Source organism: Vibrio sp. 1978, from assembly GCF_033344345.1.
Window position 1 is genome coordinate 1 of record NZ_JAWPOP010000031.1, and the last position, 51,421, is coordinate 51,421.

The window sequence follows — 51,421 nt, forward strand, 5'->3', positions numbered from 1 at the left end:
TGAGCCTAGTGCAGTGAAAGTTGCACGCTGGGTTCTTAGGGGGGCCGCACTTGGTAACAAGTGTCGTCTACCCGACCACTTTTGCGTGATGATCTAGTTCGTAATAACCTCGGATTTGTCCGAGGTTTTTTATTCCGCGTTCTCCATTTCCCCGGCGAGTTCATTCGTAATTATTCGCGAAGACGTTGGCTAATTTGAGCATCTTACAGGGGGGGAAAGCTTAGTTAAGTGTGTTTGTTCTCACTGTTTTCTCTGTATCACTTCTACGCTTTTGCTGTCGGTTGTCTAATCATTATTCTCACCGTAAAGTCTGATTAAAATTTAAACGTTTTTATTTTAATGCCTTAGCAAACTCAGGGTCTTACACCCCTTGTTGTAGCTGAATAAAGGCTGTACAATTCGCGCCCTTATTCTTGTTTCAGTCATTGAGAGGCAACATGACCACTGAAAAAATCAATCTACTCGACTTTGATCGCAAAGGCATGCGTCAGTTTTTCGCGGAAGAACTTGGCGAGAAAGCGTTTCGTGCCGATCAGGTTATGAAGTGGATCTACCATTTCGGTGTAGATGACTTCGAAAAAATGACAAACATCAACAAGAAGCTGCGCGAAAAGCTTTTACACCAGTGTGAAATTAAAGCACCAACTGTAGCAGAAGCTCAGCATTCTTCAGACGGCACGATCAAGTGGGCAATGAAGGTTGGTGATCAGGATGTAGAAACGGTTTACATTCCAGAAGATGATCGCGCAACGCTTTGTGTATCTTCTCAAGTAGGTTGTGCATTGGAATGTAAGTTCTGCTCAACAGCACAGCAGGGCTTTAACCGTAACTTGAAAGTTTCAGAGATCATCGGTCAGGTGTGGCGTGCTGCACGTGAAATTGGTCTTGAGAAAGAAACAGGCCGTCGCCCAATTACGAACGTCGTGATGATGGGCATGGGTGAGCCGCTTCTTAATATGAAGAACTTGATTCCTGCATTGGAGTTAATGTTGGATGACCTTGGCTTTGGTTTGTCGAAGCGTCGCGTAACCGTATCAACATCAGGTGTGGTTTCTGGTCTTGATCAGATGACGGGCAAAATCGACGTTGCGTTGGCGATCTCTCTTCATGCGCCAAACGATAAGCTGCGTAGTGAAATCATGCCAATTAACGATCGTTGGGATATTCAAGATTTCCTAGCATCCGTTCGTCGTTACATTGCTTCATCGAATGCAAACCGTGGCAAGGTAACAGTCGAGTACGTGTTGCTTGATCATGTGAACGATGACATGGACCATGCTCGTGAACTGGCTGAGCTGATGAAAGACACACCATGTAAGATTAACTTGATTCCGTTTAACCCGTACCCAGGTTCACCTTACAAGAAACCAAGTAACTCACGTATTGATCGCTTCCAAAAAACATTGATGCAATACGAGCACACAGTTACGGTTCGTAAAACACGTGGTGATGACATTGATGCCGCATGTGGTCAGTTGGTCGGTGATGTAATTGACCGAACTAAACGTACGGCAATGCTGAAAGCGTCACGCGGTGCCGATACCATTGAAGTGAAAGCTGTATAAACGACCGGAATTCAAAAATAGCCAGAGCCATTCGCTCTGGCTATTTTGTTTATTGTTTAGGACATTTTCGCCAAGATTTGGGACTATCACTCTTCAACCTAAGGTTATTTGGGTATAATTTCGAATTCCTTTGTCAAAGTTTGGACAAAAGCTTGAGCTATCTGTTAGTTTGAGTGTAAAGAGTTTTTGTCTTCGTTGCGCATTCGCTTATCATGATATGTAACACTAACGATGACACCGATAATTCTCAGCACTTTCTCACATACGTTTTGCTGATTTTTGCAAAACGGGTATTCGCACTCAGATCGCTGAGAGTTTCTTAAAATTATTATTTTTGGTTAACGCGTTTAGGCTAGCTATCTTTAAAGCGGCTTAAGAACAATAACGAAAATACATGACCACGTTAGCCACTAAAACAGATTAAATACCGCCATTATGACAGAACACGAAAATACGAATGAAGTGCCACTCTCTATTGAAGCTGGCACGTTACTGAAAAACAAACGTGAATCCTTGGGAATGAGCCAAAAGCAAGTTGCCGATCGCCTGAGGCTTCGCATTTCTGTGATTGAAGATATTGAAAATAACCGATTTGAATCTCAACAAGTCGCGACATTTACGCGTGGTTACTTACGCTCTTACGCTAAATTCGTAGGTCTTGATGAGAAGGTGGTTTTGACGGCGTTAGAGCAGACTGCCGATGCTCAGCCTCAAGAGCAAGAAATTGAAATGCAAAGCTTCTCTCGTAAAACAAAAGACGAGAAGCACAATAGCCGTATTATGCTCCTTACTTGGGTTATCGGGCTGGTCATTATTGGCATTTCAGCGGCATGGTGGTGGCAAAACCAACAAGAGAATAGCCTAACTAAGGAAGTAACGGATTCAAGTGTTGAAGCGCCGCAGCCCACTGCTCAAGAATTAGCTGATATCGATTTGATGACGGCTGAAGAGTTAATCGCAAGCACTCCTGAAGAAGTTGCTTCAACTAATGAAGGCGTTGCTGAATCGACTGAAGCATCCGTTGAGCAAGGGGCGGATCCTTTGCTGACTGAAACTGAAAATACAACAAGCGTAGATTCTGAAGAACCTGTTGCCGTGATTGAAGCGGCGGAAGAGGAACAGCCTGCGCCAGTAGTACCTGAAGGCATGACACTTCTTACTATGAAGTTTAAAGCGGACTGTTGGATTCAAGTAAAAGACACCAATGGTAAAACGCTGGTAAGTGGTACTCATAAGCCAGGACAAGATGTAGAACTTACCGGAAAAGCGCCATTTAAAGTGATATTAGGCGCACCGGAAGGGGTTACAATGACATTTGCAAGTGAACCTGTCGACCTTTCTGGGTATACTTCAGGCAAAGTAGCTAGATTCACTCTACCGTTATAAAAAATTATGCAACACGAATCTCCAATTATTCGTCGTAAATCGACGCGTATTTATGTGGGTGATGTGCCAATTGGTGATGGTGCGCCAATTGCAGTACAGTCAATGACTAACACTCGCACGACTGACGTAGAAGCGACAGTCGCTCAAATCCGAGCACTAGAAAAAGTCGGCGCAGATATCGTTCGAGTTTCTGTGCCTACGATGGACGCAGCAGAAGCTTTCAAACTGATTAAACAGCAAGTTTCTGTCCCCTTAGTGGCTGATATTCATTTCGACTATCGTATCGCGCTGAAAGTTGCGGAGTACGGAGTTGACTGTTTACGTATCAACCCAGGTAACATCGGCAATGAAGAGCGCATTCGCGCTGTTGTTGATTGCGCTCGCGATAAAAACATCCCGATCCGTATTGGTGTCAATGGTGGATCTTTGGAAAAAGACCTACAGATGAAATACGGTGAGCCAACGCCAGAAGCCTTGGTTGAATCGGCGATGCGTCACGTAGACCATCTCGATCGTCTTAACTTTGACCAATTTAAAGTTAGCGTGAAAGCTTCAGACGTTTTTCTTGCGGTGGATTCATATCGTCTGCTGGCGAAGAAAATCGATCAGCCTCTTCATTTAGGTATCACAGAGGCGGGTGGTGCTCGAGCTGGCGCTGTTAAGTCATCTGTTGGCTTAGGTATGCTGTTATCTGAAGGGATAGGCGATACGCTGCGTATCTCTTTGGCTGCCGATCCAGTTGAAGAAATCAAAGTCGGTTTCGACATCCTTAAATCTCTGCGCATTCGCTCTCGAGGCATCAACTTTATTGCGTGCCCAAGCTGCTCACGCCAAGAATTCGATGTGATTGGTACGGTGAATGCACTGGAGCAACGTTTAGAAGACATCATCACGCCAATGGATGTGTCTATCATCGGTTGTGTGGTAAACGGCCCTGGTGAAGCAGAAGTTTCTCACTTAGGTCTAGCAGGTAGTAACAAGAAGAGCGCATTCTACGAAGATGGTAAACGCCAGAAAGAGCGCTTTGATAACGATGACCTTGTGAATAAGCTAGAAGCTAAGATCCGTGCGAAAGCAGCTATGATGAATGGCGAAAACCGCATCGAAGTTAAAGTACAAGATTAATCTCAACGAGAATTACGGTAAGTATTGTGGCAAAAACAATTCAAGCAATTCGAGGCATGAACGATTGCCTCCCAACTCAGTCGCCACTGTGGCAAAAATTAGAAAACACAGTGAAAAATGTAATTAGCGCATACGGTTATAACGAAGTGCGCATGCCAATCGTTGAAGAAACAAACCTATTCAGCCGCGCTGTTGGTGAAGAAACAGACGTCGTTTCAAAAGAAATGTACACCTTTGATGACCGTAACGGCGACAGCCTAACACTTCGCCCTGAAGGTACGGCGGGTTGTGTACGTTCATGTATCCAAAACAGCCTGATCAACCGTGATGAACAGCGTCTGTGGTACATGGGACCTATGTTCCGCCATGAACGTCCGCAGAAAGGTCGTTACCGTCAATTCCACCAGTGTGGTGTTGAGGTGTTTGGTCTAAATGGTCCAGATGTTGATGCAGAGCTTATCATGATGACGGCGCGTTTATGGCGTGAGCTAGGTATCAATGAACATGTCCGTCTTGAGCTGAACTCTATCGGTTCTCAAGAAGACCGCGCAGACTACCGTACTGCACTGGTTGCATTCCTTGAGCAACATATTGATGTGCTAGATGAAGATTGTAAGCGTCGCATGCACACGAACCCACTGCGTGTTCTGGATACGAAGAACCCAGACGTTCAAGCTATTTTAGGTGATGCGCCTCGCCTTTCAGATTACTTGGGTGAAGAATCTAAAGCACACTTCGCAGGTCTATGTGAACTTTTAGACGCTGCAGGTATCAAATACACAGTTAACGAACGTCTAGTTCGTGGTCTGGATTACTACAATCGCACGGTATTTGAGTGGATCACTGAGAGCCTAGGTGCTCAAGGCACTGTATGTGGCGGTGGTCGTTACGATGGCCTTGTAGAGCAATTAGGTGGTAAACCAACACCAGCGGTTGGCTTTGCAATGGGCCTAGAGCGTCTAGTACTGATGCTAGAAACGTTGGAACTGACAGACGTTCGTCGCAGTGTTGACGTGTACGTAGTCACTGCGGGTGAAGGCACCATGATGGCAGGAATGAAGCTAGCAGAACAGCTTCGCGAGTCTGTTCCAGGCGTTCGTGTGATGAATCACTTCGGTGGCGGTAACTTCAAGAAACAGTTTAAACGCGCAGACAAAGTTGGTGCTGTTGTAGCATTGGTTCTGGGCGAAAACGAAGTTGCGGATAACACGGTAGTACTGAAAGACTTAGCTGGTGGTGAGCAAGAGACTTACAACCAAGCAGAAGTTGCAGAAAAGATCGCAGCACTGATTTAAGTCTTTTAGTAATCTAACAAAATTACATCCTAGTTCGTAAGCTAAGGCTCCCAAATGTGGAGCCTTTAAACGAAATAGGAATAATGGCAGCTAAGCTGCCATTTACATGTTTTAAGAGGACAGGAAGTGGAACTTTACGATACTGAAGAACAACAAGTTGAAGCCATTAAAGACTGGTGGAAGGAAAACGGCAAAGCCGTCATCATCGGTGCGGTTGTTGGTTTAGGTGGTCTATTTGGCTGGCGTTACTACCAGGATTCTGTGATTCAGGCGAGTGAAGCAGCTTCTCAAAGCTACACGACAGCAATGAATGCTTTGCAAGACAAAGGCACTGATGCTCAAGCTGACGTGAAAGCTTTCATTGAGTCAAATGAAGTAAAAGAATATTCAGTATTGGCTGCACTACAACTTGCTAAAGCACAAGTTGAAGCTCAAGACCTTTCTGCTGCATTGGAGCAACTGAAGTGGGCGCAAAGCAACACTCAAGATGCTGCGTTGTTACCATTGATTAGTTACCGCATTGCGCGTATTGAGACGGAAATGGGTAACTTCGACGCTGCAACGGCAGAGCTAAGTAACGTCACTGATACAGCATGGACAGGTCGTATTGCTGAACTTCGTGGCGATATTGCGATTCGCCAAGGTGACAAAGATGCTGCGTACGCTGCGTATACTGAAGCTCAGCAAGCGGCAGATGCAAGCCCGACACTACAAATGAAATTGGACGATCTGGCGAAATAAGGACCGCATTGGATGAAAAGAGTCTTTAAGAAAGCCTTGCTAGGGGCGTTAACAATGGGAGTACTTGCCGGTTGTGCAGGTGAGAAAGACACCATTGTAATGGCGCCACTACCTCAGGTAGACAGTCAGTTTACAACCAGTAGTGAGTGGAGCACATCGGTTGGCGATGGTGTTGGTCATTACTTTTCAAAACTATCCCCTGTATTTGCGAATGATACATTGTTCGTGGCAAGTCGTGATGGCTTAGTAAAAGCGCTGGATCCTGAGAATGGTAAACAACGTTGGCAAACGGACCTAGAAGAAGATGTCATTGCTCGTCTCTCTGGTGGTATCACAGCGGCATACGGAAACCTTTACATTGGCTCTGAGAATGGTGAAGTCATCTCTCTTGACCAAGAAACAGGTGAAATTGTTTGGCGTGTAAAAGTTGGTGGTGAGGTACTGGCGAAGCCAGTTGCAGATTCAGGCCTTATTATCATCAATACTAGCCGAGGCATGCTGATTGCCCTTAATGAGAGTACAGGTGAGCAACGCTGGGCATTGAGCACAGAAGTGCCGAACTTAACTTTACGTGGCGACAGTACTCCGACTGCAATTGGCGGCGGTGTATTTTGGGGAACGGCAAATGGCCGACTCGCAGCTGCTATCGTTGAGCGTGGTCAGTTGATTTGGCAACAGCCTGTTGGTACGCCAAAAGGCGCGACAGAAATTGATCGTTTGGTTGACGTTGATTCATCGCCAATTGTGCTAGGCGGTACTCTTTTCACCATTGGATACAATGGTCAACTTATCGCCATTGATTTGCGTTCAGCGAACCCGATTTGGAAGCGTAATTACTCATCTGCAACAGACATTTCTACAGATGGTAGCCGCATCTTTGTGATAACGGAAAAAGATCATGTTGTTGCCGTTGATTCACGAAGCGGAACTGAGTTGTGGGAAAACAGCTTGCTTGAGCACCGACAACTTACAGCGCCAGTTATTGTTGGCAATTATCTCGTTGTCGGTGACACGCTTGGTTACCTTCACTGGATGGATCGTTCAACGGGCGAATTTGTTGCGCAGCAGTTTGTCGATGATAGTGGCTTGGCAGTTGGCCCGACGTTATTGTCGGATGGTTATGTGATTACAACTCGCAACGGCGATGTAAAGAAACTAACCATTAACGAATAATATCGTGATATAATTCACATTCGGCTCCTGGCTGGTGACAGCTAGGAGCCGTTTTGTTGTTTGAATTTATTAACCCTGACGTGGTTATAGGTAAAAAGCTGGTTTGATTTGGCATCGAGCAAGTCGTTACCTATAACTACAGAAGAAAGATTATTGTAGAGGTTGTTATGGTACCTGTTGTAGCTCTAGTAGGGCGTCCGAACGTAGGTAAATCTACACTATTTAACCGATTGACTCGCACTCGTGACGCGTTGGTTGCGGACTTTCCAGGCCTAACGCGAGACCGTAAATATGGCCAGGCGAGACTTGGTGAAGAGCACGAATTCATTGTGATTGATACTGGTGGTATCGATGGCACAGAAGAAGGCGTGGAAACAAAGATGGCAGAACAGTCATTAGCCGCGATTGATGAGGCTGATGTTGTATTGTTCCTTGTTGACGGTCGTGCTGGTCTGACACCTTCAGATGAAGCAATTGCTGCGCATCTGCGTAAAATTGAAAAGCCAGCGATGCTGGTAGTAAACAAAATCGATGGTATTGATGCCGATGCGGCGTGTGCTGACTTTTGGCAGCTCGGCGTGGATGATATGTACCAGATTGCGGCCGCTCATGGCCGTGGTGTGACCGCTTTGCTTGAGCGTGCTTTATCTCCATTCTTTGATGATCTACTAACAAGTGAGTCTGAAGACGGTGAGATTGAAGACCTGACTGGATTCGAAGACGAAGAGCCTCTTGTTGAAGATTACACTGAAGAAGACGCAGAAGCAGAGTTCAAACGCCTTCAAGAGCAGCCGATTAAGTTGGCGATCATCGGTCGTCCTAACGTAGGTAAATCGACACTGACTAACCGTATTCTGGGTGAAGAACGTGTGGTTGTATACGATATGCCTGGTACAACGCGCGATTCTATCTACATCCCGATGGAGCGTGATGGACGCGAGTACGTACTAATTGATACCGCAGGTGTTCGTCGTCGTGGTCGTATCAATGAAACGGTTGAAAAGTTCTCTGTTGTTAAGACGCTGAAAGCGGTAGAAGATGCAAACGTCGTTCTACTGGTGATTGATGCTCGTGAAAATATTTCAGACCAAGACCTAAGCTTGCTTGGTTTTGCACTGAATGCTGGCCGCTCAATTGTCATCGCCGTTAACAAGTGGGATGGTCTAGACAGTGACGTGAAAGAAAGCGTGAAGAAAGAACTGGACCGCCGTCTAGGATTCGTCGACTTCGCGCGTATCCACTTTATCTCTGCGCTGCACGGTACTGGCGTTGGTCACTTGTTTGAATCTATCCAAGAAGCATATAACTCGGCGACAACGCGTGTGGGTACGTCAGTACTGACGCGTATCATGAAGATGGCTGTGGATGATCACCAACCGCCAATGGTTCGTGGTCGTCGTATCAAACTCAAATACGCACACGCAGGTGGTTACAACCCACCGATCGTTGTTATCCACGGTAACATGGTTCGTGAATTGCCAGATTCGTATAAACGTTATCTGATGAACTACTTCCGTAAGTCTCTGGAAATTATGGGAACACCGATTCGCATTAACTTCCACAACAGTGATAACCCATACGAGAACCGTACGAATAAGCTTACGCTATCACAAGAGCGTAAACGTAAGCGTATGATGTCGATGGTGAAAAACCGCAATAAATAATGAAATTCGAATACCCAAGTTTCTACTTGGGTATTTTTTTATCAAAAGTAATCGTAAAAATGACTATCACAGCAACAAAGACTCGTTTTTGTCATCAAACATGGCAATTAGAAGCACAAATACAGCTCGTTCAATATACGGAAGAAGTGACTTACGTTATTACAGATGTCACGCCGTTCCATCCCGTTAGTCACATATGGCCGGATCACCCTGCAGACAAAGGAACGTTGAAGGTGAATGGGGCTGAGCATGACGTAGTAGATTGCCAAGTTGGGGCAGTGGAGCAGGAAAGTGGTGCTCTGTATGTGGGTAGTGACATCCCTGTAAAGCGTGATGCTGAAGGTTGGGTGTTTGTCGTCGTGCATGTTTTATCACGTACGGAATCACTTGTTACTGATGATTTGGTGACATTGGCGGTAGATAAGGATTACCAACGCGCTTTGAGTCGAGGCCACACTGCAGGACACTTAGCGTATTTGGCGTTGAATAAAGTACTAGCGGAAGACTATTGGCGAAAAGACGCAGACCGCAAAGACCCACATGGTTATTATGACTTTAATAGCTATGCACAAGTTACGAGTTATGTTACTCCAGACAAGTGCCTCGATACGTACCGTTTAGGCAAAACACTCCGTAAAAGAGGATTAAACAGTGCAGATATGCTGAATGACCTCCAGGCGATTGCAAAAAAAGTGAATAGCCAACTTGTGGAATGGCTTCGACGAGATGCGATGATCACCATGGAATGCCACGGTGACAGATTAACGGATTCTCGCTATTGGAAGTGCGATTTAGGGGAAGGTCAATTAGCGGTAATCCCTTGTGGTGGAACGCATGCGAGCCATTTAAATGAGTTTGCTTTTATCCAAGTTAAACTCGTTGAGCTCGACGCTCAAACTATCGAAATGCACACCAATGTAAACACTGCTTTCTGAATAAGATCTTTTTATTAAATTCTAATTTTACGTTTAATTAAATTGCTATAAGGTTTTTTATTCTGCCTTAAATTGGAATGCAGAATATGTAACTTATGCTTTCGGTGTGTGGTTATATAAATATTCTTTTAAGGGGTGATCGCTGATCAAGGAGTAAATATCAGACGATCAGTATAAGATCCTACGTATCAAGTATGGTTATCGCCTCGTGAAACTTGTTAGGGCGGTGATGAAGATCAACATACTTGTTCGTTATTTTGAGTAGCATGCGTTACTCGAAATTGCTTAGTTTAGAGAGAGGAACGGGATATGCAGCAGAACATTTGCCCGACTTGCAATGTCGAACTGGAATGGACAGGACAATACCATTGTGCACAGTGTGAATCGGATTTTAAAAAAGTAGGTTTTTGCCCTGATTGTGAGGCGGAGCTGGAGAAGCTGCAAGCATGCGGTGCTGCGAGTTACTTTTGTAATGTGTGTAATGAACTCAAATCAAAATCACGTGTCCGATTTGAGTTCCAGAAAGTCAGTTAACCAGAGTTTGTATTCAGTTAACGGTAGAACGAACGTCACCTTCGGCTAACCGGGTAATCAATACATCTCCCGACTTTACATCTGAAGATTGCGTAATTACTTTACCTTGCTCAGTTTGAGTAATTGAGTAACCTCGTTTCAATGTCGCTAGTGGGCTGACGGTGTCCAACTTTTCTGCGGCAATCGCGAGTTGATGGCGCATAGTCAGTAATTTGCGATCCATTGCATCCATGAGCTTTTGCTCAACACGTTCTAGCTTCGACTTCTGCTCGCTAAGGCGTGTTACAGGAGAATTTAATTGCAGCCGATAATGTTGACGCTCGATTCGCTGTTGACGCAAGGCAATAAAACGACTCATCACTCGCTGTAAGCGCATGTCCAACTCATCTAACTGTTGCGTCTGACGTTGCAAGCGATAGCTTGGGTGCTGTCTCTCTAGACGGTGCACTAATTGAGCAGATTGCTGCTTTTGTTGTGCTAGGTAGTAACGCATCGCGCTTGCTAACTTATGCTGGCGGGTAACTAAAGCTTGATCTTTGTGGCTGTTATCACGGCTTACTAGCTCAGCGGCTGCTGATGGAGTAGGCGCGCGTACGTCGGCGACAAAATCAGCTATTGTCACGTCAACTTCATGTCCAACGGCGCTAATAATAGGAATTTGGCTTGCTGCAATCGTGCGAGCTAATATCTCGTTGTTAAAGCACCATAAGTCTTCTAATGAACCACCACCTCGGCCCACAATTAGCACATCACATTCATCACGGCTGTTAGCGCGACCAATGGCTTGTGCAATTTGAATGGCTGCGTCCTCACCTTGTACCACTGTCGGATAAATCACAACAGGTAGGGAAGGATCACGACGTTTCAATACGTCTAAGATATCGTAAAGCGCGGCACCAGTTTTCGATGTGATGACGCCAACACGTTTAGGGTGCTCAGGCAAAGATTGCTTATTGATTTGCGCGAACAACCCTTCTGCTGCAAGCTTCATTTTCAGCTCTTCAAACTCTTGCTGAAGACGGCCGTCACCTTCCGGTTGCATGCTTTCGATGATCAATTGGTAGTCACCGCGAGGCTCATAAAGAGAAAGACGAGCTTTTACTAGGACTTGATTACCGTTAGCGGGCTTGAAAGTAACGCGGCGATTGTTACCACGAAACATGGCACATTTAACTTGAGCGCGAGAGTCTTTAAGAGTGAGGTACCAGTGACCAGAGACAGGAGCTGAAAAGTTGGATATCTCTCCGACGAGCCAAACGATCCCCATTTCGTTTTCAAGGAGTAAGCGAACTTCTGCGTTGAGACGAGAAACAGTAAAGATGTTTTGATTGGTCTTGGAGAGCACAGCTAATCTCTTAGACGTGAGTATGGAAATTAGCGGCAATATAATACATAGCAAGGGGGTAATTGCAAGAAAAAAATTAAAAAATTTGTGGTCAAGCGATTGCGTTAACCGTATAATCCCTCCGCAATATCTAATCCAAATGTAGCTAGTTGCTAACGCAGGTTACCCTCATTATGCGAAACGATGAGATTGGATTGTTCTTTTTACTCCTCTAATTGTGAGATATTGCAAATGCTAAGAATTGCCAAAGAAGCGCTGACATTCGATGACGTACTACTTGTGCCAGCACACTCCACCGTTCTCCCAAACACAGCTGATCTTCGCACTCAGCTAACTAAGAACATCACCCTAAACATCCCAATGATTTCAGCGTCTATGGACACTGTTACTGAAGCTCGTCTAGCAATTGCGCTAGCGCAAGAGGGTGGCATTGGCTTTATCCACAAGAACATGTCTATTGAGCAGCAGGCAGCCGAAGTTCGTAAAGTTAAGAAGTTCGAAGCTGGTATGGTGACTGACGCGGTTACTGTAAACCCTGACGCGACCATCGCTGATGTTGTTGCACTCACTGAAAAACATGGTTTTGCAGGTTTCCCTGTTGTCACTGAGAGCAATGAGCTTGTTGGTATTATCACTGGTCGTGACGTTCGTTTTGTGACGGACCTTTCTAAGAAAGTATCTTCAGTAATGACGCCAAAAGAGAAGTTGGCAGCAGTTAAAGAAGGTGCAACACGAGAAGAAGTGCAAGAGAAAATGCACGAAGCTCGTGTAGAGAAAGTATTGGTTGTGAATGATGAGTTCCAACTAACCGGTATGATTACTGCGAAAGACTTCCACAAAGCAGAACGTAAACCAAACGCATGTAAAGATGAGCGTGGTCGCCTACGTGTTGGCGCAGCCGTTGGTGCTGGCGCTGGTAACGAAGAGCGTGTTGCTGCTCTAGTTGAAGCAGGCGTTGATGTTCTACTTATCGACTCTTCACACGGACATTCTGAAGGTGTTCTAAACCGCATTCGCGAAACACGTGCAGCTTACCCAGATCTAGACATCATCGGTGGTAACGTAGCAACAGGTGCTGGTGCTAAAGCACTAATCGAAGCTGGCGTAAGCGCAGTGAAAGTTGGTATCGGCCCTGGTTCTATCTGTACAACTCGTATTGTAACGGGTGTAGGAGTTCCACAAATCACTGCAATCGCAGATGCGGCAGAAGTGGCTAATGATTATGGTATTCCGGTTATTGCTGACGGTGGTATCCGTTTCTCAGGTGATATCTGTAAAGCAATCGTAGCTGGCGCATCATGTGTGATGGTTGGTTCTATGTTTGCTGGTACTGAAGAAGCGCCGGGTGAAGTGATTCTATACAATGGCCGTTCTTACAAGTCTTACCGCGGCATGGGTTCTCTTGGTGCTATGTCTCAAGGTTCTTCTGACCGTTACTTCCAGTCTGACAACGCAGCGGACAAGCTAGTACCAGAAGGTATTGAAGGTCGTATCGCATACAAAGGCCGTCTAAAAGAGATCGTACACCAACAAATGGGTGGTCTACGTTCAAGCATGGGTCTAACTGGTTCTGCAACTATCGAAGATATGCGTACGAAAGCTGAATTTGTACGTATCTCTGGTGCAGGTATGCAAGAGTCTCATGTACACGATGTTCAAATTACTAAGGAAGCGCCGAACTACCGTCTAGGGAACTAATTACCTAACGGAAACGTTTGCTTTTTCCTTGAAGCATTAAGAAGAGGCGAGTACACTCGCCTCGGTTTTAATCACTTAGCCTTAAAAAGACTGCTCAAAATGACTAAAAATATCCATGACCAACGTATTCTGATCTTGGACTTCGGTTCTCAGTACACTCAATTAGTAGCACGCCGCGTACGTGAAATCGGCGTTTACTGTGAACTATGGAGCTGGGATGTAGAAGAAGCGGATATTCGCGAATTCAACCCAGATGGCATTATCCTATCTGGCGGTCCAGAAAGCGTAACGGAAGAGAACTCTCCACGCGCGCCTCAATATGTGTTTGATTCTGGTGTTCCTTTGCTTGGCGTATGTTACGGCATGCAAACCATGGCGGAACAGTTAGGAGGCAAAGTAGCGGGCTCTAACGAACGTGAGTTTGGCTACGCTCAGGTTAAAGTTTCTGGTGAATGTGCTCTATTTAAAGACCTTGAAGCAACTCAAGACGTTTGGATGAGCCATGGCGACAAAGTAGTAGAGATCCCAGCCGATTTCGTAAAAGTTGGTGAGACAGACACTTGTCCTTACGCTGCGATGGCGAATGAAGAGAAGAAATACTACGGTGTTCAGTTCCACCCAGAAGTGACACACACAAAAGGTGGTCTACAAATGCTTGAGAACTTTGTTCTTGGCGTATGTGGCTGTGAGCGTTTATGGACATCGGAATCTATCATCGAAGATGCGGTTGCTCGTATTAAAGAGCAAGTGGGTGACGACGAAGTTATCCTAGGTCTATCTGGTGGTGTTGATTCATCGGTAGTTGCGATGCTGGTTCACCGCGCAATCGGCGACAAGCTAACGTGTGTATTTGTTGATAACGGTCTACTTCGTCTAAACGAAGGTCAACAAGTTATGGATATGTTCGGCGACCAATTTGGTTTGAACATTATCAAAGTTGACGCTGAAGAACGCTTCCTCAAAGCACTTGAAGGCAAGTCTGACCCAGAAGAGAAGCGTAAGACTATCGGTCACGTATTCGTAGATGTATTCGATGAAGAGTCTAAGAAGCTGAAAAACGCGAAATGGCTAGCTCAAGGTACGATTTACCCTGATGTAATCGAGTCAGCTGCATCTAAGACTGGTAAAGCGCACGTGATCAAATCGCACCACAACGTGGGCGGTCTTCCAGATGACATGGAAATGGGTCTTGTTGAGCCACTACGTGAGCTGTTCAAAGATGAAGTTCGTAAGATTGGTCTAGAATTAGGCCTGCCTTACAACATGCTTTACCGCCACCCATTCCCAGGTCCTGGTCTAGGTGTTCGTGTTCTTGGTGAAATCAAGAAAGAGTACTGTGACTTGCTACGCCGTGCTGATGCTATCTTTATTGAAGAGCTTCACGCTGCAGACCTATATGACAAAGTATCTCAAGCGTTCGCGGTATTCCTACCAGTACGTTCTGTTGGTGTAATGGGCGATGGCCGTAAATACGACTGGGTTGTATCACTGCGTGCAGTAGAAACCATCGACTTTATGACGGCACACTGGGCGCACCTACCATACGACTTCCTAGGTAAGGTATCTAACCGTATTATCAACGAAGTTGATGGCATTTCTCGTGTTGTTTACGACATTTCTGGTAAGCCACCAGCGACTATCGAGTGGGAATAATTTTCCTCTAGACAGTTGAGTTTATAAGAACCAGCCTTCGGGCTGGTTTTTTTGTACTTCAAGTTTGTGAAGAGGTGGCTCAACTTTTTTGTGAGAGATATATACATGCGGTCAAATTAAATATATATTCATTTTAATTGTTTAATTATCATAAATGGTATTGCTATGGAACAGGATGACGTTACCTCTCTCATTCCCATCCTTATTACTCTTTTCCTCGCGCTGACCACAAGAAATGTCGTTGTTGGTTTATTCGCCGGTGTGGTGAGTGGTGTCGCTATGCTTGAAGGGACATTTGTCGAAAAAGGGCCACTAGACTCGTTTAGTGCATTGATGAAAAGCTATCTACTGCCGCAATTAACTGACAGCTACAATGCGGGCGTCATTTTGCTCTTGGTCTTTATTGGTGGCTTTGTTGCCTTGATGGAGAAATCTGGCGGTGGTGTGGCGTTTGCTAAAAAGGTCACTCAATGGGTGGCGAGTAAGTGCCAAGCTCAACTGTCCGCATGGTTCGGTGGTGTGGTTATTTTCTTCTCTGACCTTGGTACACCGTTGATTGTTGGTCCTGTTTTTCGCCCTTTATTTGATAAGTTAAAAGTATCACGCCAAAAATTAGCTTTTATTATCGACTCTACTTCCTCTCCCGTCGCAATCTTGATCCCTTTTATCGGATGGGGCGTTTACATCATGGGATTGATTCAAAAAGAGTTTACTGCCCTGAATGTCAGTATGAGTGATTGGGATGCTTTCATTGGCGCGATCCCGTATCAGTTTTACGCCTTTCTTGCGATCGCGATTGTGCCGATTGTCTCTTTCTTCAAATTAGATTTCGGACCGATGGCGAAGGCTGAGCAGTTAGCAGAACAGGGCTCCGACTTTGGGAAAGTACAGGAGTCTATGAATGTGTTTACGCATAAAAATGCAAAATCTAGTTTTGTATGGGCACCTTTGCTCGTTATGCTAGTGGTTCTATGTACCATCCTCGTGCCACACGGTTTTCCATTTCAAAAAGTGGCAGGATCAACGTTTAGGGCTGCACTTTCTTCTGCATATTTCTTCGCGGCCTTCACTTTAATTGCGCTGATGGCGTTTTATGGCGTAAGAAAGCTTTCGGATGGTATTCAGGTTTATCTGAAAGGGATGTCAAACATGATGTCAGTGGCGGTGATTCTGGTATTGGCTTGGGCGCTTAGCTCAGTTGGGAAAGAATTAGGTGCAGCTGCATACATTGCTGAACAAGCTCAAGCCGGTTTCCCTTACTGGCTATTGCCAGCAGTCGCCTTTTTGCTTGCTGGTGTTATCTCATTCGCTACGGGATCATCTTGGGGGACGTTCGCCATCATGATGCCATTAGTGATCCCAACTGCCGTTGCGATTGATGCACCACTGTTGGTTTGTATTGGTGCGGTATTATCTGGTGGCTTGTTTGGCGATCACTGTTCTCCCATCTCTGAAACTACGATTTTGTCGTCGACAGGAGCGGGGTGTGAACAGTATGAGCACTTCCGTACACAATTGCCTTACGCATTACTCAATGGAATGATCGCATTAGGGTGTTTTCTTTTAGCTGGAATCAACGCCTCACCAGTGATTGTGCTTGCCGCAATCATTTCTCAGTGTGTGGTTTATTTTGTGCTGTCTAAACAAAAGTCAACCGCGAAGCTAGAGGTGGTTTCGGCAGAACAATAAAGAGAGAAACATCACAAAGCGGAGGCTCACAGGGTCTCCGCTTTTCTTTTGAGTCAAGGTAACATTTTTCTTGTGACAAAATGTGTGTGAGGACCTATTTATTCATTTTGTCTCGCAGAATCAACGTACTTGGCTCGGTGTTTCGTATATATGATCCACTATATGTCTAGTTATTCCTCGTATATTGTATTGTTGAAATCCGGAGACTAGACATGTTTGCACTCAAACATCTTCCTCTTGCATTGAGTTGTGTCTTAGCAGCACAAGTGAATGCGAGTATGAATATTCAGCCCGATCCGCAAAATCCGAATGGTTATGTTATTGCTCGTGGTGACGTTCAAGCCGTAGAGCAAAGCAAAACTTCTGATCCTATGTATGCCATTTGGTCACAAGCATTAGAGACACGCCCGAACTCAGTGGTTGAAGCGATTGTTCCAGGGGCGACAACCAACCCAGAAAACGTGAAGCGTGTAGAGCGTGTATTCCCCGAAAGTGAGTGGGACTTCCTGACTCAAATGGCGGCACCTGAATACACTTACACGCGTTTCCTACGTGCAATTGGTAAGTTCCCTGCATTCTGTGGTGAGTACACAGACGGTCGTGATTCGGATGCAATTTGTAAAAAATCGATCGTGACAGCGTTTGCTCACTTTGCACAAGAAACCGGTGGCCATATTTCGATTGATAACGTATCGGATAATCCGCTAGGGTTGGAAGAGTGGCAGCAAGCTTTGGTTCATGTGCGAGAAATGGGATGGTCTGAAGGGCAAGAAGGTTACACAACAGGTTGTGGTCAAAATGACTGGCAAAACAAACGCTGGCCATGTGAGTCTGGACAAGGTTACTTTGGACGTGGTGCAAAGCAGCTTTCTTACCATTTTAACTATGGCGCGTTCTCTGAAGTGATGTTTGATGGCGATGCATCTGTATTGCTGAAAAATCCAGGCTTGGTTGCGGATTCGTGGCTGAACTTAGCATCGGCTATCTGGTTCTTCCTAACCCCACAAGCACCGAAACCTGCAATGCTACATGTGATTGACCGTACTTGGGTGCCTTCACAGCGTGAGCTTGATGCTGGCATTGGTTACGGCTTTGGTACCACCATCAACGTGATCAATGGTGGTATTGAGTGTGGAGAGCAAAACAAAGATAAAGGTCAACCTGTTAACCGTATTCGCTATTGGGAAGGACTTGCCGCTCATTATCAAATTCCAATTGAAGCCGATGAGACCAATACCTGTTGGCAGCAGACGCCTTACGGCAGCTTAAATCTGAATGGTGCGACAGACGTGTTGTACACCAACTGGGATGGGAACTGGAAATACTACTCAGATCGTCCGGGAGGCCACTCTTTTGAATGTGAACTTGTTGGTTTCCAAACGGCTTACTCTGCGCTAGTTGCGGGTGACTATGAGAAATGTGTAACTAACTTCTACCAATCTCATGCGGGTTGGCCAGAAGTTCGTGTAGTTGACAAGTTAGACCCAGTGGATCCGGTCGATCCGCCTGTAGGTGGTGTGGCAGCTTGGGATTCTGGCAAAGTATATAACACGGGTGATCAAGTTTCTTACCAAGGTGCTGTTTACGAAGCGAAATGGTGGTCACAAGGTAATGAGCCAACGAAAGGAGACCCTTGGAAGCTGGTTTCAGGCACTCCTACGGAGCCGCCTACAACGGAACCTGAACCACCGGTGACTGAGCCAGAGCCGCCCGTCACAGAACCTGAGCCGCCAGTAACCGAGCCAGAACCACCAGTTACAGGCAATTTTATTCAGTGGGAGCCGGGTGTAACGCAAGTCGCTAACGGCGATAAAGTGACGTACCAAAACAAATGTTTTGTCGCAAAAAATGGCCCTGGAGTATGGGAAAGCCCAACGCAAAGCAACTGGTTCTGGGACGAGATTTCTTGTCAGTGATTGAGTGAAAAACAACCTAACTATCTATAAAGACTCTGCTTTTTTGCAGGGTCTTTTTTTATATATGTAGTGGTTTATTTATGGAATCTAAGTTTTCAATAACAGCTTTTCTCTTTTGTTCTGGAGCCCATTAAAATTCGCGCGCATTTTTTATCAACATTTTTGAAAAAAGGTATTTGTACATGTCGACAAAACTGGCTAACCCAGCACCGCTAGGTCTAATGGGTTTCGGTATGACCACTATTCTGCTCAATATTCATAATGCAGGATTTTTCCCAATTGACTCTATGATCCTAGCGATGGGCATCTTTTACGGTGGCCTTAGCCAAGTAATCGTTGGCATCATGTGCTTTAAACGCGGTGATACATTCGGCACAACTGCGTTTACTTCTTACGGTCTATTTTGGCTAACATTGGTTGGTCTAATCGTAATGCCTCACATGGGTCTTCCTGCAAGCCCTGCAAGCTTTATGGGTTGGTACCTAGCGCTTTGGGGCATCTTCACTGGTTTCATGTTCATTGGTTCTCTATGTTACCCAACAGCGAAGCAAGTGGTATTTGGTTCTCTAACTATCCTGTTCTTCTTGCTTGCTGCTCGTGATTTCACTGGTAGCGAAGTGATCGGTGCTATCGCTGGCTTCGAGGGTATCTTCTGTGGCGCAAGTGCAATTTACTTCGCAATGGCGCAAGTGCTGAACAACGAATTTGGTCGTGAAGTGTTACCTGTCGGTAAAGCAAAAATCGCTCGTAAAGTTGAAGCGGTTATCGCCTAAGCTGTTACTCATAATGAAGAAAGGGGGATTAACCATTGGTTAATCCCCCTTTTTTATGTCCTCAATCGGACCACTGCTTTTTCTTATTTATGTGATAACGCTATGTTGATGGTTGCTCAACAGTTTCTGCGCTATTACTGTCTGCTGTTGGTGCTTTACCCGTTTTACGTCGGTACTTATCTTCCCAGTAATCTGCGCCTTTAATGCCCAGTGCAACAGGGTTAAATGTAAAATCGGTCACACCACGTTTTTGTTGCTCTTCGTAGTCGTTCAGTGCTTTGAGTGCAGGCTTCGACATAAAGAAGATGATCAAAATACCGATGATGTTTAGCCACGCCATCAGTCCTACACCTACATCACCCATCGCCCATGCTAAGTTGGCGGTTTTCACGGTTCCGTAGAACACGGATGAAATAATGATGACTTTCAGAATAAACATCAGTCCATTTACTTTGAACGTACGACGAATGTAAGCAATGTTCGTTTCTGCAATGTAGTAGTAAGCCAGAATGGTCGTAAACGCGAAGAAGAATAGAGCGATTGCGATGAATGGTTTACCCACGCCAGGTAGTGCGCTTTCGATCGCCATCTGTGTAAACACTGGGCCATTTGCACCAATATCCGCTGGTAGGTTTTGAACCAGGAATGTACCTTCAATCGCACCATTTACGTTGTACGCGCCAGTGATAAGAATCATGAACGCGGTTGCTGAACACACAAGTAGTGTATCGATGTAAATAGAGAAAGATTGAACAAGACCTTGCTGAGCAGGGTGATCAACACTCGCTGCTGCTGCTGCGTGAGGACCAGTACCTTGACCTGCTTCGTTGGAGTAGACCCCACGTTTTACACCCCAGCCGATTGCTGCACCAACGCCTGCCATTGGTGTGAACGCGTCACCAATGATCATGCCGAAAATGCGTGGAACCTCACCAATGTTTAGAAGGATGATGACAAACGCAGTAATGATGTAAGCTAACGCCATAAATGGCACAACGACTTGGGTAAAGTTCGCGATACGCTTTACGCCACCAAAAATGATGAAAGCCAAAATGACACAAACAACCGTACCAGTGAAAATTTTAGCAAAACTGAAGGTACCAATAGCGGTTTCAATCATGTCACCTGAGCCAAATGCGGCTTCTACTGCGTTACCGATACTGTTCGATTGAACGCCAGGAAGTAGAACACCACAAGCAAAGATGGTCGCGATAGCAAAGATCCAAGCGTACCATTTTTGTCCCATTGCTTTCTCAATATAGTAAGCAGGGCCACCACGGAACTCGCCTTCGTCTTCTTCTTTATAAATTTGTGCAAGTGTTGATTCTGCGTATGCGGTTGCAGCGCCAAAGAAGGCTACGACCCACATCCAGAATACGGCGCCTGGGCCACCGAAACCGATAGCAGCAGCAACACCAGCAATGTTACCTGTACCTACACGGCCAGACAGTGAAACGGCAAGTGCCTGAAATGATGATATCCCTTTTGTTGAACTCTTCCCAGAAAGTAATAAGCGCCACATCTCAAAGAAGTGACGAATTTGTACAAAACGCGTCATGATTGAATAGAACAAACCTGCGCCAAGGCACAAATAGATCAGTACCGGGCTCCAAATAATTCCATTCAGAAAATCAACTAATGACTGCATGAGTATTTTCCCTGTTAGTTGTGTTTGTGGTTGTTTTTCACACAATACATTACCCTTTATGTAATGCAATTGTTAACTTTTTTGGCTACAAATCCTTTGTAGCGTGATGATGAACACAGAATGGAGAGCAGTTGTTAAAATTTGGTTCTTATTGCTTATTTGCTCCTTTTAGGTAGAAGATTTGCCTGATGATTAATTATGCAGCACATTGTCATTTAAATGTGCTGCGATTTTGATGAGTTAAAAATGCCAGTGGTTATGCATTTTGTGGAGTAAGTGCCTGCCTATTTTTTGTTCAGTCATGTCCTCAGGCGTAACGACAAAGGTTAAGCTCCGCATTATCCATTACTTTTGTTTTTTCACCTTTCATTACACTTGCTAGCAATTGACCTGAACCACAAGCCATCGTCCAACCCAGAGTTCCGTGTCCGGTGTTAGTAAAAAGGTTATCGTATTTAGTCGCGCCGATAATTGGTGTGCCATCAGGCGTCATTGGCCTAAAGCCGCTCCAAAACTCAGCTTGGCTGAAGTCACCACAACGAGGAAAAAGATCACGGATGACCATTTCGATGGTGTTTTTGCGCTTTTGTGGAAGGGAAGCATCAAACCCTGCTAATTCTGCGGTGCCAGCTACGCGAATTCTGTCATCAAATCGAGTCATAGCGACTTTATAGGTTTCATCCATCACAGTAGATCGAGGTGAGAAGTGTTCATCTTCCATCGGTATGGTGAGTGAATAGCCTTTGACAGGGTAGACCGGAATATCAATATCGAGTTGCTTGAGTAGCGCTGTAGAGTAGCTGCCAGAGGCCACCACATATTGGTCTGCTTTAAATTGTCCTCGGTTCGTTTGGACACCTATGATCTTTTTGCCTACTGTAACCCAATTGCTTACTTCAGTATCGAACTCAAATCGGACACCGTGTGCCTTAGCAAGCTCCGTTAGTTGTTGGCAAAATTGATGGCAATCGCCCGTTTCGTCATCAGGTAGATGCAAGCCACCAACCAGTTTGTCTTTCACAAGTGCAAGCCCTGGCTCTTGTTCAATACATTGTTCGACGTCCATTAGCTTAAATCGGGTTCCGCTTTGTTCAAGGAGCTGCATGTCCTTTTCAATGGCTTGCAGCTGTTGATGTGTTCGGAATACTTGCAAGGTCCCAAACTGACGTCCTTGATACTCAATGGCGTGTTCTTGGCGTAACTGTTCTAAGCAAATACGGCTGTGGTTAGCGATCGAAAGCATGCGAGCCTTGTTAACTTGATAGCGAGGTAGGGTGCAGTTCGCGACCATTTTACTCGCCCAGCGGATCATGTCGGCATTCAGAGTGGGTTTGATTTTAAGTGGAGCATGCTCCTCCATTAACCACTTAATGGCTTTAACAGGAACACCAGGCGCAGCCCAAGGCGAAGAATAGCCATATGAGATCTGCCCGGCATTGGCGAAGCTCGTTTCCATGGCACTGCTTGGTTGGCGGTCAATGACGGTAACTTGATAGCCTGCTTGAGATAAATACCAAGCAGAGGTTAAGCCAATAACGCCGCTGCCTAATACGATGACTTCCATTGATGCACTCCACACATTTATCAGAGTGCTCAGTTTCTTTTCTTTACCTTTTGTTAACAATCGATATAAATTACACACAGCGTTTAGAAAAACTATAGGCTCAAGGATGAAAAGTAATCTGATAAGTGGCTTGTGTCTATTTAGCCAAGTCGCGGAGTACAACAGCTTTACTGGTGCTGCAAGACATTTACACCTCACCACTGGTGCCATAAGCCAACAAATTATTCATTTGGAAGCGTTATTAGGTTTTACTTTATTTGAACGCCACTCTCGCGGTATTCGTTTAACCGTAAAAGGCACTCAGTTACACCAAGCGACGCAGTTTCACTTTTCGGAACTGAGCAAATTGCTTGATGAGCTCAAAGTAGAAAAGCAAACCAATGAAATTCGTTTGAAGTTGACGCCTTCTTTTGCTTTCAAATGGTTAGTCCCAAAGCTCGAAAGCTTCCATCATGATAATCCGGATATCCAAGTACAAATCTTTGCGGAAGGTGCGCTGGTAAATAGTGAGATAAAAGACTATGACGTCGCAATTGACTATGGTCTTCATCCTTATAGAAATGCTAACGCGGAGCTGATTTTGGATGAGCATCTGCTACCGGTGATGAGTCCAAAATACCTTGAGGATCATGGCTGGCTAAAAACGTTGTTTGGTGAGCAAAAAAACTCAATGCCAGTGAAGCAATGGCAAGAGGCGACGCTACTACACGATGCGATGCCATGGGAAAACGCGACGCGTGACTATGAGTGGCTATATTGGGCGTCAGCGATGGGGTTGGATTTTAAAACCGATATCGGACACTTTTTTAATCGAACGGATATGGCGATGTCTGCAGCCGAAGCAGGCGTTGGGATTGCGATGGCACGAATGGCACTGATTGAGGATGAATTGACGACAGAGCGTTTGGTTTCTCCATTCAAACCGATTCCTGCCAATGCAGGGTATTACTTGATCATGAACACACGTACGAATGCGACAGAAACGTTTCGTCACTGGTTACTTGGACAGTTGAATTAGCGTTTTATCTCTGTGATTCATCCCTACGTTATTTGTTGAAAAATTGGGCAATATAAGTTTTAAGCAAGGTAAGTGCTTTGCTTGCCGCTATTTGAGTGATGAAAGACAGGGAAGAACATGAAAGACGAAACGCTATCCATCCATTTTGGTTACGAAACTGACCCTACCACTAAATCTGTCGCGACGCCGATTTATCAAACAGTCGCGTACGAGTTTGACAACGCGCAGCACGGCGCTGATCTGTTTAACTTGGAAGTGCCGGGGAATATCTACACTCGCATCATGAATCCGACTAACGATGTTCTGGAAAAACGCATGGCGGCGTTAGAAGGCGGCATTGCTGGATTGGTCGTGAGTGCGGGGAGTGCAGCGATTAACTATGCAATTCTGACCTTAGCGCAAGCGGGCGATAACATCGTTTCTACGCCGCAACTTTATGGCGGTACTTATACCTTGTTTGCGCACATGCTCCCAAATCAAGGTATTCAGGTGAAGTTTGCTAAAGATGACAAGCCAGAAAGTTTGGCCGAATTAATTGATGAAAATACCAAAGCGGTGTACTGCGAGAGCATTGGTAACCCTGCGGGTAATATCATCGATTTAGAACGTGTGGCGGAGCTTGCTCATGCACAAGGCGTACCTGTGATTGTGGATAACACCGTTGCGACGCCAGTGCTTTGCAAACCCATCGAATTTGGTGCGGATATCGTAGTTCACTCTCTCACTAAATACGTTGGTGGGCATGGCACCACATTAGGTGGCGTGATTGTGGATTCAGGTAAATTCCCTTGGGCGCAGCACAAAGACCGCTTTCCTGTTTTCAACCAACCAGAACCTTCTTACCACGGCGTGGTGTATACCGAAGCGTTTGGCGAAGCGGCATTTATCGGGCGTGCGCGTACCGTACCACTGCGTAATACCGGAGCCGCATTATCACCGATGAATGCATTTATGCTTATGCAAGGGCTAGAAACGTTACCGCTGCGCATGGAGCGCCATACCGAGAACACACTCAAAGTGGCTGAATTCTTGGAACAGAATGACAAAGTCAGTTGGGTAAGTTATGCCGGATTGCCAAGTTCTGAACACTTCCATCTCGCCGAAAAATACATGAAAGGTAAGCCTTCTGCGATTTTGTCGTTTGGTTTAAAAGATGGTTATGACGCTGGTGTGCGTTTTTATGATGCTTTGAAAATCTTTAAGCGTTTGGTGAACATTGGCGATGCAAAATCATTGGCTTGCCATCCTGCATCGACGACTCATCGTCAATTGAGCGAAGCAGAACAAAAACAAGCTGGTGTGTCTCCAGAGATGATTCGTTTATCGGTGGGTATTGAACATATTGACGATATTCTAGCCGATTTAGAACAGGCACTAAACGCGTAAAACGATTCTGTTTTTAGCTTTGGGTTACCCATAGGCCAGCCTTTAAAAAAGCTGGCCTATTTTTATTTTATTGTTTAAATATCAAGGGTTTTAGTGTTTTTGGGTTGTGGTATTCCAAAAGCTCATGGTGGGTGAAATTTATTCCCTTGTCGCATTTGGGGTTGTTCCTGATGATGTGTGCAAATCTTACACATTGGAAGGGACTCAAATGTCTTACGTATTTCACCGTCATTGCCATGCCACGTTGCCAATCATCGATAAAGGTGAAGGTGTTTATCTATTCGATAAACAAGGGAAACAGTATCTCGATGCTTGTGGCGGCGCTGCGGTATCAAACCTTGGCCACAGTCATCAAGCCGTTAAAAAAGCTATGTTGGAACAGCTCGAGCGAGTGCCGTTTGCTCATACTGGATTTTTTACTAGTGACAGCAGTGAGCGACTAGCGGAATTGATTTGTCAGCATATGCCTGAGCAGTTCAACCATGTGTATTTAGTCAGTGGCGGATCAGAAGCGGTGGAGTCGGCACTAAAAATGGCGCGGCAGTATTTTGTGGAATCAGGTAAGCCAGAGAAGAAGCAATTCATTGCGCGTCAGCAAAGTTATCACGGCAATACGTTGGGAGCTCTGGCGGTCGGTGGTAATGAATGGCGACGTGAACCGTTCAAACCTATCTTGCATCCGAGTCATCACATTGCCCCTTGCTATGCTTATCGTTGTCAGCAGAGTCATGAGTCGGAATTGGATTACTCATTGCGAGCGGCGAATGAACTAGAGGCAAAAATTCTTGAGTTGGGGGCTGAGAATGTCATGGCTTTTGTCGCTGAGCCCATTGTGGGAGCCACCGCTGGAGCTGTGCCTGCGACTCAAGGTTACTTCAAACGTATTCGCGAAATATGCGACCAATACGATGTGTTATTGATCTTGGATGAAGTCATGTGTGGCGTTGGACGCAGTGGTAGTTTTTTTGCATTTGAGCAAGAAGAGGCAGAACCCGATCTGGTGTGTATGGCTAAAGGGCTTGGTGCGGGTTATCAACCTATTGGCGCGGTGGTTGCGAATGATCGAGTCTACCAAGCTATTGCCGGTGGAAGCGGTTTTTTCCAACATGGCCATACCTTTATGGCGCACCCTGTGGCGTGCGCTGCTGCCGTGGCAACCATTCAAACCATCTTCCAAGATGATTTATTAACGGCAGTGAATCAGCAAAGTGCTTTGCTGCGTAATGAGCTTACTTCTGAATTGGCCCATTTACCGTACATTGGCGACATTCGTGGTAAAGGCTTATTTTTTGGCATTGAGCTGGTGGCGGATAAAGAAAGCAAGGCGCCTCTGAGTAAAGCCACATTGGCAGACAAACGCATCAAACAGCAAGCAATGGAAAATGGCTTAATGTGCTACCCAATGGGCGGAACGATTGATGGCGTTAATGGGCACCATATCTTGCTTGCACCGCCATTCATTATTCAGCCTCACCATATTGATGAGCTAGTTGGCAAACTCTCATTAACGCTAAAAGAGGTAGCGAAGGAATGGAATTAGAAAATCGATGTATACGAGAGCCTATCGCTATTATCGTGGCCCCAAACGGTGCAAGAAAAACTAAGCACGATCACGCCAGCTTACCCATGACAAAAGACGAACTGGTTGCAGAGGCTATCGCTTGTCAAACGGCAGGGGCTGCCATGATCCATTTACATGCTAGAGACGCCAACGGACGTCATTCATTAGACATCGACGACAACATGGCAATTTACTATGCCGTGAAAGAAGCGGTGGGACAAAACATGATGGTACAGCTCACCACAGAGGCGGTGGGCTTGTATTCTCCGCCACAACAGATGGCGTTAGTTAAAGCTGTGAAACCAGAAGCGGCTTCTTTCGCATTGAGGGAGTTAATCCCTGATCGAGCAAGTGAGAAAGAAGGGTATGCCTTTTTCCATTGGGTGGCAGAAAACAACATCGTGAGCCAAATTATTCTCTACGATGCAACCGACATTGAACGTTATTTCCAACTGCGTGATGCGGGCGTGTTACCTAAAACGTATCAGCATGCATTAGTGGTGTTAGGGCGTTATCACCAAGCTCAACAGTCTTCGCCATGGGATTTACGAGGTTTGAATTTGGCGCGTTTTGTCGAGGAAGAAATTCGATGTGCCATTTGTGCTTTTGGCGCGCGAGAGCAAGACTGTTTAGCGAGTGCGATGTTACTTGGATTCGATGTGAGAGTGGGGTTTGAGAATAACCACGTCGATGTGGCAGGCGAATTAGCAATCAGTAACGCGGCTCAGGTGGAAGCTCTACGCGATGTGGCGCATCGCTTTGCTATTCCTTTACACAGTGCGCAAAGTTTGCGTTCAGCTTTGAAGTAAATCTGCTCGCGGAAAAGAAAAAAAGAAGAAAGGAAAGTAAAAAGGCTCCATCGGAGCCTTTTCGGTATTTGTCGTTAGTTCTCAGTTTGCGCTACAGGTTGACGAGCGGGATGTTTGATAAACACCGCGACAACAGCCGCTATCGCTAATGCAAAACAGTAGTAAGAATTGGCAACTACTTCAAGTGGCGATAGGTTGAATACGGAACCTAGCAGCAGTACTTGAGCACCGTAAGGCAACACGCCTTGCACCACGCATGAGAAAATGTCTAACAAGCTTGCTGAGCGGCGAGGAGAGACATTATTCTCTTCCGCCAGTTGGCGAGCAACGCTGCCCGATACAATGATGGCTACGGTGTTGTTTGCCGTACAGCCATTGACCATTGATACCAAACCTGCAATACCTAGCTCGCTTGCACGACTGTTCGCATGCTTAGAGTGACTAGAGCCAAACGCGTGGATAAGGCTACTAACGAAATTTGTTAGAAAAGCAAGACCACCTTGGCGACGCATCAGTTCACTCAAACCACCAATCAGCATGGATAACAAGAAGATCTCTTGCATGTTACCAAAGCCTTTGTATACGTCTTGGGCTAGATTAGTTAGTCCGTAATTGTCAATCGATGCCAAGCTCACGCCGCCAGCCAAAAGAATGCCAATCGACAGAACCACAAACACATTCACACCAGATACCGCTAGGATCAAAATAGTGATGTACGGCAAGACTTTTAGCCACTCAATATCGCCAGTTGCAGGCACTTGAGTCGCGGTGCTGTTGAAAGCGAACACTGCAATCGCGATCAACGCCGCAGGCAAAGCAATACGAATGTTCTCTTTAAACTTGTCTTTCATCTCACAACCTTGAGAGCGTGTCGCCGCGATCGTGGTGTCAGAGATGATAGAAAGGTTATCACCAAACATAGCGCCGCTCAGCACAACGCCTGCGGTTAACGGTAAGCTCATTCCTGCTGATTCAGCAATACCCAACGCTACGGGGGCAACGGCTGCGATGGTACCCATCGAAGTGCCCATTGCTGTTGCGATAAAAGCAGAAATCAGAAAAATGCCCGGTAAAATCATGCTGGTTGGAATAGCGGATAAACCAAGGTTCACTGTTGCATCAACACCACCAGAGGCTTTTGCTACCGCAGCAAAGGCACCTGCAAGCAGATAGATCATACACATTGCGATGATGTCTGGGTGGCCAACACCACGCATGAAGTGTTCGATTGAGCGGTTAAGTTTCTCTTTACTTAAAAGAAACGCAATGATGATGGCTGGTAATACCGCGATGGGTGCAGGCAGCTGGTAGAAGGCAAATTCCACGCCTTGCAAAGATAAGTAAGTGCCTACGCCAATAAATAGCGCAAGGAATACAATTAATGGGATCAGTGCGACCGCAGACGGTGCAACTGTTTTAGTAGTTTGTTGGGAACCGGACATGTAAACGACAATGTTAATGATAAGAGAGAAGAGCAGACTAATATCACATTTCTACATTGTCAACGTCTAGACGTCTAAATGGCCGTTTAAATTTTACACGTAAAGAAAAAGAGAAAAGCTCGTGTTGCGTATCTCACTGATACCACGAGCTTTAGTTATGCGCTAATGAAGAGACTGTCGTTATTGCATTGATTTGGCTTTTTTGCGTTTAACAATACCTAAAACCATCCACGTAAATAAGACAGCAGCAAATGCCCATACCAGATATTTGTATTCGGTGTACAGGTTGCTCAACACGCTTAAATGCTCAAATGCAAAGTGAGTTAACAAGCTGAATACCAATACCCAAACCGTCGCCGCGAGAGCGTTACCGAACAAAAACTCTCTACGTGGCATTTTCGCGATACCGCATGCAAGAGGCATAAATTGCTTCATTCCTTCAATAAAGCGGCTGACGACCAAGCACGTAGGGCCGTATTTCTGGATAGTCAATTGAAGCGTTTGCATCTTCGGGCCGGAAATGTAGCCTTTTTTATCCAACCAGCCTTCAAAGTAATAGCCGATTAGGTAACCACAGGTATTACCCAAAAAGCAGCTCAGCCACGATACCATCATTACCATACTTAGGTTCATGACTTGTTCTGACGAGAGCAAAGATGCCGCGATCATCAGTGATTGACCAGGCATCGGGATACCTATCCCTTCTAGAAATATACTGACAATCAGCGCAACGTAGCCGTATTGCTCAAGCAAAGGCTTCATTGACACGAGAAGTTCGTTAATCTGTTCCAAAAGCTTTCCCCCAATAAAAGCGGAACGAAGTTGGAGTGATACTCCGAATGTCCTATTGGGTCAATTCTTGTTTCTCACCATTGAGAAAAACTGACATGCCTCTGATAATTGCGCAGAATCAACCTGCAGCAGGCTTTATTCGCCGCCACGCTCTTTGGTAGCGGCGAATTAGGGAGATCCTTATGACTCTTTGGCTTTGGTGAATGCACCATACAAATCAAGGCGGCGATGACGTAAGTTGGTGACAGAGCCTTCGGTATTAAGCTGTTTCAACTTAGTCAAATCAACATCAGCGAAGATTATCATTTCGGTGTTGGCGCTTGCTTCTGTCAAGGTCGCATCGTGTGGAAAATAGATATCCGACGGTGAAAATACGGCAGATTGTGCGTACTGGATATCGACATTATCAACACGAGGTAAGTTGCCAACACTGCCACCAATTGCAACATAGCATTCGTTTTCAATGGCACGCGATTGGGAACAAATTCGTACTCGTTGATAGCCATTTTTTGTGTCCGTCCAGAAAGGAACGAATACAATTTGTGCGCCTTGTTCTGCTAACATTCTTCCCAATTCAGGGAATTCGCTGTCATAACAAATCAGTATGCCGACTTTGCCCGCATCGGTTTCGAACACTTGAACATTGTCACCACCGTCGATCACCCAGTCTCTTTGTTCATGAGGCGTGATGTGGATTTTATATTGAGCGTTAATTTCACCATCTCGTTGCAGCAAGTAGGCCACATTATACAGTTTGCCATCTTCGATAACGGGCATACTGCCTGCAATAATGTTGATGTTGTAGGTGACTGCCATCTGCGAGAAACGGTTTTTGATCTCTTCCGTAAAGCTAGCCAAAAAGCGGATTGCTTCAACGGAATTTTTGTCGTTTTGCAAGCCCATCAGCGGTGCGTTAAAGAACTCAGGGAATAGGGCGAAATCGGCCTTGTAATTCGCAAGAGAAGAAATGAAGAACTCAGCTTGATCGAGCAAATCCTCCAGGTCATTCATCGCGCGCATTTGCCACTGTACAACACCAATTCGAATCAGAGTCTTTTCTACATCGTGTACGGATTGAATATCCTCTTCGTAGAAAAAGTTATCCCACTCCAGCAGTGTCGCGTAACCTTTAGAAGCGCTATCCTCTGGTAAGTAGCCGCGCATGATTCGTTTTACATCGAAGTCGTTAGCAAGCTGAAAAGACAAAATAGGGTCATGAAGCTCACGGCGTTTTACTTTGTCGATGTACTCTGCAACGCTCAGTTCATCTGCGTATTGGTGGTAATTAGGAATGCGACCACCGGCTAAAATTGCTTTGAAGTTCTTACTACGGCAAAGCTCTTTACGCGCATCATACAAACGTCGACCTAAACGTAGCCCTCGATAGTCCGGGTGGACAAATACATCGAGACCATACATTGCATCACCGGTTACTTGATTCTGTATGACGTTGTTTTCGGTAATGATGTCGGTATATAGATGAGGAAGAGAAAAGCGGTTGTAGTCCACTTTAATGGTTAATGCTGCACCGACTATTTTGCCGTTATCTTCAATACAGATTTGGCCATCAGGAAACTGATGAATGAGATCCATAATAGTCAGCCGTGGCCATGAGCCGCCAACATCAGGAAACACTAAGTCCATTAGTTCTGCAAGCTCAGGGTAATCCGTTGGCTCAATGGTACGTAATGAGAGTTTGGGCGAATTGCTGTCCATATCTTTCAATCCATTTATCCTTTTGAAACAGTGTTAATGAGAATGCCACAATTTGGAGCAGACAGATACTGAAGTCTTTGAGTTGTTTTGGTTTACCAAAAGCATTTCAAGAAAACAATATTAGCTTAGTTTGCTCTTCAACCATTCGTAAAACGCCGCCACTTTCTTAGCCGATAGGCGATAATTCGGGATCATCACGTAATAACCATAACCACTCTGTAAAGTTAGGTTGAGAATATGTTGGATATCCCCTCTTAAAATAGAATTCTGCGCCATAAAATCAGGAAGTAAGGCGAGTCCTTTTCCCATTTTGACGGCTTCGTAAGCTAGGTAAAAATGTTCAAAGCCTACAGGTTGATAGGTAACGGGAGATTCTACAGTGTAGACAGCTTTAAATTGCTCCCATAGCTGAGGGCGAGTGATTTGAGGTATAAAAGGATAATTGCTAACAGCGTGCACACTCTCAATTGCAGGAGCATTTGTACAACCGACTAATAACAATGTTTCTTCGCACAGTAAGTGGCTGTATTCATAATGTGTGGATAATGGAAGGCAGCGAATATGTAAGTCACTTTCGTTGCTCGAATCTTTGACGTTCCCATCCCCAGTACAGACTCTTACTCGGATGTTAGGATGTTGCTGGTGGAAGTCATCAATATTAGGTATCAACCAAAGACTGGCAAAAGAAGGGGTTACGTCCACGGTGAGTAATTCTTGCTTTGAATCTGACTGGATTAAGTTGGCAGTTGCATGCTGAATAAGCTCCAAAGCTTCTGTGACTTGCGGCAGATAACGCTTGCCTTCTTCGGTTAACTCAATACCACTCGTCCCTCTTTGTATTAAAGGTAAGCCCACCAATTGCTCCAGCGATGCGATTTGTTTGCTTACTGCGCTTTGCGTAATACATAGGGCATCCGCTGCTTTAGAGAAACTGAGGTAATTAGAGACCGCGACAAACGTCCTTAATGCTCGAATAGAAGGGTATTCACTGCCTTTTAACATACTTCAGTTCCATTAAACTCTGCTTAGGCAAAGAGTAGAGTATTCACGGCTTGAAGCAAAGTAAGATGCAACGTATGTGTGATTAGCTTCCTTTCTTATAAAAACTAGCTAAGCGTTTTTTGACGGATTAATCTACAAGAGTATTTTAGATGTTTATTTAATTTCTTTGAAAAATCTACAAATTAACAAGAATCTTTTTCACATCAGAGATTAACCTCAATTTAGTATTGTTTATATAAAGTAAACAGACAGCTCTTTTTTCTATTTTTGTTCGGCGATCTTTAGAGGATTGTCAGTATTCTATAAAATTAAATATATTTTTCATTAATTTAAAGTTGGCATTGCATTTGCTCTTTACTATTCGAACCTTCAATGGAACTTATATTAGGAGAACGAAATGAAAAGCAATGTTGTTACTTTGATTAGCCTTTTTTCTTTAGCAACGTTTAGTACTTTATCACATGCTGCGGACTCCAACGATCATGGTGTATATGTTGGCGCCAACTACGGTTACTTAAAAGTTGATGGACAAGATGACTTTGATGATGACAGCGATGTTATTCAAGGTTTAGTTGGTTACCGTTTTAATCCTTACTTAGCGTTGGAAGGTGGTTACATTGATTTCGGTAGCTATGGTAATAACTTAGCAAATGCCGAAACGGACGGCTATACAGCGGCTCTAAAAGTTACTGCTCCCATTGCTGATCGTGTCGACCTTTACGCAAAAGGCGGTCAAATGTGGTACTCGACGGATTACAACGTTGCGGGCTTCCAAGGCAACAAAGATGATGAAGGTGTATTCGCTGGTGCCGGTGTTGGTTTTAAAGTTACTGATAACTTCTTAGTTAACGCAGAATATATGTGGTACGACGTAGAACTCAATGCGGAGAATGTCGCGAACGGTGCAAACACGGAAACAGACTTTAACCAAGCATCACTAGGTGTGGAATATAGATTTTAATATTGTTAACAACTCTAAGCCCTAATAAAAAGCGAAGCCTAAATAGCTTCGCTTTTTCTGAACTCAATCTAGTTGAGGATAATTGAGCGGTTTTTAGAATAATTGTTAGTGTCTTTTACTGTTACGCTACTATATTTAGAGCATTTCTAACATGACTGTCTAACCTTCTTACTAGTCTCGAAAAACAAAGTTTTATCACTCTATAAGTAATACTCGATAGGTCGATCGCTGCGCTACCTGACATTACATTCATGTGACCTAAAATACCGCGGACGTGTTCTGTATACTCGTTTTTTAGTTTTGAAATGTACGCCATAGCTTTAGCTAGTTGATCCCAAGCAGTAAGGCCTACGGTTGCTATTTGTTGTATTATATGACCCAGACCTGAAATTCTTAGTAAGGTCAAAATTGAAGAGACTATTTTACTTACCCAACCATCAGTCATTCGAGCATTATATCTATTGTTGAAGTCAAGAAATACGTTGCGTTCTAGGTAAGTTTGAGATTTGGGTTGTAGTGCCGACCACTCATTACTTGTAGCGGTATTGACATAACCCGGAACAGATTTTTTTCCTAGTCCATGAGCGCAGAAGTAGATGCCAGAACTTCCATCTAGCCGATACTCAATACCACCGTGAGTAAATGGCCAAAGAGGAGACATAGGAACTGGATCTGCACCATGAGTGCAGCGATATGAAGAATCTAACTCCCTTCTTGCGTATGGTTTAAAGCCAACTTTTGGTGCGCCAAAAGTATATAGGTGTACGCTATAGCCGTACTGACTCTTCACCCAATCTGCCGCTAATGAAGCAAGAGCACCACCTAAACTATGACCTACACAGTGTATTGCCTTCGGTGCTTTCATGTTCTTTTTCGAATAACCAGCGATGTATGCTGTAAGTTGTGGCTTTATCGTATTGAAGAGATTTACAAAACCTGCATGTACCCTGTAACCTGATGAGGTGCCTGATATCCCAATGTTTCCATCGGTCATAATGTCGCCGATGTTTGCTTGAGTGCCACGAAAGGAAAATACTAAAGTATCGGTAAACTCGCCCTTACCTCGACCTATCGCTACAAAATCTGATGTCATTCCACCAAATCCCATAAAGCCACTTGTCGTTCCTTTTTTGACATCATTCCTTAGATCAAATGTAAAAAACTTTGCTATATAACCACTAACGTTACGAACATTAGTTGCGAATACAGAATAAGGGATTTCTGCGATTCTAGATGATAGCTTTGGTGAGAGTGATTGCATTCTTTAATTTCCATATAAATCAGAGTCAATATATCCAAATAAATCACATTGACTATTTACGTAGTAGTCATCGTTTTCGTCATCATCAATTGAAAAAGCAAAGTACTTAAGAGGGTTTGCTGCATCACAGACTAGATTAGCCATATTGTTTTTTACGTAATCCTCTATTTCATAGCCATCGAACGAACCTTCCCAAATAATAACGCTTTCATCAATATCTAGTTCTGTGGTTAAAACAATAGTTACATAATGTTCAATAAGCGGGATCTTAACGCTCTCTTTGTTCTCATACACAGGAGAAAATTCAAACCGACCATTGCTGTCAGTAAATGTTGATAAGTCTATTGATTTTCCTGAAGCGCTTAAACCAATACTAAGACTAACCTTTTGGTTATCAATCGGCTTCCCTTTTTTTGTTAGCACACCATTGATTTGTGGTGTGTATTGGTTAACTTTATCGCTATTCAATATACTCTCTCCAAAACTCATATTAATGCTCAACAATATGATTGTAATAAATCCAACTAAGTAATTTCTCACATCGACTTTTTTCATTTTAAAAATCTATAAATGTATATGTATTGTGTGTTTTTACAATATTTAATGCTAACTATGTGATTCGTACTGCATTGCCCTTGTAACTTGTGAATTTGAAAATTACATTTTTAGATTTATGTTTATCTACTTGACCGATTTTTATTAGCATTAATAAAGTTTAAATCTGGAATACTCAGTCTACGCTAACCTTAGGTAGTTATATTGTATTGGATTTTTTAGGCTTTCATCAGGTAATGTGGAAGCAAAATAAACGAGAGCTATCGAATGGGAAAGAGCTCTATAAATACTAGGTTTCAGACAATGAAATCGTATTGAAAATAGTTAATTAGTCGCTTGCTCAAGAGGTGTTTTTATTACTTTACATCGTAATGCTAGATTGACTTGATAATTTATTTTTCCGCCAATTGTGATAACCAAGAACAAAAGAAAAGGCTTATTGAGTATCTTTTGATGGTTAGTGATAAACCCAAATTGTTCAACTTTAACCCATCATAATTCTATAACTTAGATTTAGCACTCGTAGTTGTTGATACCCCAAAAACTTAGAACACTTTAAATCGAAGAGCATATAGTACACACTTTTTGTCCTTGAATGAGTTCTTCTGAACTTCCATGTGTTTTTGGTGGTGTATTTATGAGCGTATCGCCTGTTACTTAATACTCAACGAGTTTTTAAATCGGTGTACGTTCAGAGTTATGCAGTAATGCTCGTGAAAAGTTATCAGGTAGCATGAGTGCGTGAGAAAAGAAGACAATGTGGATAGTGGATAGTGGATAGTGGATAGTGGGTTGTTGATACAAAAAAGGCCACCCGAGGGTGGCCTTTTCCAAACGTTTGGTGGAGCTGGCGGGAGTTGAACCCGCGTCCGAAAACCGTTCATCATTGGTACTACATGCTTAGTCGATCTTTAATTTCGCCACCCACCTGCGAACCGACACGCTAATGAATGACTAGCCTGAATTAAAATTCGCCGTTCATCTCTCAGGCGGGAGAATCCGGGCTAGCGCGTTTGGGTTTGATCCCTCGTTATTCCCCGTCTTACGTGCGGAAGCTAGGGCGAGAGAGCTCTTAGCAGGTTATTAAGCTGCTAGTGCGTAGTTTTCGTCGTTTGCGACTATTTTTTTGCGGTTTGTTAACGAGGCCTACCGCACCTCGGCATGCACCTCAGACTTCTGAATTCCCGTCGAATCCTAAATCAGCCCCAGGTAATATTCGCATAGTAACAGAAAAGCATTGGCTGTCCAGTACTATGCGTTTAAGTGGTCAAGATTAACGCAGCGCGCTCTTCATTACGCGTGCTTTTTCTCTTGCCCAGTCTTTTTCTTTTAGATCCGTACGTTTATCGTGCAGCTTTTTACCTTTTGCTACGCCAATTTTTAGTTTCACCCAAGAGCGAGACCAGTACAGTGAGAGGGCCGTTAATGTCATACCTTCACGGTTTACACGTCCGAATAGATTATCCAGCTCACGACGACTCATTAGTAGTTTACGCACACGTGTAGGATTCGCCACAACGTGTGTCGATGCCTGATTTAAAGGAGTGATTGTCATGCCACTCACAAAGGCTTCACCGTCACGCATAAATACGTAACTTTCAGAAATATTGGCTTTACCTTGGCGAAGGGCTTTCACTTCCCAACCTTGGAGCTCCAAGCCAGCTTCGATTTCATCATCGATGAAATACTCGTGGCGAGCTTTTTTATTCAGCGCGATAGTATTGCTACCCGCTTTTTGTTTCGTTTTTTTCTTTGCCATAATAGCGTCATTATACGGGTTGGATATCGGATAGGAAATCCTTTTATTTGCGCAATCGTGGAATAAAAGTAAAATTGGCGAGTAGCTTTAAATCTGTACATGTATCGATAGGAGTATGTATGAAGCAAGTCAGCCGTTCTGCGCTTGTGTCTTTTAGCGCCGAACAGATGTTCAATCTGGTTAATGATGTTGCTAAATACCCTGAATTTCTGCCTGGTTGCTCGGGCTCTAGAATCATTGAGTCTTCGGGGAATGGTATGGTGGCTTCTGTCGATGTGGCGAAGGCTGGAATCAGCAAAACGTTTACGACTTCAAATGAGTTGATCCCCGGTCAGGCAATTATGATGAACTTGGTGGATGGCCCGTTTAAGACGTTGCGTGGTGGTTGGATTTTTACCGCGCTAGATGAGCAAGCTTGCAAGGTTGAACTAAAGCTTGAGTTTGAATTCTCAAGTAAAATGATTGAGATGGCCTTCGGTAAGATTTTTAACGAGCTTACTAGTAATATGGTAAATGCATTTACTAAACGCGCAAAACAGGTCTACGAGTGTTATGAGTATTGAGTCAGATATGATTCACGTTGAGGTTGTCTATGCTCTTCCTCATGAACAGCGTGTATTTAACTTAGTGGTAAATAATCACGCAACGGTAGAAGAGATCATTCGACAATCCGGTGTATTGGAGTTGTACCCTGAAATTGATTTGTCCAAGAACAAAGTGGGTGTGTTTAGTCGTAACGTGAAGTTGGATGCGACCGTTCGAGATCGAGACCGAATAGAGATTTATCGTCCGTTACTCGCCGATCCGAAAGAGATTCGCCGTAAAAGGGCGGAGCAGGCTAAAGCCGAGGGAAGTGCAGACCCAGTCACCGGTGGCAAGCCTAGTACTGTACGTAAAAATAAGCAGGATTAATATAAACCCAATAGCTCATGTGAGTTACTCAAAGTTTGACTAACGTGATTTCTATATAATAAAAAACCTCCCAAACGGGAGGTTTTTTTGCAAAAGTCAGTTTACTGAATTTGCTCGTAAAATGCGTCACTTTTTGGAAAGTCACCACTGATGTCTGCGAGTGTGCCTTGGTCATTAAAGTTTACAATCAGATCTTTCTGTACTGGCTCGCCATGGCCAGGAGTATGATGATAGATGTAATACCAAGTGTTTGGATAGCCGTTTTCAATAAGCATTGGCGACCCTAATACGAAGCGAACCTGTGCTTTAGTCATCCCAAACTTTAATTTATCAACCGCACTTTGTTCTACATAGTTGCCTTGGTTGATATCAATACGATAAACCAGTCTTTCCAATACCGAACATCCTGTCAGCAATGTCATTGCTAATGGTACGGCAACTAACCACTTCTTTAATTGCATAATAATTTCTTAGTAACCTTTAAAATACTGCGCTGATAATAAACAAGCTCGACGCAGATGTAAAAAGCTATGCGTCGTATGGTAGACAATCTGACAACGAATTTTGAGTTGAGTTGCATTTATTCACCGATATTAGGCGGTAAATGTCACCACATGACGTATTAGTTAGGTGACGAAGAGCAAATTTCAATCGGAAGTAGGGTGATGGACGCTTTCAGCGGTGAGCAAAGCCTAGTGACTCGTTAGTCGGTTTTGGCGAATTCGCGTAATGCATCACCTGAAAAACGATAATACTCTTTTTCATGAATTAGTGTTGCACCAATTGAGCGGTAAAACTGACCTGCGGTAGGGTTACTACTTTCAGCTGTCCAGTCCAACCTTTGGCATCTACACTTGATCGCCAAAGATGCCAGATACTTCATTAACTTGAGACCAACCCCTTTTCCTCGAACCTTCGAAGATACGAACAGATCTTTTAAGTACATCTGCCCTGAGAGTTTTGGGGCAGGGAACATGATGGTATAAGATGCAAAGCCTACGACGTCATCATTATCGTAAACCGCAATGATATGAACGCCAGAATGTTCAGAGAAAACTTGGTTCTTTAGATAATGGACCAGATCGTGTTTTGATGAAGCTTTTTCTTTGAAGTAGTAATGTTCTAACTCAATAAAAATAGGGATGAGATCTAAGCAGTTGGTTTTGTGTATTGCTCTGATATCCATTTCTCATCCCTTGTCGATTTATTAAGCGGCGATAAGCAGTTCTTTTGCGTTTGCCAACGTTGAGTCGGTTATTTGACTACCCCCAAGTAAGCGAGCTAATTCTGCCACACGTTGTTGTTCATCTAATGCGTGCATTTGGGTTTCGGTTTGGCCTGCTTTGGTTTGCTTAGCTACAAACATTTGTTGATGGCCGCATCCGGCAACTTGAGGGAGGTGAGTGACACACAATACCTGAGTAGATTCGCCAAGCTTGCGTAGCATTTTGCCCACTACGGCAGCTGTTGGGCCACTAATACCTACGTCCACTTCATCGAAGATTAAACTTGGTGTATCTACTTTCTGAGCGGTGATCACTTGGATCGCTAGAGAGATGCGTGATAGCTCACCGCCTGACGCAACTTTTGCTATAGGTTGTAATGGTTGTCCCGGGTTGGTCGATACTAAGAAGCACACGCTGTCCATGCCAAGCGGCGATGGGTGCGTGTTGTCATTGCTAACTTCGATACTGAATACTGCTTTCTCCATGCTCAATTCGTGCATGCTTTGTGTGATCAGTTTGTTCAGTTCTTTTGCGTAACGGCTGCGTGATTTGTGCAGTTTTTCTGCTTGTGTTAGAAAGCTTTGGTACTTGTGTTCTACTTCTTGAGCAAGTTCATCTAAACGTTCATCGGAGCAATCTAACGCTTCTACTTGGGCCAGAAGATCTTGATGATGCTGGTAGAGTTCTTCTGGCATTACGTGGTGTTTACGAGCTACAGACATCACTTTAGAAAAACGTTCTTCTACATAAGCCATACGAGCTGGATCAACATCGATGCCATCTAAGTAGCTGCGTAATTCATTCTTCGTTTCTTCAAGTTGAATCATTGCTTCTGACAGCATGTTAGGTAGCTCAGATAGCTTTTCATCTAATTCGGCTAATTGAATTAGGGAGTGATTGGCCGATTGCAAAATACCAAGCGCATTGACTTCTTCACCTTCGTAAATAAGTTCGATGGCTTGCTGACAGGTAGTGGCGAGTTCACCACTGTTGGATAGTCGTTTGTGCTCTTGCTCGAGCTCTGCAAATTCTTCTTCACCTAGCGATAACTCATTCAGTTCTTTGATTTGGTATTCAAGCAACTGTTTTTGCGCCTGGTTTTGCTGGCTATTTTCTTTTAGCTGCTTGAGGTTATTATCCGCCTGACGCCAATGCTGGTAAGCACTTCGTGTGCTTTTTAGTAGGTTTAAATGCCCAGCATATTGGTCGAGCATGGCCATTTGGTGCTCACTTTTCATCAATTGATGATGAGCGTGCTGCCCATGGATATTGATAAGTAGCTGCCCTAGAGATTTGAGCTGTGATAGTGGAACAGGGCTGCCATTAATGAAGGCTCTTGAGCGGCCTTCTTTTGTGATAATACGACGCAAAATACACTCACTGCCATCTAGCAGATCGTTATCTTCTAACCAACGTGTTGCATGTAAGTTGTTGTCCAATAAAAAAGCGGCGCTAACTTCGGTTTTCTCTTCACCTTGTCGCACCATGCCGGCATCGGCTCGTCCGCCTAAGCAGAGCCCTAAAGCATCGATAGCAATGGATTTACCCGCGCCTGTTTCACCTGTAATGGTGGTCATGCCCTTAGAAAGCTCGAGTTGTAAAGACTTAACAATCGCAAAATTATTAACACTTAGATGAGCCAGCATTTTATTTACCTGTATAACTGAACAATACTGTATAAGAGAACAGTATATACTGTTTCTTTATACAGTAAAGTCGGGTAAGGAAAATTTTCTTTGTAGGCTGTTTTTTTGTGATGAAGTGGGAAAAATGAGCCGATGTGATTACAACGACTCATTAAAGTTGAACAGGTTACGGACGAGTTGGGTTAATCGTTAGTGGTTCTAGTGTGACGACTGCATTCACACCTGCACCTGGGTGATCCACGTATGAAGTGTCTTGCATTAGAGTGTAGTAAACGTCGACGAAGTCATCATCATTCGTGAGTACACCATCGGGGATAGTGTCGATGATCTTGTTCGTGATTTGCGGAATAATCGCGTAAGCCTGAACTTCTGGATCTGGAATCGCTTTCAATACTTCTTCGGCAACTTGAACAAGGAGTTTTGCCAATTGTTTATAGTCTGTGCCGTCATCTTGCTCCATGAGCACAATGTCTGCCGCACCCCAGCGGTAACGAGACCAGTGAATAATGATCTGATTTGGATAGTAATCTTGGTTATCGTAGTCTAAGTATGGAAGCTCCACCAAATCGAGAGTAGGTTCATCACGACTTGGATTGACGCCCGTTACGATAGCGTAGATTTCTGCCTTGCCAGAGATCCAAGGTTCTTTGTCATCGGCTAGACGGATCTTTTTCAACTGCGTGGTTTGAATTGGAGCCGCTTCGCCCACTGCGCTACTTGACAATAGCGGTGTATTTTGGCGTTGTTCATCAGCAATATATGGTTGAACTAAAGCTGGTTGACCGAGTTTTTTCATCTCAGCTTGCATAGCTTGCAAGCCTGCTTTTAGCTCTGCAGAGCTATTGTTATCAACGACAAGTACAGGTACCTCAGGGAGCTGGTAAACATCGAGTTGATGGATGTTGCCATACACATCAAATGCTTCGATGTATTGCCAATTCTCATCATCACCACTTGGTTCAAATGCAAATAATGGCTCGACCTCGCCACTTTGCCATGCTGTTATCATGGCTTCATTTGCCAAGCGAACTTCTAACAACTGATCAGAGTATTCAGAAATACCTTTCCAGCTACGAATTTGAGTGTCAGCTTGTACAAGCTGGCGGCTGAACTCTGAGTTAGGGTTTTGCTTAACAAATGCTGATACAGACACGTTAGTCTGTTGCGGAGTAATATCTCTTCTCAGCATGGGTTCAATGGCAGCATAATTCTCACTCAATTGTTGAGCTAGGGCCCGTTTCGTCTTAGTGATATCTTCCGCTTTTGCATTGGACACACTGTTGACTTGCGTTTCCTCTGATTGGCAGCCAATAAGTGCTAATGTACTGAGAACAGACAGAATGATGGTTTTCTTCATAATATGTCCTTTATTGATTGTATGAAATAGAGTTAATACTCTATTCATGGTGAGAATATCACCGGACATAGATCATTGAATTTGCTTTTCTATCTTTTGTGTAAAGTTTGCCCACAGGATCAAAATTTATAAGCTTCTCTTTAATGATGACAAATATCGTGTCGCCTCACTACTTTGTGTCTATTTCTTGTCTAAGAAAGCCAAAAGCCAGTAGCAATTAAGCTGCTGGCTTTTTTATTGAAGTTATTGCCCTGAGTAACAAGTGTTAGAACAATTTACTAGACCAGCCAAGCTTATTCCGTAAGACGTGATAGTAGCTGTAGTCTTTTGGATGGATGAGCTTTAGTACATTTGGACTTTGATAGATGTGAATTTCGTCGCCAGGGGTAACTGGAAGTGAGACTTGTCCATCACAGCTAACTTCTTGTGTTCCACGGTTTTCTGGTGATACCACCAATTTAATTCGACGTTTTCCATCAACCACCAAAGGTCGACTCGACAATGTATGAGGGAACATTGGCACGAGTGAAATGGCATTCAAGCTAGGAGAAAGAATTGGGCCGCCGCCAGAAAGTGAATATGCCGTCGAGCCAGTCGGAGTGGAGACAATCAAACCGTCGGCCCGTAAAGAGAAGGCGAAGCTTTCATCTATGTACACTTCAAATTCAATCATATGAGCAATTTGCCCTGGGTGAAGTACGGCTTCGTTTAGCGCAGCGTTATGGCTCTTTATTTGTCCGTGGCGGTGTACTTCCGCCTCTAAAAGAAAACGTTCCTCTTCAATATAATCACCGTCGAGTACCGCTTGCAGAGACGCTTGGAAGTCGTCTGGGTTCAAGTCAGTTAAGAAGCCCAAATTTCCACGGTTCACGCCTATAACTGGCACATCAAATCGGGATAAAATTCTTGCCGCACCTAACATGTTGCCATCGCCACCAACCACAATGGCTAGATCGGCATTTTTTCCTAGTTCAACTAAGCTAGCAAACTGACTCTGTGGGATATCATCCAGTATTGCGGCAAGGCGATCGTCAATGAATACTTTATAGCCCTCAGAGGTCAACCATTGGTACAACTCTTTATGAGTTTGAATTGCTTGTTGATCTCTTGGTTTTCCGATAATCGCGATCACGTTACATGGATTTTTCATAGCATTTCCGCATTAAAGAGGCTTGAATCAGGAATCTTCATCCCCATAATAATGGCAAGTCACCTAAATATGCGAATTTTTATGTGGTTAAAGCCCGCAAAAACGCGCATGGCTTTAAGGGCATTATGTTGAATTCTGGAGATATCATGAGCAACGAAGAAAACAAAGTTACAGAAGAAGAGCTTGATCAAATCATCGAAGAGGCTGAAAAAGTAGAAGCTGAAGCACAAGAAGTTGAAGCTGAGCTTGAAGAGCTTGGTGATGAGACAGACGCTAAGATTGCTCAACTAGAAGCGGCACTATTGTCTAGCGAGGCAAAAGTAAAAGAGCAACAAGATGCGGTGTTGCGTTCTAAAGCTGAAGTAGAAAACATGCGTCGTCGCACTGAGCAAGAGATCGATAAAGCACGTAAGTTTGCGTTGAACAAGTTTGCAGAAGAGCTGCTTCCTGTTATTGATAACCTAGAGCGTGCAATTCAAGCGGCAGATACAGAGAATGAAACTGTGAAGCCGTTCCTAGAAGGCGTTGAACTAACACATAAAACGTTTGTAGACGTTGTAGCGAAATTTGGCTTGAAAGCAATCAACCCTGAAGGTGAAGCATTCAATCCAGAGTTCCATCAAGCGATGTCGATTCAGGAGAGCCCTGATCATGAATCAAACACTGTTATGTTTGTTATGCAAAAAGGTTACGAACTAAACGGCCGTGTGATTCGTCCGGCAATGGTAATGGTTGCTAAGTAACTTTAACTACCTGTTTTTTAAATATAAAAGCGCCCATCATTTTTGATGGGCGCTTTTTTGTTTTAAACATAAATGACTGCATCGAACTTCGTTGTATATCGATAAATGAAAATTTGATCCCCTTCATATTTTTTCCTATTGGTTAATTATTTTCCTATAGGAGATTTTCTCTCATCTCGCTGCGTGTTTATTAACGGAAAGGGCTATAAGTGATTGTAATCATTCGTTGTGTGAATATTTGTTCTGCATAGGAATGTAAATATAGTCATTTTTTCTAAAACAATGTCGTTAACAAAAATGTAAATTGTCACTTTATTTTGTAACTTCGGTGTGTATGATTTGCGACTAATGCTTTAAAAGTAAGCATATATAACTACAAAAATGTAAATAGTAAACACAACATATCGGAGATTTATAATGGATAAATCGCTTTCTAGTAAGATTTTTATAGGCTTGTTTGCCGGCCTTGTGCTGGGGACAGCAATTCAGTACTTATTTAGCGGTATTGCGATTTTTGATACATACCTACTTGGAGCAGCAGAAGGTGTTGGCGGCATGTTCGTCTCACTGATCAAATTGCTTGTTGTTCCTTTAGTTTACGTTTCAATCGTATGCGGCATTGTTGACTTGAAAGATATCAGTGCATTTGGTCGTCTTGGTGGAAAAACTTTTACCCTTTACATTCTTAACACCATCATTGCGATTACGGCGGCTTTGACTGTCGGCTTGATCTTCCAGCCAGGAGCGGGCGCTAATCTAGCAGGAACGGTATCTGAGGCTGTACAGCTGACAACGACAGAGACGCCGGACATTTTCTCTTTAGTTGTTAACATTGTTCCTAGCAATCCTGTACAAGCGTTTGCTAGCGGCGACATGCTGCAAATCATCTTTATGGCAATTTTGACGGGGCTTGCAATTCAAGCTTTGGATTCTCGTGGTGGCCCAGCTATTCGCACATTCAAAATGGCAAATGAAATCATGATGAAATTGGTTGGATTAGTGATGAGTCTTGCACCATATGGTGTGTTCGCACTAATGATTCAACTAGGTGCAACGCTAAACGCCAACACATTAATGTCCGTTGCCGGTTACGTGGCTTTGGTGGTTGCGATGTTGGTGTTCTGGATCTTCTTCTTCTACCCAATGGCAGTGAGTATTGCGACAGGAACTTCTCCAAAGACTTTCCTACGTGCAACTCGTGAGCAGATTCTTTTCTCTCTATCTACCGCAAGCTCAAACGCGACTATCCCGGTAACGATGCGCACACTGACAGAAAAGCTTCAGGTCTCTAAATCGGTTGCTGGCTTCGGTGTACCACTGGGCGCAACGATGAATATGTCTGGTGTGTCTATCTATATTGCTCTAGCAACGATGTTTGTTGCGAACGCTTTTGGCCAGCCAATTAACACCGCAGACATCTTCACACTTGGCTTAACTATTCTTCTGTTATCTATTGGTGCTGGCGGCGTTCCTGGGGGCGGCGTGGTAATGGTAGGTGTTTTGCTTCACCAGCTAGGCTTACCACCTGAAGGTTTGGCAATCATTGCAGCGGTCGACCGTATTAATGATATGTTCTGTACATCATCTAACGTTGTCGGCGACACGGCAGTGAACACCATTGTTGCAAAAACAGAAGGTGAGATAGGTAAAGAAGAGGGTGTTGATGCTGAGCCTGCTCAAGCGAACGCCTAATACCTTGAATAATTTATTTTAACCCTAATATTGAAGCGAGCTCTTATGAGCTCGTTTTTTATTTAGGAAGAGTCGGGCATAAATAAATTTATCTGGGAAATGACGTTTTGTTGCGCTACAGCAGTGTGACGAGTTCCCAACTAATCAGAAAGAAACACATAAATTTCGAAAAAAGACGCTTTTTTTTAATTCTGCCCTTGAAAAGCATTTTGCCGCCCTTATCTATGTGGCATAGAGAAGCAAACATTGATTATTTTTGTTTGTGAGCAAGGGTTGAAACCCGATTCTCCTCCCCCCACATTGGGGTTATAACCAAACGAAAATAGAATTTATTCGGAGATAGCCAGATGGGTAAAATCATTGGTATTGACTTAGGTACTACTAACTCATGTGTTGCTGTATTAGACGGCGACAAACCACGTGTAATTGAAAACGCAGAGGGCGAACGTACTACTGCATCGGTTATTGCTTACACTGACGGTGAGACGCTAGTAGGTCAACCAGCGAAACGTCAAGCAGTAACTAACCCAGAAAACACGCTATTTGCAATTAAGCGTCTAATCGGTCGTCGTTTTGAAGACGAAGAAGTTCAGCGTGACATCGAAATCATGCCTTACAAAATCGTTAAGGCTGACAACGGTGATGCTTGGGTAGAAGCGAAAGGCCAAAAAATGGCAGCTCCTCAGGTTTCTGCTGAAGTTCTTAAGAAAATGAAGAAAACTGCTGAAGACTTCCTTGGTGAGGAAGTAACTGGCGCAGTTATCACAGTACCTGCTTACTTTAACGATGCTCAGCGTCAAGCGACAAAAGATGCTGGCCGTATCGCAGGTCTAGAAGTTAAACGTATCATCAACGAACCAACAGCAGCTGCGCTAGCTTACGGTCTTGATAAGAAAGGCGGCGATCGCACTATCGCGGTATACGACCTTGGTGGTGGTACATTCGATATTTCAATCATCGAAATCGATGAAGTTGAAGGCGAGAAAACATTCGAAGTTCTAGCAACTAACGGTGATACTCACCTAGGTGGTGAAGACTTTGATAACCGTCTAATCAACTACTTGGTTGATGAGTTCAACAAAGAGCAAGGCATCAACCTTAAAAACGACCCACTAGCAATGCAGCGTGTTAAAGAAGCAGCAGAGAAAGCGAAAATCGAGCTTTCTTCTACTTCTCAAACAGACGTAAACCTACCTTACGTTACTGCAGATGCAACTGGTCCTAAGCACATGAACATTAAAGTGACTCGTGCAAAACTAGAATCTCTAGTTGAAGACCTAGTACAACGCTCTCTTGAACCATTAAAAGTAGCTCTAGCTGACGCTGACCTATCAGTAAACGACATCACTGACGTAATCCTAGTTGGTGGTCAGACTCGTATGCCAATGGTTCAAGCGAAAGTTGCTGAGTTCTTTGGTAAAGAAGCGCGCCGTGACGTAAACCCTGACGAAGCAGTAGCAATGGGTGCTGCAGTTCAAGGTGGTGTACTTGCTGGTGACGTTAAAGACGTACTACTACTAGACGTAACTCCACTGTCTCTAGGTATCGAGACAATGGGTGGCGTGATGACTAAGTTAGTTGAGAAGAACACAACTATCCCAACTAAAGCGAACCAAGTTTTCTCTACAGCGGAAGACAACCAGAGCGCGGTAACTATCCACGTTCTACAAGGTGAGCGTAAGCAAGCGATGTACAACAAGTCTCTAGGCCAATTTAACCTAGAAGGCATCCAGCCTGCACCACGTGGTATGCCACAAATCGAGGTTACGTTTGACCTTGATGCGGACGGTATCCTACACGTATCTGCGAAAGACAAGCAGACTGGTAAAGAGCAGAAGATCACTATCCAAGCTTCTGGCGGTCTAAGCGATGAAGACATCGAGAAAATGGTTCAAGAAGCAGAAGCTAACAAAGAAGCGGACAAGAAGTTCGAAGAGCTAGCAACTGCACGTAACCAAGCTGACCAAATGATTCACGGTACTCGTAAGCAAGTAGAAGAAGCTGGTGAAGCGCTACCTGCAGAAGAGAAAGAGAAGATTGAAGCAGCAATTTCTGAGCTAGAAACAGCACGTAAAGGCGAAGACAAAGAAGCTATCGATGCTAAAGTTCAAGCACTAATGACTGCTTCTCAAAAGCTGATGGAAATCGCTCAACAACAAGCTCAAGCGCAGCAAGCACAAGGTGCTGACGCAGGTGCACAGTCTAAAGAAGACGACGTTGTAGATGCTGAGTTCGAAGAAGTTAAAGACGACAAGAAATAATATTTCTTAACCAGATGGCTGCATAGCCATCTGGGGTCGATAAGACTTCGTGTGCGGGCGTTTGGGGCAACTCTTACGCCCGTCTGTTTGTAAACGCTGTCTTTCTAGTTAAGTATGTTGCAGACAAGTGCACTTACCTAGAACGATACAAACACCAAGCGGTGAATCGATGCCGTTTGTAGTAATTAACTGGTGACGAAGAACATGTCAAAACGTGATTTTTACGAAGTATTAGGCGTAAGCCGTGATGCCTCAGAGCGCGATATCAAAAAGGCGTATAAGCGTCTAGCGATGAAATTCCACCCAGACCGAAACCAGGGTGATGATTCTGCGGCGGACAAGTTTAAAGAAGTAAAAGAAGCGTACGAAGTTCTGACCGACCCTCAAAAGAAAGCGGCGTACGACCAATACGGTCATGCAGCTTTTGAACAAGGCGGCGGTGGTTTCGGTGGCGGCGGCTTTGGCGGCGGCGGTGCTGATTTCGGCGACATCTTTGGCGATGTATTCGGTGACATCTTTGGTGGTGGTCGTCGTGGCGGTGGTGGCCACCGTGCCCAGCGAGGTGCTGACCTACGTTACAACATGGAATTGACGCTAGAAGAAGCGGTTCGTGGTGTAACGAAAGAGATCGAAGTACCGACACTAGTACACTGTGATACCTGTGATGGTAGTGGCGCGAAGAAAGGTTCATCTGCTGAAACATGTGGTACCTGTCATGGTCATGGTCAAGTACAGATGCGCCAGGGCTTCTTCGCAGTGCAACAAACCTGTCCTACCTGTCACGGCAAAGGTAAAATCATTAAAGACCCTTGTAATGAGTGTCATGGTCAAGGTCGTAAGCAGAAAACAAAAACACTTAACGTTAAGATCCCAGCAGGTGTTGATACTGGCGACCGTATTCGTCTATCTGGCGAAGGTGAAGCGGGAGAAATGGGAGCACCAGCGGGTGACTTGTATGTACAAGTGCACGTGAAAGAGCACCATATCTTCGAGCGTGATGGCAACAACCTATACTGTGAAGTGCCAGTAAGCTTTGCGATGGCAGCTCTAGGTGGTGAAGTTGAAGTACCAACCCTAGATGGTCGCGTAAGCCTAAAAGTGCCTTCAGAAACGCAAACAGGTCGTATGTTCCGTATGCGTGGTAAAGGTGTGAAAGGCGTTCGCGGTGGCGGTGTTGGTGATCTTATTGTTAAGTTGGTTGTTGAAACACCAGTAAACCTAAGCTCACGCCAAAAAGAACTGCTCAAAGAGTTTGAAGAGTCTTGTGGTGGTGAAGCGGCGACAAAGCACAAGCCTAAATCAGAAGGCTTTTTCAACGGTGTGAAAAAGTTCTTTGATGATTTAACCAGCTAAGACGTTAGTGAAAAGCACAAATACAAAGGCCTGCTAAAATGCAGGCCTTTTTGCATCTCGGTGTTCTTCCTAATTCCAGCAATCACTTGGTTCTTCGACATTTGTTGACGTTAAAGTAATCGTTTTAGAACCAGTCAAGCACTCGTCGTCGTCTTGTCCCAGAGCCGATTTTGCTGTTGCTGTAATGGTATAGGCCGTACTTGCAGAGCTCGCAATATCGAAAGAAAATCTATTTGTGTCTGAGTCACATAGAGTGCATGTGCCTCCAGAGAGAATATGACTCCAGTCGTACCCACCATCATAAGATGTCTCTAGCTCTAGCTGAATTCGACTAAGATCGCTCAAGGCAACCGTCCTATGAGACTTGATTACATGATTAGTGTAAGAGGGGTATGCGACTGCAGCAATGATCCCGACAATCACTACAGCTACCAGTAATTCGATCAATGTCATCCCTCTCAATCCTTTTTTGTAGCCGTTACAACGAGAAATTCGAATCATCACGAGTAGTTTCCTTTTCACTTTTCCGCCTATTTTGGGCAGGTGATAGCATCTGTGCAAGATGAATTACGGCCCTTTTGCCGTTTACATAGGAATTTGGGAAATGCCTCGCGGGTTTACGTTGTTGGAGCTTCTTATTACTGTTGCTGTACTGAGTATTATATTGGCGTTTGCAGCTCCAAGCTTTAGCCGTGTTTCACAAACTGTGCAAATGCAGCGATTAGCAACTGAATTAGCTGGTTTTCTAAGCCAAAGTAAGTCCGAGGCGGTAATGAGAAATCAAAAGTTATATATTCATTTCTCTATGGCTAAAAACGTCGTTGTCAGTCAAGGTGCATGGTCTCTACAGTTAACTAACTCATCTAGCGGCTCAGGGGGAGTAATCTTAAACCTTTCCGGCTCCGCATACTCTGAATTATCTTTGAAGCACAGTTACGATAATCAAAAAATAAGCTTCGATGAGGTCCGTGGACGGCCCCAAGGAGGAAATATAGAGTTTTTCCCAACCAATGCTCAAAACATAAAACTACAAGCAAAGATCTCAAACCCTCCTGGGAGGATTAAGATTTGTAGTAACTCTGGAACTAAGTTATATGATTACCGTCAGTGCTAACAAACGCTATCAAATAGGTAGCTCTTTAATTGAATTAATGATTAGTTCTTTAATTGGGTTAATTGTTCTTAGTGTAGTGGGCTCTATATTCTTGAGTTTACAAAAAACAGCAAAAGAAAAAAGCTTAGAGCTAAATTTATTGCAAAGTCTTAATATCACTTTATCTGTTATGAAAGAAGATATTCAAAGGGCTGGTTATGATGGTGGTCATGGTATGTCTCTTAAATTATCCGGAGCCTTGGAAACAATTACAATCAGTGGTGCATCTTCTATTGGTTTTGTTTATTTTAGAGATGACTCTCCGCTAAATAAAAACTATAGAAATATTAAGTATGAGAAGCGAGATAGCAAACTTGTAATCTGTGAAAATGGCGTAGTATCCCAAGCCAAAATACTGTCTTTTGATGGTGTGGATTTTTGTCGTTCTTTATTTGATGAAGATATTTTTCAAGTGACGAGTTTTACAGTAAATTCTGATGTCGTAACGAATGGCACAAATATTAGCGCTGTAACGGATGTTACTTTGGCTTTACAAACTGTAGATGGCGTAATTAATCAAGTTGCAGAATTTTCAATTAAGCAAAGGAATTGGCAATGAGATCTAAATTTGGATGTTCTGGGTACACGACGTTGTTAGTAACATCCATACTATTATTGTTTGCTTTGATTACATCTCTCGCATCATCAAAGGGAGTATTTTTTCAATTAAAAGTGGCTCAGAATGAACTAAAAGCTCGACAAGAACATTGGAAGGCTGAAGGAGGACTGGAATGTGCTTTTGCACAAATAAAGGAGAAGATGTTAGTTCTTCCTCCTTCCGGAACAATTACTTTACTAGGCTGTACAGTATCTACTACGATAAAAAAGCTCAGCGATTATGAATATTTGGTTACATCTAAAGAGGGAAATACAAATTTAAGTAAAGCCCGAATTCAACTGCGAAGTGCGACACTCGCCAATATCAAGCGGCCAGTGCCATTTCTTTAAAGACAATCGCTGGT

44 protein-coding genes and 1 other RNA gene are annotated in these 51,421 nt (G+C 44.1%); 28 read left to right on the forward strand and 17 right to left on the reverse strand.

All coding sequences use genetic code 11. From position 1 onward, the window contains the following. The first annotated feature begins 437 nt into the window (after positions 1–437). The 9 genes from R8N49_RS21370 to R8N49_RS21410 all read left to right on the forward strand — a co-directional run bounded on the left by R8N49_RS21370 (position 438) and on the right by R8N49_RS21410 (position 10,418). Complete coding sequence (locus tag R8N49_RS21370) at positions 438–1,565, forward strand: bifunctional tRNA (adenosine(37)-C2)-methyltransferase TrmG/ribosomal RNA large subunit methyltransferase RlmN (protein ID WP_258489366.1); 1,128 nt, start codon at positions 438–440, stop codon at positions 1,563–1,565. 435 nt (positions 1,566–2,000) lie between these two features. Continuing rightward, complete coding sequence (rodZ, locus tag R8N49_RS21375; protein WP_005381700.1) at positions 2,001–2,951, forward strand: cytoskeleton protein RodZ; 951 nt, start codon at positions 2,001–2,003, stop codon at positions 2,949–2,951. A gap of 6 nt (positions 2,952–2,957) precedes the next feature. Next, positions 2,958–4,076: a flavodoxin-dependent (E)-4-hydroxy-3-methylbut-2-enyl-diphosphate synthase gene (ispG, locus tag R8N49_RS21380; RefSeq protein ID WP_005381699.1), complete on the forward strand. Its 1,119-nt coding sequence runs from the start codon at positions 2,958–2,960 to the stop codon at positions 4,074–4,076. A gap of 26 nt (positions 4,077–4,102) precedes the next feature. Further along, a complete protein-coding gene (hisS, locus tag R8N49_RS21385; RefSeq protein ID WP_005381698.1) occupies positions 4,103–5,371 on the forward strand; it encodes a histidine--tRNA ligase in 1,269 nt (422 codons plus the stop codon). 126 nt (positions 5,372–5,497) lie between these two features. Continuing rightward, on the forward strand, positions 5,498–6,112 hold the full coding sequence (locus tag R8N49_RS21390; protein ID WP_005381697.1) for a YfgM family protein: 615 nt from the start codon (positions 5,498–5,500) through the stop codon (positions 6,110–6,112). A gap of 12 nt (positions 6,113–6,124) precedes the next feature. Further along, positions 6,125–7,285 carry an outer membrane protein assembly factor BamB gene (bamB, locus tag R8N49_RS21395; RefSeq protein ID WP_005381696.1) on the forward strand — a complete coding sequence of 387 codons (1,161 nt, stop codon included), beginning with the start codon at positions 6,125–6,127 and terminating at the stop codon, positions 7,283–7,285. A gap of 167 nt (positions 7,286–7,452) precedes the next feature. Beyond that, positions 7,453–8,949, forward strand: coding sequence for a ribosome biogenesis GTPase Der (der, locus tag R8N49_RS21400; RefSeq protein ID WP_005381694.1), 1,497 nt, complete (start codon positions 7,453–7,455; stop codon positions 8,947–8,949). A gap of 59 nt (positions 8,950–9,008) precedes the next feature. Next, positions 9,009–9,884 carry a metal-dependent hydrolase gene (locus R8N49_RS21405; RefSeq protein WP_047102174.1) on the forward strand — a complete coding sequence of 292 codons (876 nt, stop codon included), beginning with the start codon at positions 9,009–9,011 and terminating at the stop codon, positions 9,882–9,884. A gap of 309 nt (positions 9,885–10,193) precedes the next feature. Further along, complete coding sequence (locus R8N49_RS21410) at positions 10,194–10,418, forward strand: zinc ribbon domain-containing protein (protein ID WP_005381691.1); 225 nt, start codon at positions 10,194–10,196, stop codon at positions 10,416–10,418. Positions 10,419–10,431: 13 nt separating this feature from the next. Here R8N49_RS21410 and xseA read toward each other — a convergent pair whose 3' ends face one another. Further along, the gene (gene xseA / locus R8N49_RS21415) at positions 10,432–11,763 is read right to left on the reverse strand and encodes an exodeoxyribonuclease VII large subunit (RefSeq protein WP_031780844.1); all 1,332 of its coding nucleotides are present in this window, start codon (positions 11,761–11,763) and stop codon (positions 10,432–10,434) included. Positions 11,764–11,994: 231 nt separating this feature from the next. On the opposite strand from xseA, the gene guaB reads away from it, so the two are divergent. From guaB to R8N49_RS21440, 5 genes are all read left to right on the forward strand, one after another. After that, on the forward strand, positions 11,995–13,461 hold the full coding sequence (gene guaB / locus R8N49_RS21420) for an IMP dehydrogenase (RefSeq protein WP_042521181.1): 1,467 nt from the start codon (positions 11,995–11,997) through the stop codon (positions 13,459–13,461). A 99-nt stretch (positions 13,462–13,560) separates the two neighbouring features. Next, positions 13,561–15,114, forward strand: a complete 1,554-nt coding sequence (gene guaA / locus R8N49_RS21425; RefSeq protein ID WP_258489365.1) for a glutamine-hydrolyzing GMP synthase — start codon at positions 13,561–13,563, stop codon at positions 15,112–15,114. A 165-nt stretch (positions 15,115–15,279) separates the two neighbouring features. Then, positions 15,280–16,803 (forward strand): Na+/H+ antiporter NhaC family protein, encoded by a 1,524-nt coding sequence (locus R8N49_RS21430; RefSeq protein ID WP_318190089.1) that lies wholly within the window; start codon positions 15,280–15,282, stop codon positions 16,801–16,803. 212 nt (positions 16,804–17,015) lie between these two features. Continuing rightward, positions 17,016–18,719, forward strand: coding sequence for a chitinase (locus tag R8N49_RS21435; protein ID WP_042521182.1), 1,704 nt, complete (start codon positions 17,016–17,018; stop codon positions 18,717–18,719). A 182-nt stretch (positions 18,720–18,901) separates the two neighbouring features. Further along, positions 18,902–19,492 (forward strand): acetate uptake transporter, encoded by a 591-nt coding sequence (locus R8N49_RS21440; RefSeq protein WP_005381682.1) that lies wholly within the window; start codon positions 18,902–18,904, stop codon positions 19,490–19,492. Between the two features lie 100 nt (positions 19,493–19,592). Here the strand turns inward: R8N49_RS21440 and R8N49_RS21445 are convergent, their stop codons facing one another. Further along, positions 19,593–21,140 carry an alanine/glycine:cation symporter family protein gene (locus R8N49_RS21445; RefSeq protein ID WP_005381681.1) on the reverse strand — a complete coding sequence of 516 codons (1,548 nt, stop codon included), beginning with the start codon at positions 21,138–21,140 and terminating at the stop codon, positions 19,593–19,595. 307 nt (positions 21,141–21,447) lie between these two features. Beyond that, entirely contained in the window at positions 21,448–22,704 is a 1,257-nt protein-coding gene (locus tag R8N49_RS21450; protein WP_017820572.1) for a D-amino acid dehydrogenase, read from the reverse strand. Positions 22,705–22,810: 106 nt separating this feature from the next. Here R8N49_RS21450 and R8N49_RS21455 point away from each other — a divergent pair, with 106 nt between their 5' ends. The 4 genes from R8N49_RS21455 to R8N49_RS21470 all read left to right on the forward strand — a co-directional run bounded on the left by R8N49_RS21455 (position 22,811) and on the right by R8N49_RS21470 (position 27,478). Beyond that, entirely contained in the window at positions 22,811–23,722 is a 912-nt protein-coding gene (locus tag R8N49_RS21455) for a LysR substrate-binding domain-containing protein (protein ID WP_132937057.1), read from the forward strand. A gap of 117 nt (positions 23,723–23,839) precedes the next feature. Then, on the forward strand, positions 23,840–25,108 hold the full coding sequence (locus R8N49_RS21460; RefSeq protein WP_005381677.1) for an O-acetylhomoserine aminocarboxypropyltransferase/cysteine synthase family protein: 1,269 nt from the start codon (positions 23,840–23,842) through the stop codon (positions 25,106–25,108). 208 nt (positions 25,109–25,316) lie between these two features. Next, complete coding sequence (locus R8N49_RS21465) at positions 25,317–26,648, forward strand: aspartate aminotransferase family protein (protein ID WP_042521241.1); 1,332 nt, start codon at positions 25,317–25,319, stop codon at positions 26,646–26,648. Continuing rightward, positions 26,639–27,478 carry a 3-keto-5-aminohexanoate cleavage protein gene (locus R8N49_RS21470; protein WP_258489364.1) on the forward strand — a complete coding sequence of 280 codons (840 nt, stop codon included), beginning with the start codon at positions 26,639–26,641 and terminating at the stop codon, positions 27,476–27,478. The genes R8N49_RS21465 and R8N49_RS21470 overlap by 10 nt, the downstream gene beginning before the upstream one ends. Positions 27,479–27,552: 74 nt before the next feature. Here the strand turns inward: R8N49_RS21470 and R8N49_RS21475 are convergent, their stop codons facing one another. The 4 genes from R8N49_RS21475 to R8N49_RS21490 form a co-directional block, all read right to left on the reverse strand. Continuing rightward, entirely contained in the window at positions 27,553–28,920 is a 1,368-nt protein-coding gene (locus R8N49_RS21475; protein ID WP_005381672.1) for a Na+/H+ antiporter NhaC family protein, read from the reverse strand. A gap of 180 nt (positions 28,921–29,100) precedes the next feature. Continuing rightward, positions 29,101–29,688: a DedA family protein gene (locus R8N49_RS21480; RefSeq protein ID WP_258489372.1), complete on the reverse strand. Its 588-nt coding sequence runs from the start codon at positions 29,686–29,688 to the stop codon at positions 29,101–29,103. Between the two features lie 204 nt (positions 29,689–29,892). Continuing rightward, a complete protein-coding gene (locus tag R8N49_RS21485) occupies positions 29,893–31,428 on the reverse strand; it encodes a bifunctional GNAT family N-acetyltransferase/carbon-nitrogen hydrolase family protein (protein WP_025768871.1) in 1,536 nt (511 codons plus the stop codon). Between the two features lie 120 nt (positions 31,429–31,548). Further along, positions 31,549–32,430 carry a LysR family transcriptional regulator gene (locus R8N49_RS21490; protein ID WP_025768872.1) on the reverse strand — a complete coding sequence of 294 codons (882 nt, stop codon included), beginning with the start codon at positions 32,428–32,430 and terminating at the stop codon, positions 31,549–31,551. A 397-nt stretch (positions 32,431–32,827) separates the two neighbouring features. Here R8N49_RS21490 and R8N49_RS21495 point away from each other — a divergent pair, with 397 nt between their 5' ends. Then, positions 32,828–33,391, forward strand: a complete 564-nt coding sequence (locus tag R8N49_RS21495) for a porin family protein (RefSeq protein ID WP_005381668.1) — start codon at positions 32,828–32,830, stop codon at positions 33,389–33,391. Between the two features lie 121 nt (positions 33,392–33,512). Here the strand turns inward: R8N49_RS21495 and R8N49_RS21500 are convergent, their stop codons facing one another. From R8N49_RS21500 to smpB, 4 genes are all read right to left on the reverse strand, one after another. Further along, the gene (locus R8N49_RS21500; RefSeq protein WP_318190090.1) at positions 33,513–34,652 is read right to left on the reverse strand and encodes a lipase family protein; all 1,140 of its coding nucleotides are present in this window, start codon (positions 34,650–34,652) and stop codon (positions 33,513–33,515) included. A gap of 3 nt (positions 34,653–34,655) precedes the next feature. After that, positions 34,656–35,207: a DUF6795 domain-containing protein gene (locus R8N49_RS21505; RefSeq protein WP_225466667.1), complete on the reverse strand. Its 552-nt coding sequence runs from the start codon at positions 35,205–35,207 to the stop codon at positions 34,656–34,658. A gap of 839 nt (positions 35,208–36,046) precedes the next feature. Beyond that, positions 36,047–36,414: a transfer-messenger RNA gene (gene ssrA / locus R8N49_RS21510) on the reverse strand. Between the two features lie 66 nt (positions 36,415–36,480). Beyond that, a complete protein-coding gene (smpB, locus tag R8N49_RS21515; RefSeq protein ID WP_005381642.1) occupies positions 36,481–36,966 on the reverse strand; it encodes an SsrA-binding protein SmpB in 486 nt (161 codons plus the stop codon). A 119-nt stretch (positions 36,967–37,085) separates the two neighbouring features. On the opposite strand from smpB, the gene R8N49_RS21520 reads away from it, so the two are divergent. Further along, positions 37,086–37,529: an SRPBCC family protein gene (locus tag R8N49_RS21520; protein WP_005381641.1), complete on the forward strand. Its 444-nt coding sequence runs from the start codon at positions 37,086–37,088 to the stop codon at positions 37,527–37,529. Beyond that, on the forward strand, positions 37,519–37,878 hold the full coding sequence (locus R8N49_RS21525; RefSeq protein ID WP_064376794.1) for an RnfH family protein: 360 nt from the start codon (positions 37,519–37,521) through the stop codon (positions 37,876–37,878). The genes R8N49_RS21520 and R8N49_RS21525 overlap by 11 nt, the downstream gene beginning before the upstream one ends. 101 nt (positions 37,879–37,979) lie before the next feature. On the opposite strand, the gene bamE is transcribed toward R8N49_RS21525, so the two are convergent. From bamE to nadK, 5 genes are all read right to left on the reverse strand, one after another. Continuing rightward, positions 37,980–38,339 (reverse strand): outer membrane protein assembly factor BamE, encoded by a 360-nt coding sequence (gene bamE / locus R8N49_RS21530; RefSeq protein ID WP_017820585.1) that lies wholly within the window; start codon positions 38,337–38,339, stop codon positions 37,980–37,982. A 242-nt stretch (positions 38,340–38,581) separates the two neighbouring features. After that, positions 38,582–39,064 (reverse strand): GNAT family N-acetyltransferase, encoded by a 483-nt coding sequence (locus tag R8N49_RS21535; RefSeq protein WP_086046555.1) that lies wholly within the window; start codon positions 39,062–39,064, stop codon positions 38,582–38,584. A 21-nt stretch (positions 39,065–39,085) separates the two neighbouring features. Next, positions 39,086–40,750: a DNA repair protein RecN gene (recN, locus tag R8N49_RS21540; RefSeq protein ID WP_005383750.1), complete on the reverse strand. Its 1,665-nt coding sequence runs from the start codon at positions 40,748–40,750 to the stop codon at positions 39,086–39,088. A 166-nt stretch (positions 40,751–40,916) separates the two neighbouring features. Continuing rightward, entirely contained in the window at positions 40,917–42,107 is a 1,191-nt protein-coding gene (locus R8N49_RS21545; RefSeq protein WP_005383752.1) for a DUF3103 domain-containing protein, read from the reverse strand. Between the two features lie 265 nt (positions 42,108–42,372). Beyond that, a complete protein-coding gene (gene nadK / locus R8N49_RS21550; protein ID WP_225466668.1) occupies positions 42,373–43,257 on the reverse strand; it encodes an NAD(+) kinase in 885 nt (294 codons plus the stop codon). 146 nt (positions 43,258–43,403) lie between these two features. Here nadK and grpE point away from each other — a divergent pair, with 146 nt between their 5' ends. From grpE to dnaJ, 4 genes are all read left to right on the forward strand, one after another. Further along, a complete protein-coding gene (grpE, locus tag R8N49_RS21555) occupies positions 43,404–44,000 on the forward strand; it encodes a nucleotide exchange factor GrpE (RefSeq protein WP_021034134.1) in 597 nt (198 codons plus the stop codon). A gap of 417 nt (positions 44,001–44,417) precedes the next feature. Beyond that, positions 44,418–45,692 carry a dicarboxylate/amino acid:cation symporter gene (locus tag R8N49_RS21560; RefSeq protein WP_005381625.1) on the forward strand — a complete coding sequence of 425 codons (1,275 nt, stop codon included), beginning with the start codon at positions 44,418–44,420 and terminating at the stop codon, positions 45,690–45,692. 347 nt (positions 45,693–46,039) lie between these two features. Further along, the gene (dnaK, locus tag R8N49_RS21565; protein WP_005381623.1) at positions 46,040–47,953 is read left to right on the forward strand and encodes a molecular chaperone DnaK; all 1,914 of its coding nucleotides are present in this window, start codon (positions 46,040–46,042) and stop codon (positions 47,951–47,953) included. A gap of 204 nt (positions 47,954–48,157) precedes the next feature. After that, positions 48,158–49,306 carry a molecular chaperone DnaJ gene (gene dnaJ, locus R8N49_RS21570; protein WP_005381620.1) on the forward strand — a complete coding sequence of 383 codons (1,149 nt, stop codon included), beginning with the start codon at positions 48,158–48,160 and terminating at the stop codon, positions 49,304–49,306. Positions 49,307–49,375: 69 nt separating this feature from the next. On the opposite strand, the gene R8N49_RS21575 is transcribed toward dnaJ, so the two are convergent. Further along, positions 49,376–49,807 (reverse strand): type IV pilin protein, encoded by a 432-nt coding sequence (locus R8N49_RS21575; RefSeq protein ID WP_017820588.1) that lies wholly within the window; start codon positions 49,805–49,807, stop codon positions 49,376–49,378. Between the two features lie 103 nt (positions 49,808–49,910). Between R8N49_RS21575 and R8N49_RS21580 the strand changes: the two genes are divergently transcribed. Genes R8N49_RS21580 through R8N49_RS31045 form a run of 3 tightly spaced genes read left to right on the forward strand, consistent with a single transcriptional unit; the run spans position 49,911 to position 51,407 of the window. After that, entirely contained in the window at positions 49,911–50,420 is a 510-nt protein-coding gene (locus R8N49_RS21580; protein WP_064369022.1) for a GspH/FimT family pseudopilin, read from the forward strand. After that, complete coding sequence (locus R8N49_RS21585) at positions 50,401–51,018, forward strand: PilW family protein (RefSeq protein WP_005383755.1); 618 nt, start codon at positions 50,401–50,403, stop codon at positions 51,016–51,018. The genes R8N49_RS21580 and R8N49_RS21585 overlap by 20 nt, the downstream gene beginning before the upstream one ends. After that, complete coding sequence (locus tag R8N49_RS31045) at positions 51,015–51,407, forward strand: hypothetical protein (protein WP_412034903.1); 393 nt, start codon at positions 51,015–51,017, stop codon at positions 51,405–51,407. Before R8N49_RS21585 ends, R8N49_RS31045 begins: the two co-directional genes overlap by 4 nt. Positions 51,408–51,421: the final 14 nt, after the last annotated feature.

Excerpts from the sequence above, each read along its gene's own strand:
- R8N49_RS21450 (WP_017820572.1), bottom strand. The coding sequence starts at position 22,704 with ATGGAAGTCATCGTATTAGGCAGCGGCGTTATTGGCTTAACCTCTGCT.
- guaB (WP_042521181.1), top strand. The coding sequence starts at position 11,995 with ATGCTAAGAATTGCCAAAGAAGCGCTGACATTCGATGACGTACTACTT.
- dnaK (WP_005381623.1), top strand. The coding sequence starts at position 46,040 with ATGGGTAAAATCATTGGTATTGACTTAGGTACTACTAACTCATGTGTT.
- smpB (WP_005381642.1), bottom strand. The coding sequence starts at position 36,966 with ATGGCAAAGAAAAAAACGAAACAAAAAGCGGGTAGCAATACTATCGCG.
- R8N49_RS21435 (WP_042521182.1), top strand. The coding sequence starts at position 17,016 with ATGTTTGCACTCAAACATCTTCCTCTTGCATTGAGTTGTGTCTTAGCA.
- R8N49_RS21535 (WP_086046555.1), bottom strand. The coding sequence starts at position 39,064 with ATGGATATCAGAGCAATACACAAAACCAACTGCTTAGATCTCATCCCT.
- R8N49_RS21580 (WP_064369022.1), top strand. The coding sequence starts at position 49,911 with ATGCCTCGCGGGTTTACGTTGTTGGAGCTTCTTATTACTGTTGCTGTA.
- R8N49_RS21460 (WP_005381677.1), top strand. The coding sequence starts at position 23,840 with ATGAAAGACGAAACGCTATCCATCCATTTTGGTTACGAAACTGACCCT.
- R8N49_RS21370 (WP_258489366.1), top strand. The coding sequence starts at position 438 with ATGACCACTGAAAAAATCAATCTACTCGACTTTGATCGCAAAGGCATG.
- nadK (WP_225466668.1), bottom strand. The coding sequence starts at position 43,257 with ATGAAAAATCCATGTAACGTGATCGCGATTATCGGAAAACCAAGAGAT.
- R8N49_RS21455 (WP_132937057.1), top strand. The coding sequence starts at position 22,811 with ATGAAAAGTAATCTGATAAGTGGCTTGTGTCTATTTAGCCAAGTCGCG.
- R8N49_RS21430 (WP_318190089.1), top strand. The coding sequence starts at position 15,280 with ATGGAACAGGATGACGTTACCTCTCTCATTCCCATCCTTATTACTCTT.
- R8N49_RS21495 (WP_005381668.1), top strand. The coding sequence starts at position 32,828 with ATGAAAAGCAATGTTGTTACTTTGATTAGCCTTTTTTCTTTAGCAACG.
- R8N49_RS21440 (WP_005381682.1), top strand. The coding sequence starts at position 18,902 with ATGTCGACAAAACTGGCTAACCCAGCACCGCTAGGTCTAATGGGTTTC.
- R8N49_RS21485 (WP_025768871.1), bottom strand. The coding sequence starts at position 31,428 with ATGGACAGCAATTCGCCCAAACTCTCATTACGTACCATTGAGCCAACG.
- R8N49_RS21525 (WP_064376794.1), top strand. The coding sequence starts at position 37,519 with ATGAGTATTGAGTCAGATATGATTCACGTTGAGGTTGTCTATGCTCTT.
- ispG (WP_005381699.1), top strand. The coding sequence starts at position 2,958 with ATGCAACACGAATCTCCAATTATTCGTCGTAAATCGACGCGTATTTAT.
- R8N49_RS21500 (WP_318190090.1), bottom strand. The coding sequence starts at position 34,652 with ATGCAATCACTCTCACCAAAGCTATCATCTAGAATCGCAGAAATCCCT.
- dnaJ (WP_005381620.1), top strand. The coding sequence starts at position 48,158 with ATGTCAAAACGTGATTTTTACGAAGTATTAGGCGTAAGCCGTGATGCC.
- bamE (WP_017820585.1), bottom strand. The coding sequence starts at position 38,339 with ATGCAATTAAAGAAGTGGTTAGTTGCCGTACCATTAGCAATGACATTG.
- R8N49_RS21520 (WP_005381641.1), top strand. The coding sequence starts at position 37,086 with ATGAAGCAAGTCAGCCGTTCTGCGCTTGTGTCTTTTAGCGCCGAACAG.
- R8N49_RS21545 (WP_005383752.1), bottom strand. The coding sequence starts at position 42,107 with ATGAAGAAAACCATCATTCTGTCTGTTCTCAGTACATTAGCACTTATT.
- R8N49_RS21560 (WP_005381625.1), top strand. The coding sequence starts at position 44,418 with ATGGATAAATCGCTTTCTAGTAAGATTTTTATAGGCTTGTTTGCCGGC.
- der (WP_005381694.1), top strand. The coding sequence starts at position 7,453 with ATGGTACCTGTTGTAGCTCTAGTAGGGCGTCCGAACGTAGGTAAATCT.
- grpE (WP_021034134.1), top strand. The coding sequence starts at position 43,404 with ATGAGCAACGAAGAAAACAAAGTTACAGAAGAAGAGCTTGATCAAATC.
- R8N49_RS21490 (WP_025768872.1), bottom strand. The coding sequence starts at position 32,430 with ATGTTAAAAGGCAGTGAATACCCTTCTATTCGAGCATTAAGGACGTTT.
- guaA (WP_258489365.1), top strand. The coding sequence starts at position 13,561 with ATGACTAAAAATATCCATGACCAACGTATTCTGATCTTGGACTTCGGT.
- recN (WP_005383750.1), bottom strand. The coding sequence starts at position 40,750 with ATGCTGGCTCATCTAAGTGTTAATAATTTTGCGATTGTTAAGTCTTTA.
- bamB (WP_005381696.1), top strand. The coding sequence starts at position 6,125 with ATGAAAAGAGTCTTTAAGAAAGCCTTGCTAGGGGCGTTAACAATGGGA.
- R8N49_RS21475 (WP_005381672.1), bottom strand. The coding sequence starts at position 28,920 with ATGTCCGGTTCCCAACAAACTACTAAAACAGTTGCACCGTCTGCGGTC.
- R8N49_RS21470 (WP_258489364.1), top strand. The coding sequence starts at position 26,639 with ATGGAATTAGAAAATCGATGTATACGAGAGCCTATCGCTATTATCGTG.
- R8N49_RS21405 (WP_047102174.1), top strand. The coding sequence starts at position 9,009 with ATGACTATCACAGCAACAAAGACTCGTTTTTGTCATCAAACATGGCAA.
- rodZ (WP_005381700.1), top strand. The coding sequence starts at position 2,001 with ATGACAGAACACGAAAATACGAATGAAGTGCCACTCTCTATTGAAGCT.
- R8N49_RS21465 (WP_042521241.1), top strand. The coding sequence starts at position 25,317 with ATGTCTTACGTATTTCACCGTCATTGCCATGCCACGTTGCCAATCATC.
- R8N49_RS21445 (WP_005381681.1), bottom strand. The coding sequence starts at position 21,140 with ATGCAGTCATTAGTTGATTTTCTGAATGGAATTATTTGGAGCCCGGTA.
- R8N49_RS31045 (WP_412034903.1), top strand. The coding sequence starts at position 51,015 with ATGAGATCTAAATTTGGATGTTCTGGGTACACGACGTTGTTAGTAACA.
- R8N49_RS21505 (WP_225466667.1), bottom strand. The coding sequence starts at position 35,207 with ATGAAAAAAGTCGATGTGAGAAATTACTTAGTTGGATTTATTACAATC.
- R8N49_RS21410 (WP_005381691.1), top strand. The coding sequence starts at position 10,194 with ATGCAGCAGAACATTTGCCCGACTTGCAATGTCGAACTGGAATGGACA.
- R8N49_RS21575 (WP_017820588.1), bottom strand. The coding sequence starts at position 49,807 with ATGATTCGAATTTCTCGTTGTAACGGCTACAAAAAAGGATTGAGAGGG.
- R8N49_RS21585 (WP_005383755.1), top strand. The coding sequence starts at position 50,401 with ATGATTACCGTCAGTGCTAACAAACGCTATCAAATAGGTAGCTCTTTA.